The 44,298-nt window shown below is 44.3% G+C and carries 39 protein-coding genes and 1 riboswitch; of the genes, 14 read left to right on the plus strand and 25 right to left on the minus strand.

What is annotated here, in order from left to right; all coding sequences use genetic code 11:
* Window positions 1–7 precede the first annotated feature (7 nt).
* A riboswitch (cobalamin riboswitch) is annotated at window positions 8–178 on the minus strand.
* Window positions 179–347: 169 nt separating this feature from the next.
* Window positions 348–1,085, minus strand: coding sequence for a histidine phosphatase family protein (locus L2744_RS01855; RefSeq protein WP_248990448.1), 738 nt, complete (start codon window positions 1,083–1,085; stop codon window positions 348–350).
* 264 nt (window positions 1,086–1,349) lie between these two features.
* On the opposite strand from L2744_RS01855, the gene metH reads away from it, so the two are divergent.
* The 3 genes from metH (at window position 1,350) to L2744_RS01870 (ending at window position 7,847) form a co-directional block, all read left to right on the plus strand.
* Window positions 1,350–5,084, plus strand: coding sequence for a methionine synthase (gene metH / locus L2744_RS01860; protein WP_248990449.1), 3,735 nt, complete (start codon window positions 1,350–1,352; stop codon window positions 5,082–5,084).
* A gap of 818 nt (window positions 5,085–5,902) precedes the next feature.
* Window positions 5,903–6,181 carry a DNA polymerase III subunit epsilon gene (locus L2744_RS01865; protein ID WP_248990450.1) on the plus strand — a complete coding sequence of 93 codons (279 nt, stop codon included), beginning with the start codon at window positions 5,903–5,905 and terminating at the stop codon, window positions 6,179–6,181.
* A 1,024-nt stretch (window positions 6,182–7,205) separates the two neighbouring features.
* On the plus strand, window positions 7,206–7,847 hold the full coding sequence (locus L2744_RS01870) for a hypothetical protein (RefSeq protein WP_248990451.1): 642 nt from the start codon (window positions 7,206–7,208) through the stop codon (window positions 7,845–7,847).
* A gap of 369 nt (window positions 7,848–8,216) precedes the next feature.
* Here the strand turns inward: L2744_RS01870 and L2744_RS01875 are convergent, their stop codons facing one another.
* The 8 genes from L2744_RS01875 to dnaK form a co-directional block, all read right to left on the minus strand.
* Window positions 8,217–9,422, minus strand: a complete 1,206-nt coding sequence (locus L2744_RS01875; RefSeq protein WP_089066614.1) for an IS256-like element ISSod5 family transposase — start codon at window positions 9,420–9,422, stop codon at window positions 8,217–8,219.
* 153 nt (window positions 9,423–9,575) lie between these two features.
* Window positions 9,576–10,385, minus strand: coding sequence for a Kiwa anti-phage protein KwaB-like domain-containing protein (locus tag L2744_RS01880; RefSeq protein WP_248990452.1), 810 nt, complete (start codon window positions 10,383–10,385; stop codon window positions 9,576–9,578).
* Between the two features lie 46 nt (window positions 10,386–10,431).
* Window positions 10,432–10,587 (minus strand): hypothetical protein, encoded by a 156-nt coding sequence (locus tag L2744_RS01885; protein ID WP_248990453.1) that lies wholly within the window; start codon window positions 10,585–10,587, stop codon window positions 10,432–10,434.
* Window positions 10,574–11,086, minus strand: coding sequence for a KwaA family protein (locus L2744_RS01890; protein ID WP_248990454.1), 513 nt, complete (start codon window positions 11,084–11,086; stop codon window positions 10,574–10,576). The genes L2744_RS01885 and L2744_RS01890 overlap by 14 nt, the downstream gene beginning before the upstream one ends.
* A gap of 310 nt (window positions 11,087–11,396) precedes the next feature.
* Window positions 11,397–11,816 (minus strand): hypothetical protein, encoded by a 420-nt coding sequence (locus L2744_RS01895; protein WP_248990455.1) that lies wholly within the window; start codon window positions 11,814–11,816, stop codon window positions 11,397–11,399.
* Window positions 11,817–12,005: 189 nt separating this feature from the next.
* Window positions 12,006–14,861, minus strand: a complete 2,856-nt coding sequence (locus tag L2744_RS01900; RefSeq protein ID WP_248990456.1) for a thrombospondin type 3 repeat-containing protein — start codon at window positions 14,859–14,861, stop codon at window positions 12,006–12,008.
* Between the two features lie 681 nt (window positions 14,862–15,542).
* Window positions 15,543–16,676 carry a molecular chaperone DnaJ gene (gene dnaJ, locus L2744_RS01905; RefSeq protein ID WP_248990457.1) on the minus strand — a complete coding sequence of 378 codons (1,134 nt, stop codon included), beginning with the start codon at window positions 16,674–16,676 and terminating at the stop codon, window positions 15,543–15,545.
* Between the two features lie 131 nt (window positions 16,677–16,807).
* Window positions 16,808–18,727, minus strand: a complete 1,920-nt coding sequence (dnaK, locus tag L2744_RS01910) for a molecular chaperone DnaK (protein ID WP_248990458.1) — start codon at window positions 18,725–18,727, stop codon at window positions 16,808–16,810.
* A gap of 288 nt (window positions 18,728–19,015) precedes the next feature.
* Between dnaK and L2744_RS01915 the strand changes: the two genes are divergently transcribed.
* From L2744_RS01915 to L2744_RS01925, 3 genes are all read left to right on the plus strand, one after another.
* Entirely contained in the window at window positions 19,016–19,951 is a 936-nt protein-coding gene (locus L2744_RS01915; protein ID WP_248990459.1) for a DMT family transporter, read from the plus strand.
* 133 nt (window positions 19,952–20,084) lie between these two features.
* Window positions 20,085–20,561, plus strand: coding sequence for a Cys-tRNA(Pro) deacylase (ybaK, locus tag L2744_RS01920; protein WP_248990460.1), 477 nt, complete (start codon window positions 20,085–20,087; stop codon window positions 20,559–20,561).
* A gap of 127 nt (window positions 20,562–20,688) precedes the next feature.
* Complete coding sequence (locus L2744_RS01925; protein ID WP_248990461.1) at window positions 20,689–20,991, plus strand: hypothetical protein; 303 nt, start codon at window positions 20,689–20,691, stop codon at window positions 20,989–20,991.
* A gap of 83 nt (window positions 20,992–21,074) precedes the next feature.
* On the opposite strand, the gene L2744_RS01930 is transcribed toward L2744_RS01925, so the two are convergent.
* The 4 genes from L2744_RS01930 to L2744_RS01945 all read right to left on the minus strand — a co-directional run bounded on the left by L2744_RS01930 (window position 21,075) and on the right by L2744_RS01945 (window position 25,498).
* Window positions 21,075–22,352 (minus strand): glutamate-5-semialdehyde dehydrogenase, encoded by a 1,278-nt coding sequence (locus L2744_RS01930; protein ID WP_248990462.1) that lies wholly within the window; start codon window positions 22,350–22,352, stop codon window positions 21,075–21,077.
* A 12-nt stretch (window positions 22,353–22,364) separates the two neighbouring features.
* Entirely contained in the window at window positions 22,365–23,483 is a 1,119-nt protein-coding gene (proB, locus tag L2744_RS01935; RefSeq protein ID WP_248990463.1) for a glutamate 5-kinase, read from the minus strand.
* Window positions 23,484–23,684: 201 nt separating this feature from the next.
* Complete coding sequence (locus L2744_RS01940; protein ID WP_248990464.1) at window positions 23,685–24,974, minus strand: NCS2 family permease; 1,290 nt, start codon at window positions 24,972–24,974, stop codon at window positions 23,685–23,687.
* A 188-nt stretch (window positions 24,975–25,162) separates the two neighbouring features.
* Window positions 25,163–25,498, minus strand: coding sequence for a winged helix-turn-helix domain-containing protein (locus L2744_RS01945; protein ID WP_248990465.1), 336 nt, complete (start codon window positions 25,496–25,498; stop codon window positions 25,163–25,165).
* Between the two features lie 334 nt (window positions 25,499–25,832).
* On the opposite strand from L2744_RS01945, the gene L2744_RS01950 reads away from it, so the two are divergent.
* Window positions 25,833–26,690 (plus strand): substrate-binding periplasmic protein, encoded by an 858-nt coding sequence (locus tag L2744_RS01950; protein WP_248990466.1) that lies wholly within the window; start codon window positions 25,833–25,835, stop codon window positions 26,688–26,690.
* 47 nt (window positions 26,691–26,737) lie between these two features.
* Here the strand turns inward: L2744_RS01950 and L2744_RS01955 are convergent, their stop codons facing one another.
* Both L2744_RS01955 and L2744_RS01960 read right to left on the minus strand, forming a co-directional pair.
* Window positions 26,738–27,169, minus strand: a complete 432-nt coding sequence (locus L2744_RS01955) for a universal stress protein (RefSeq protein ID WP_248990467.1) — start codon at window positions 27,167–27,169, stop codon at window positions 26,738–26,740.
* A gap of 52 nt (window positions 27,170–27,221) precedes the next feature.
* Window positions 27,222–27,605, minus strand: coding sequence for a SpoIIAA family protein (locus tag L2744_RS01960; RefSeq protein ID WP_248990468.1), 384 nt, complete (start codon window positions 27,603–27,605; stop codon window positions 27,222–27,224).
* Window positions 27,606–27,823: 218 nt separating this feature from the next.
* Between L2744_RS01960 and L2744_RS01965 the strand changes: the two genes are divergently transcribed.
* The 5 genes from L2744_RS01965 to L2744_RS01985 all read left to right on the plus strand — a co-directional run bounded on the left by L2744_RS01965 (window position 27,824) and on the right by L2744_RS01985 (window position 31,710).
* A complete protein-coding gene (locus L2744_RS01965; RefSeq protein ID WP_248990469.1) occupies window positions 27,824–29,248 on the plus strand; it encodes a coniferyl aldehyde dehydrogenase in 1,425 nt (474 codons plus the stop codon).
* Between the two features lie 16 nt (window positions 29,249–29,264).
* Window positions 29,265–29,867 carry a TetR/AcrR family transcriptional regulator gene (locus tag L2744_RS01970; protein ID WP_248990470.1) on the plus strand — a complete coding sequence of 201 codons (603 nt, stop codon included), beginning with the start codon at window positions 29,265–29,267 and terminating at the stop codon, window positions 29,865–29,867.
* Window positions 29,868–30,029: 162 nt separating this feature from the next.
* On the plus strand, window positions 30,030–30,887 hold the full coding sequence (locus L2744_RS01975) for an alpha/beta hydrolase (protein ID WP_248990471.1): 858 nt from the start codon (window positions 30,030–30,032) through the stop codon (window positions 30,885–30,887).
* A 2-nt stretch (window positions 30,888–30,889) separates the two neighbouring features.
* Window positions 30,890–31,450: a DUF2975 domain-containing protein gene (locus L2744_RS01980; protein ID WP_248990472.1), complete on the plus strand. Its 561-nt coding sequence runs from the start codon at window positions 30,890–30,892 to the stop codon at window positions 31,448–31,450.
* Entirely contained in the window at window positions 31,450–31,710 is a 261-nt protein-coding gene (locus L2744_RS01985; protein ID WP_248990473.1) for a helix-turn-helix domain-containing protein, read from the plus strand. Before L2744_RS01980 ends, L2744_RS01985 begins: the two co-directional genes overlap by 1 nt.
* 108 nt (window positions 31,711–31,818) lie before the next feature.
* On the opposite strand, the gene L2744_RS01990 is transcribed toward L2744_RS01985, so the two are convergent.
* The 10 genes from L2744_RS01990 to L2744_RS02035 all read right to left on the minus strand — a co-directional run bounded on the left by L2744_RS01990 (window position 31,819) and on the right by L2744_RS02035 (window position 42,023).
* Window positions 31,819–32,625 (minus strand): CsgG/HfaB family protein, encoded by an 807-nt coding sequence (locus L2744_RS01990; protein WP_248990474.1) that lies wholly within the window; start codon window positions 32,623–32,625, stop codon window positions 31,819–31,821.
* Complete coding sequence (locus L2744_RS01995) at window positions 32,625–33,020, minus strand: curli assembly protein CsgF (protein WP_248990475.1); 396 nt, start codon at window positions 33,018–33,020, stop codon at window positions 32,625–32,627. The genes L2744_RS01990 and L2744_RS01995 overlap by 1 nt, the downstream gene beginning before the upstream one ends.
* 10 nt (window positions 33,021–33,030) lie before the next feature.
* On the minus strand, window positions 33,031–33,441 hold the full coding sequence (locus tag L2744_RS02000; protein WP_248990476.1) for a curli production assembly/transport protein CsgE: 411 nt from the start codon (window positions 33,439–33,441) through the stop codon (window positions 33,031–33,033).
* A 307-nt stretch (window positions 33,442–33,748) separates the two neighbouring features.
* Window positions 33,749–35,419 carry a sensor histidine kinase gene (locus tag L2744_RS02005; protein ID WP_248990489.1) on the minus strand — a complete coding sequence of 557 codons (1,671 nt, stop codon included), beginning with the start codon at window positions 35,417–35,419 and terminating at the stop codon, window positions 33,749–33,751.
* 17 nt (window positions 35,420–35,436) lie between these two features.
* Window positions 35,437–36,873 (minus strand): sigma-54-dependent transcriptional regulator, encoded by a 1,437-nt coding sequence (locus L2744_RS02010; protein ID WP_248990477.1) that lies wholly within the window; start codon window positions 36,871–36,873, stop codon window positions 35,437–35,439.
* A gap of 124 nt (window positions 36,874–36,997) precedes the next feature.
* Window positions 36,998–38,197 carry an FtsX-like permease family protein gene (locus L2744_RS02015; protein WP_248990478.1) on the minus strand — a complete coding sequence of 400 codons (1,200 nt, stop codon included), beginning with the start codon at window positions 38,195–38,197 and terminating at the stop codon, window positions 36,998–37,000.
* Window positions 38,198–38,207: 10 nt separating this feature from the next.
* Window positions 38,208–39,518, minus strand: a complete 1,311-nt coding sequence (locus L2744_RS02020) for an ABC transporter permease (RefSeq protein ID WP_248990479.1) — start codon at window positions 39,516–39,518, stop codon at window positions 38,208–38,210.
* Between the two features lie 11 nt (window positions 39,519–39,529).
* Window positions 39,530–40,279, minus strand: coding sequence for an ABC transporter ATP-binding protein (locus tag L2744_RS02025; protein ID WP_248990480.1), 750 nt, complete (start codon window positions 40,277–40,279; stop codon window positions 39,530–39,532).
* Between the two features lie 98 nt (window positions 40,280–40,377).
* On the minus strand, window positions 40,378–40,641 hold the full coding sequence (locus tag L2744_RS02030; protein WP_248990481.1) for a hypothetical protein: 264 nt from the start codon (window positions 40,639–40,641) through the stop codon (window positions 40,378–40,380).
* A 119-nt stretch (window positions 40,642–40,760) separates the two neighbouring features.
* A complete protein-coding gene (locus tag L2744_RS02035; protein ID WP_248990490.1) occupies window positions 40,761–42,023 on the minus strand; it encodes an efflux RND transporter periplasmic adaptor subunit in 1,263 nt (420 codons plus the stop codon).
* A 352-nt stretch (window positions 42,024–42,375) separates the two neighbouring features.
* Here L2744_RS02035 and pyrC point away from each other — a divergent pair, with 352 nt between their 5' ends.
* Both pyrC and L2744_RS02045 read left to right on the plus strand, forming a co-directional pair.
* The gene (pyrC, locus tag L2744_RS02040; protein ID WP_248990482.1) at window positions 42,376–43,407 is read left to right on the plus strand and encodes a dihydroorotase; all 1,032 of its coding nucleotides are present in this window, start codon (window positions 42,376–42,378) and stop codon (window positions 43,405–43,407) included.
* Between the two features lie 131 nt (window positions 43,408–43,538).
* The coding region (locus L2744_RS02045) for a hypothetical protein (protein WP_248990483.1) at window positions 43,539–44,298 on the plus strand (760 nt) is incomplete at its 3' end.

A 44,298-nucleotide genomic window follows, 5' to 3' on the forward strand; every position in this document is an offset into this window, starting at 1 on the left:
CTGCACGCAGCGATAACAGAAATAGGCAGGTCTCCTGACTTGTAGGGAGAAGGTTCTAGATCTTCTTTCACTACTCACAGTTGCGGGTACAGTTCGGGCCGACTGACAGGCAGCTCCCCGATTCCCTATTATGTATGGGTTGATATGTTCTTGATATACCTAAATCAATAACCGTGAAAAGCATCCAAGCACACATTCCCAACACCTATTTCTGCGACATTCTCAGCTAATTAGGCAGCTAATACGCTAGTTAGCAAGAACGTCAGAAAGAAGCATTATCCTATATATTGCTTTTTAGGCAATGGCAATTAACCCATAAAGCCGGCTGCTTTTAACAAAAGCCGAGATTATAATAAGTCACTATTAGCACTCGTAGTACTCGGCCAATCTAGCCGCCAGTAACGCTCACCCTGTTCATCCTCCAACACGTTAATACTGACCACTGCTGCCACAGGTAGTGTTAATTGACTATAAAAACCGACCATTTGCACAGCCCCAAGGGCACGGGCCATTAGATGACGGATCACCCCACCGTGGGTCACAATCCAAATATGAGTGGCAGATTTTGCGGTATTTACCTCACCATGGACAAGCTCAATATCCTGCGCCACCTTTGCAAACTCTTGATCTACAATCCCATCGATTGCGGTATTAATCCTCGTTTCAAAACTCGCCATCGATTCACCATTAGGCGGTGACATTTGCCATGGATTTTGCCAATAGGTCGCAAGCCGTTCGCCATCTTGATGATAAAGCTCGTCGAGTAGCCGACCATCCCAGTCACCAAAATCCACTTCCTGCAATTCAACGAGTAATTGTGCAGTTAACGGTGTAAAACTGGATGAGTCGAGCTGAATACCCACGGGTGAAGCCACATATTGCTCTGCGGCAAAAGTTTTTGCAAACTCGGCGCAGCGCCTTGATGTTGAGCTATAAATGCCATGGCATACAGCGGCTTGTGCTTTTACGGCTGCCGACATCTGCCGCCAACCTTTTTCGCTTAACGGTACATCGACCCGCCCACGTAGAATCGCCCCGCCGTCACATTCACCGTGGCGTAATAGCAATATTCGTACTTGCTTCATATCACTCTAATACCTATCAACCCACCAAAATCAATTCAAGCCAGTCACCCATCGACTGCGCTAATAAGAATCACCATAATGCCTCAGGGCCTAAGTCTCTACACGGCCAACTTTGACCTTGCCCTGACAAACCTATGTCGCGTATTATGGACGTCTATACGTTTAAATGTCTAAAACAAAATGTCAGCATCTAGAATAAAATGCGATCCACATAAAAGTTGACTACTTTTGGACTTAACTTAGCAGTTGTAAAGGTAACTATTTATGGCGATACCCTCGAAAAAAGCCGGCCAGATATTGGCAGACATACGCAAACAGCTTGCAGAGCGCATTCTGATCTTAGACGGTGCCATGGGCACTATGATCCAAGGCTACAAGCTGGAAGAAGAGGATTATCGCGGCGAACGCTTTAAAGATTGGCACACGGATGTTAAAGGCAACAACGACCTCTTGGTTTTGTCGCAGCCGCAGATCATCAAGCAAATTCACACCGACTACTTAAACGCCGGTGCCGACATCATTGAAACCAACACTTTTAACGCTACTACTATCGCCATGGCCGACTACGACATGCAGTCGCTGTCCGCCGAAATTAACTTAGTCGGCGCGCGCCTCGCCCGTGAAGCCTGTGATGAAGCCTTTGCTGCTACGGGCATTCCACGCTACGTCGCCGGTGTGTTAGGCCCCACTAACCGCACATGCTCGATTAGCCCAGATGTGAACGACCCAGGCTATCGCAACGTCAGCTTCGATGAGTTAGTGACTGCTTACAAAGAATCCACTAAGGCGCTGATTGAGGGCGGCGCGGATATCATTATGGTCGAGACCATATTCGATACCTTAAACGCCAAGGCCGCGCTGTTTGCGATTGAATCCGTATTCGATGACTTATTCGGTCAGCATTCTAAAGACAGATTGCCGATCATGATTTCGGGCACCATTACCGATGCCTCTGGTCGCACACTTACTGGCCAAACGACCGAAGCCTTTTACAATTCCCTTCGCCATATCAAGCCCTTATCTATCGGTCTTAACTGTGCACTTGGGCCAAAAGAATTGCGCACCTATGTGGAAGAATTATCCCGCATCAGTGAGTGTTATGTGTCGGCGCATCCGAATGCAGGCCTGCCGAACGAGTTTGGCGGTTACGATGAAACCCCAGAGGACATGGCGAACGTGATCGAAGATTGGGCGCGCGAAGGCATGCTCAATATTATCGGTGGTTGCTGTGGTAGTACGCCTGAACATATCCGCGTGATCCGCGAAGCGGTGAGCCGTCACGATCCGCGTATTTTGCCAGACATTCCGGTAGCTTGCCGCTTGGCAGGTTTGGAACCACTGACTATCGACGCCCAATCCCTGTTCGTTAACGTGGGTGAACGCACCAACGTCACAGGCTCGGCCAAATTTTTAAAGCTGATTAAAGAAGGCAAGTTTGAGCAGGCGCTCGATGTCGCCCGCGAGCAGGTCGAAAGCGGCGCACAGATCATCGATATCAACATGGACGAAGGCATGCTCGATGGCGTGGAAATCATGCACAAGTTTTTAAACTTGATTGCCTCTGAGCCCGACATCAGCCGCGTACCTATTATGATCGACTCCTCTAAATGGGAAGTGATCGAAGCTGGCCTCAAATGTATTCAAGGCAAGGGCATAGTTAACTCGATTTCCCTCAAAGAAGGCGAAGCCAAGTTTATCGAGCAAGCCACCTTAGTGAAACGCTACGGCGCGGCGGCCATTATCATGGCATTCGACGAGCAAGGTCAGGCCGATACTAAGGCGCGTAAAATCGAAATCTGTACCCGCGCCTATCGGGTGCTGGTCGATAAGGTCGGCTTTCCACCCGAAGACATCATCTTCGACCCGAACATTTTCGCTATCGCCACGGGGATTGATGAACACGACAATTATGCCGTCGATTTTATTGATGCCATTAAAGCGATTAAAGCCACCCTGCCCCACGCGATGATTTCGGGCGGCGTATCGAACGTGTCGTTCTCGTTCCGCGGTAACAACCCAGTGCGCGAGGCGATTCACGCGGTGTTCCTGTACCACGCCATCAAAGTCGGCATGGACATGGGCATTGTCAACGCGGGTCAGTTAGCCATTTACGACGATATCGATCCTGAACTTAAAGTGCGGGTCGAAAACGTGGTGCTTAACTTGCCCTGTCCAGTTGAAGGCTCAAGCAATACCGAGCAGTTACTTGAAATCGCAGAGAAATTCCGCGGTGATGGCGCGCAGGTGGGCAAGAAAGAAGATTTAGAATGGCGCAGCTGGCCGGTGAGCCAACGCTTATCCCATGCGCTCGTCAAAGGCATTACCGAATTTATCGATGAAGATACCGAAGCCGCTCGCCAAGAAGCGAAACGTCCGCTGGATGTGATTGAAGGCGCCTTGATGGACGGCATGAACGTGGTCGGCGACTTGTTCGGCTCGGGCAAGATGTTCCTGCCGCAGGTGGTAAAATCCGCGCGGGTAATGAAAAAAGCCGTGGCTTACTTAAACCCCTATATCGAGCTGGAAAAGGTCGAAGGCCAATCTAACGGCAAGATCTTGATGGTGACAGTAAAAGGTGACGTGCACGATATCGGCAAGAATATCGTCGGCGTGGTGCTCGCCTGTAACGGTTTTGAGGTATTCGATTTAGGTGTAATGGTGTCGGTGGAGCGAATTCTCGACGCGGTGAAAGAACACAATATCGATATCATCGGCATGTCGGGCCTCATCACGCCGAGTCTGGACGAGATGGTGCATAACGTGAAAACCTTCCACCGCGAAGGCTTAACCATTCCGGCGATTATCGGCGGTGCCACTTGCTCTAAAATCCACACAGCGGTGAAGATTGCGCCCCATTATCCCCATGGCGCCATTTATATCGCCGATGCGTCCCGCGCCGTGCCTATGGTAAGTAAACTCATCAACAACGAGACTCGCCAAGCGACAATCGACGAAACCTATGCCGAATACGACGATATGCGCACTAAGCGTCTATCCCAAGCCAAGCGCAAAGAGATAGTGTCACTCGAAGCGGCCCGTGATAACCGCTGCCAACACGATTGGGCCAACTATACCCCGTTTACGCCAAACGTGCTCGGTCGCCAAGTATTTGATAATTATCCATTAGAAGACTTAGTCGAGCGTATCGACTGGACACCGTTTTTCCGCTCGTGGGAATTACATGGCCATTACCCCGAAATCCTCACCGATAAAGTCGTCGGTGAAGAGGCGCAAAAGCTGTTCGCCGATGGTCAGGCCATGCTCAAGCAAATCATCGAAGAAAAATGGCTCACGGCGAAAGCGGTTATCGGCTTATTCCCTGCCAATACCGTCAATTGCGACGACATTGAGCTGTATACCGATGAGTCGCGCACCACAGTCGAAATGACCACACATCACCTGCGGATGCAGCTTGAGCGTGTTGGCAACGATAACTTCTGCCTATCCGACTTTGTTGCGCCAAAAGACTCAGGCGTCGCCGATTACATGGGCGGCTTTGCGGTGACCACAGGCCATGGCATAGACGAACATGTGGCACGTTTTGAAGCCAACCACGACGACTACAACGCCATCATGCTCAAATGCTTAGCCGACCGTTTAGCCGAAGCCTTTGCCGAGCGGATGCACGAACGGGTACGTAAAGAGTTTTGGGGTTATGCAGCCGACGAGCAGTTAAGTAACGAAGCCTTAATCCGCGAGAAATACAAAGGCATACGCCCCGCACCGGGCTACCCAGCTTGCCCAGACCACACAGAAAAAGGCTTGTTATGGGACTTGCTCAAGCCCGATGAAACCATCGACTTGAACATCACCGAAAGCTACGCCATGTTCCCCACAGCGGCCGTATCGGGCTGGTATTTCGCCCACCCGAAATCGCGCTACTTTGGCGTGAGTAACATAGGCCGCGATCAAGTGGAAGATTATGCCAAGCGTAAAGGGATGACTGTCGCAGAGACGGAGAAGTGGCTGGCGCCAGTGTTGGATTATGATCCTGAATAGAGAGTGACCCAGAGTAGTCATTTGTACTCGTTAATGCCCAAGTTTCACTTGGGGAATTAGGCAAAACGTGGAATTAAGGGGCTGAATCGAAGCCCCTTATTTTTGGTTTTAATGTCTAACTTTAAAATCAAAATAAAAATCAAAGTCGTGGAATTCCATTCCACACCAGGGCAAGAAGGGGATCAACAGCAATCCCCCTCTTGCATCTCCCCTTGCCGCCCCTAGCGAAGTTACATGCATTAGAGACTGGCCTTGGTCTTATGGATAAATTGCTATCGCTTCCGAAGGCAACGTCCCTGTACCTGCGAAAGCTAGCTCGGCATCCATGCCGAGACTCACGCAATTTATTCCAACACCCCGCGGCAACTTCGCAGGGGTTGGGTGAACTTCTGTGGCATTAAAGTGAACTTTTCGCATTGAAAGAGTTATGCGTTTCCTATCTTTTAGCCAATTTAATAATGGGTGTCTCATTAAATCCTCGCTCGTAACGCTGCTAGGCAGCATTCACCCTCGCGAAGTTACAGGCATTAGTGACTAGCTTCGCAGGGGATTGGTCTATTCCTGTAGCTTAGGCGTTGCCAGTTCATTTTAAAAAGAGTTTTTACCTGTCCCATCTTTTTTCTTAGCTTGACCATAGTTCAATATCCAAGCGTGCCAACTTAAAGCATGTTTTGGTTAGGTATACTTTACTGCGCTTGTTTCGGGCTAGCTTATGTTAGAATCCCGCCCAATCAGCTTTATGAATGTGCAATACAACTCATTTGTTTAACTGAGCGTAGTGGAACACTACCGTGATTAACTAAATGCAGAGAAAAGATATGAGCAAGTTAAATGCCGAAGAACGTAAAGCCCGCGATAACGCCCGTTTTTCACAACGCGTCGATGAACGCCGCACAAAAGGTGAAGACGTCGTCGCCTACGTACTGGGCAACAAGCTCGCGTTTAAGTTTCTGACTAAACCAGAAAGACACGAATTTAAACAAAGAGAAGCCGCACTTGAAGAAGAAGCCAAACTTAAAAAGCAGCAAGCGTTTCAGCTTAAAACCGAGCAAGAGTTAGATAAAGTCGAAGCCGCATTTACTGATACAGAAGAGTAACTTCTCAAAAGAGCCATTGATCATCATTGATGGCTCACGCATATCCCATTTCCAAACTTCGTTTGAATTTTTAAATCAAAATCCACATCAACGTCGTGGGGCTTCACCCCCTGATTTTTATTAGAGAATCGACCAAGGAGGACTGCTCGTCCTATCCTCCTTTGATGCTCCAAGACGAACAACCTCCATGTCTAAACACCAGTTCGCCATCCATGGCTCTCGTTCGAAACGCTGCTACGCAGCACTCACCCTAGCGAAGTTACATGCATTAGTTACCGCTCTCATACTCCAATAAAAATCGACTAACGGCTCAGATGGCACATCCATGTGCCCCCGAGCCTGCGCCATCATCCATGATGTCGCCACGGCATTTTTATCTCCGTATTTCGACAACTTCGCAGGGGAAGGTGAACTTCTGAATCTGCAGTGTTAGTAGTTAATCTCAACTGAATTCTGCCTGTCCTTTCTTTTGCTTGCCAAAGAGGGTAAGACGTCAATTTGGATCTAATTAGGGCGCAACAAACGCCGGCCCTTTACTTTTAACATAAGGTCGCAAGACCGCCAACCATTAACGACTGATACCCCGTTGTGAAAGGTGAATTATCGATTAACGTAAATGTAGCTTGAACAAAGTAGGACATTGACCTTGCTAAACCCGAGGTGACCATATATGTCCCCGCTTTCAATAAAGTAGGACATTGGTCTTGCTAACCCAGAGGTGACCATATATGTCCCCGATTTTTTTCGAGGCCTGCTTGAATGCAACAATTGTTGCAACAATGATTAATTTGTTATAAATTACCACTAAATAAATCAATAGGTGGTGCTTGTGTTTAAATTTTTTTTAAAGTTAGCTTTATGGGCTATTACGTTGACAAGTTTCAATTCTTACTCAGCAATAATTCAACAATGTGATTCATGCACATCTCAATCGGACTTCTATGCAGTGGCTAGATATACTGCAACGACAAATATGTCAGGTACATCTGATACACTCTACTTGTTCAATAGTGGAGATAATTTGATGAAGAAGTTTTCTCTCATATACATGCCTACTACTGAACCTGGAACGCCACCAGTGTTACGGGTTCAAGAAGTATCTTTGACGGTTTCAGATACAACAAAAACCAATCAATTGTTTATGTTGAAAAGTATAGTTGATGATTTTATTACAGGTGGAATTGATGTCCCTGAAGAAGTTATTGGTAGTGCATATGACATGATAGGTTCTAGTCAAAATTTAAAAAAAGTAAATGACTATTTCAATGACAACCTGACACTGATAAATGCGATAAATTCTTATTCTGGAGTAGCATTATCCATCGCTGGTAAAGTAATAGATGTTCATTTTAATGTAGTTATTAGGTTTGCAGATCAATCATCATCAACTATGACAATTAAAGGCCTAGGAGAGAACTTTGAAATAAAACTTTCCATTAGTGATATTACAGATTCTGATGGAAATAGTGCACCATTGGTTAATGGCAGTTCTAGTGTTGGTGAGTACAATTTTTCAGGAGACGATAATAATATAGAAAGCTTTGTTAATGCCTTATCTAGATTGGGAATATCAGTTGAATATTACAGCGCATCTAAAATTAGTAGCGGTAGAGTCCAGTGCTCATTAAACAAAAGTGGTGGATTAACTTGTATATTAAAAAATTAACAGAGAAGAATAATGGATATCAACATAACTAGTTACCTGTTCGTCGGATTAGTTTTGCTAATAATTACTACATCTTTTCTTATGTATTTAAGGGTTTACAAATATAGCAAAACTAGAGTTATAATTAATGCATTCCTATGTTACTTGGTTCCACCTTTAGGTTTAATTGTTTTTTTGCATATTGTTTGGAGTCACAATAAAATGAAGTTAAATAATATTTCCTGTATTTTAAGCGATAAATAATAGCAATGGACACCAATGCGATAGACAGGAGAATAGCCAGAGCGGGATTAAGCTTTGTTAGATCTCTTAACCAAAGAAAATCTCGAGTCTATTCGAGGCTGTTCATAATTCTGTGTCAGGTTAATTTCACAGATCGATATGGTTTTCTAAGCGCCCCTCAAAATGGATTGAGAGCTGTGATAGCGTCAAATTCCAATTTTGGATGGGGTGAGTCCAGCGCTCAGAGGCCTTCAATATACCCGCGTAAAGCAGCTTGAGTAAACTGTTCTCGTTAGCAAAACCACCTTTGGTTTTAGTTAACTTTCTGAATTGGCGATGCACGGCTTCAACGGCATTTGTGGTGTAAATGGCGGTCCGAACATAGTCAGGGTATTTGAAATAAACCGATAGCAGTGCCCACTTGTTGCGCCATGACTTAATCACTACAGGGTATTTATCACCCCATTTTGTCTCCAGTTCATCCAGTGCCATCTCGGCCGCATTCAAGGTGGCAGCCTTATAAACACACTTTAAATCGGCCATGAAGGCTTTTTGGTGCTTGGACGCGACATACTTCATTGAGTTGCGAATTTGATGGATGACGCACAGCTGTACTTCCGTCTGTGGATATATGGTTTCAATCGCTTCAGGAAAGCCTTTAAGGCCATCCACACAGGCGATGAGGATGTCTTTCACCCCACGGTTATACAGGTCGGTTAGTACGCTTAACCAATGGTGAGCCCCTTCATTATCAGACAGATATAAGCCTAATAGCTCTTTCTTGCCTTCGACGTTAAGGGCCAAAATGGTGTAAACCGCCTTGCTGATAAAGCGACCATTCTCTTTGATTTTATAGTGAATCGCATCGAGCCATATGACGGGGTAAAGCGGCTCTAGCTCGCGTTCCCGCCATGCCTGAAGCTCAGGTAGTAACTTGTCAGTAATGGCGTTCACCGTGCCGTTGGACACCGACATGCCGTACATGTCTTCGATATGTGCACGAATATCTTGATAGCTGGTGCCTAATGAAAATAAGCCAATGATTTTACGCTCCATTTCATCGGTAAGCTGGGTTTGGTGCTTTTTGACTAATTGAGGCTCGAAGGTGCCCGCTCTGTCTCTGGGCGTGTTCAACTCAAAGTTACCAATGGGGCTTTTAACTGTTTTAGTGGTTTTACCGTTTTTACGATTAGCGCCTTCAGTGCTCGCCAAATGGCCATCCAACTCTGCGGCTAAGGCCGCTTCAGTGAGTTGCTTAATCAAAGGGGTTAAGATGCCATCCTTGCCCGTAAGGTCTTTACCTTCACGTAGTGCTTGAATGGCAGCATTGATATCAAAAGTAGGTGTGGTCATAAATCATCTCTTTTTGGTATAGCTTAAAGAAATGACACAGAAATTTGAACACTACCAACTTTTCACATTTAAAGAGTTATGCATGTCCTATCTCTTAGCCAATTTAACAATGGGTGTCTCATTAAACCTTTCTGAAAAGTTTATAAAACTAGTTTATGCAGGCTCAATTATATTGCCGCTGTTAGTTCCATAAAACTTACCAGTAATGACACCAATTTTATAATAGTCATTCAGAAGTTTAACAAAATAGCCAACGTCGATACTATTTTCTAGTACAAGCTTTCCATCAGGCGAAAATTTAAGTTCTTTACCTTCAAACAACTTCAGGGCATTTTTCATTTTTTCGATTTCATCTTTATTGAAACCCGAGTGATTTCCCTTTTTCCCAATATTAGCTAAGGTTTTGAGCAATGCTCTACTTTTACTTAAGCTAGCTTTAATATGTTCAAGACCTTCGACTAGGTTTGTAGATTCAATAACTGAGATCACGTCATTAGCAACGTTTTGAAACTCTTCCTCTAAACCTACTATTTGCTCAAAACCCGACTTTCTTAAAACTAGAAATTCTGAATTAAAATATATGCAATCGATCTTATCATCAAAGCTGACAGTTTCGTTATTAACTATTTTTAGTTCAGAGTCTGTTGAATCAAACCAAGATGATAACTTCTCAATTTTAGTTTGAGGTTCGTCAGTTGTGACTTTACCTGAACTCATTTTTCTAAAAAAGTAGGCTGTATCCTTTGCAGTATTTATTTGCAAACAGTACGTCCAAAGGTCATTCTTCACCTCTTTTAATGAAGTAATCGTATCAACCTTATTTACTAAAAGTTGGTTAAATATAACATCAGAAAATGACAGAGCATTATTCAACACATAGGTGTAAAGCTTATCACCTAAGTCATCCGTTATTACATTGTAAGACTCAAGGTCATACCCTTCCTTAGAAATTAATTTTTCCAATTGAATTTTTGCATTTTTTGAGAAAAACAAACATCTGGAGACATATCTATGCCATTTGCTTTAAATTGAAATTTATCGATAACTTTTCTGTTTTTCTGACGCCTTCTTTAATATGTCTAGTAATAAAGAAAAGTTTAAAACTTACATCCTGCTCACCAATGATACCTAAAATATCATTTATTTTCTTTTTAGCTGGCATCATTGCCTCCCATATCAACTGCAAAAAATAATTTATGACCTATCTTTTTTATTTTCACTTGATCATCTTCTTCAAGAAACTTGTTCCTTGAAATTACCATACCCTTTTTTTTCTTCTCCGAATCAGAATCAGTGTACTCAATCATATACAGAGAATACCTCATGCTTATTGTAGGATTTATTAATAGCATGGATGAATTTGAATATATCAAGAAAGTAACAACCAACAAAACTGCCACTGAAAAAACATTAATCATGCTAGATAGGTCTTGAAAAACGAAAGGTATGATATATGTAAACAAATATGATATCGACTCACTATTTTTATTTTCGATATCCTCGATTCTTACTAAGTCACCATTAGTTTTAGCTCGACGTTCTATGTTTGTCAGGAGTATCTTCAAACCAACTGCACCGTATATAGATAACACAATCAACAAGGCTGCTGCACCGAAGTATTTTGTAAAAACAAATAAGGACTCCCAACTTAATCCCCCCCCCAATTGAGATAGTCGCTATATTTATAAAACTGACCAAATATCATAATTATAAACAAAGGCATATAGGAAACTAAAAATAGAGTTAACCTCGCCCCAATCTTTAGACCAGCTTTTCTTTTTTTCATTAAAGGCTACCTCCGTATGTATAACTAAAATCGCTTAACACTCCGTGCATGCGCACTAACTTATAAGCGTAGCCGGCCATAGGTCCAAAATGACACGGTTTGTTAAAACAAGAACAGAACTGCCATAACTTTTATGGTCAAAAAATTTAACCGCTCTTATTTTTTACGTAATAAATATCCACTACTTACTACGGCAGTACTAATTCCTCTGAATCGTACGCCCTATCAAATTCTGCTTTTGCATCGGCTTTGTGGTTGATGCAGTTAACCATGTATTCGTCGGACTTAAAGTTTTTACAGTCTTCGGGGACTAGATAATACTTGCGCCATGCTTCGGCTTTACGTAGTCGCGCGGCCTCGTTTTGCATGGCTAGTCTGGATTTTTCAGCCGCATTTTGCTGTAACTCTTGCTGAACCTGATACTCAGCAAGCTGGCGATCTTTCGCAGCCTGCTGGCGAGCAAGTTCCGTTTGCTTTTGTTGCATAGCAAACTCATTAAGCCCCTGTGTCAGGCGGTATTCGATATAGCTTAAATAGCCAATTCGCACTAACAAAGTGACCAAGCCCGCTAACAAGATCCCCAACGTAATTTGTAAAACTGATTTCATTCCTAACTTCCAAAGTCCATTTCTATGCTGAATTGCTCGTTTTTAATCAGAAAACATAAATGCTACGGGATACACCAGAACAGGCATTGTTGCACCAGTGACTTAGTGAAAATGGGAGGATCATAGAAAATTCTGACCTCCCAATCCTGTGCTATACATCCCTGCATAACGATTAAGAGTTATGCCTTATCAGTTAAACTTGAACTCTATTGCGCCAATATCAATGACTTTTGTCCCATTATTATCACCGTCAATTGGTCTTGTTACACCATATAGATCGACATTTACTTCTAACGGCATACCAGCATCAATTACTGGTGAGTTACTAAAAGGATATCCATTACTATCAAGCAAAGGATCGGCAAAAATAGTATTTAGTTCAACTTGCTGATCCTGCATATCTATGTACAAACTCTTAACTTCATTGACTAAATTGTTGTGTAAGCTAATACTAGATTCTGGAGCAAACTTATATAAAGTACTAGTATAAGAAGCATTATCAATTAACGTTCTAGATTTTGAAACAATATTATTATTGATTGATATTTTATAGTATGGCTCATCTACTCCATGATAAATAAGCCTAACTACAGATTCTAGCCCTAGAAAAGTATTATTATAAAATTCTAACTCCGAAGACATACTTGCACTAAAAAGCTGACATCCAAAATATAAATCAGGAATATCCAAAAGATTACCAAAATATATATTATTCACTAGTCTAGTCTTAGTGTTTTGTGCAACAGCGTAATTACCGCTTTCAATCCTAGGGCAATGGTAATCATCATCCAAATTACTAGATACGTAACCATTATCGAGAGCCTTACCTATCAATATATTTTGTTCAAAAAGCATCTCTCCGCTATTTAAAACGTATACTGAAATGAGGTTGCTTGGTGTACCATCAAATAAATTACGTGTAATAGCACCTCCACTACTCCCTACCTTTATATAGTGATTAGCTAAGGTAAAACCATTTACACTACTGTTTTTATCAATAATTAAACTGGGTTGCCAAAATGAAGTTTCGCTGCTATAAAGCTTAGCATCTTTAGATTCAGCCTCTAATAGAGCTTGCTTTTTAGATAAATCTAAATCACCAATATAAATTCCTGCCGGGACATTAACTTTTTCACCATCGGCCGCCATATCAATCTGTTTTTGTAATGCTTCTGTAGATTGACCAACCACTATTGGAAATGGTATTGAAGATAACACTTTATCACCAGTTATAGAACTGAGTGAATTGAATACTAACTTTCCTTCCCCTTGACTATCTCCCCTAATATCAAGTGTAAAACTATAAGCCTGTTGATAGTCTTTAAAAACAATTTCGTTTCCCACCAAACAATTATACTTTTCATGACTATTAACACATTCGGCACTTAACAATGTGATATGTTCAGGTATGTCCAGTCTAATTTTGTTACCAGTTACAGGATCAAAGCCACCAAATTTAGATTCTTGTTGATGAATTATAAACGCTAACTTTTGTGAAGTACCAACTAACTCCATCATGTACTCTTGACGGTTATCAATCCACAATCGATAAGATACATCAGCAGCATGTCTTGCAACATCAATCGTTGCTTGGTTATTCGACAAATCCTCATCATGTCCAAGATGCTGTATTTTTGCAGTGATAACACTCTTAATCTCTGATCCATTAGCTGAGTCAGCATTTAAATAGATCTCTTGAACAGCTTTATATCCTGGAGATATATTATCCCATTTACAGGTCAGTTCGAGTAGATTATCTGATAAAGTACAAAAATTAGAATCAGCATATCTATCTCTATCAAAATAAATCGGAAGAGATGTTGAATAGGTCGTCAACACTGTTCCGCTGTCAGTTGATTTTACATCACTTTCGACTTCAGCTTTTACGATAATCTTTTTAGAATAGCCTTGGGTTTCATGAGATAAAGTAACTCCGAGGTCAACAATTTTAGGAAGTATTTTTTTATCGCTAGGATGGCCAAAAGATAAGAACTCTTGCAAATTAGTAAAACCATCACCATCTAAATCTTGAGTTGCATCCAAAGCCGATGTTGGATTTAAACCAAAAGCCAACTCCCAACCATCAGTTATTCCATCGTTATCCGTATCCTCAAATGAGGTAAATATGGAGGGTTTATAGTATTCCTTTAAAAAAGCATACTCTTTATCTACCATGCCACTATGTAGCATAATTTTATAATAGGTATAGTTAGAGGTTACGTTTCCTCTCAACTCATTATAAAATTCAACTGAAAATGTAGCTTGACTATTGTTACTTCCCCTAACAACAAACTCACCACTTTCTTCATAGGCATGTACCATAGTGTTAAGTTTAAATAACTTATTAGTTTGGACATCCCAGAATCCCAAGGATGAATCGAATACGCGACCTTGTATCCTAAAGCCATCATTTCCACATAAAACCATCTCATTACCAGTTCTAATAAATTTAAAATTTGAAAATAAGATTTGTTTTTTATTATTTACATCTGAAAACATTAAATTATATGTTGCTTCAGTTTTTGCACAAGTTAAGTCCTGTTCTACATATTGTGCAGTACCAGCAAGTAAACTGTGACCTAAAGTACCTTTTACATCAACATCCTCAAAAATCACGGTACTATCAATAAGTATTCCATCGGTGGAAAATCGGTTTGCTCTAACAGTAGCTTTACCGTTAGTAGTCATGCCATCTTCAACGCAATTAGTGAAAGCAATATTTTTTTCTTTATCTGAGCTTCCATTCGAAATTTTAATCGTTCCACCACCAGAACAAGTCGAACCTAGTTCGCCACTTTGATCGTTATAGTCCGGTAATAATTCAGGGATGAGTGTAAAGATGTACTTGTACACCTGGCCTAATGTTTCTGTATTCAATGGAGCTGCAGACTCAATGCCTGCATATTGGTCTTTAATATTGATAAATTTAGACAATGGATCTTTGGTGACAGGAGGTGGTGTTGGCGTTTCTGCTGAAGAATCTCCACCACCACCACCGCATGCTGAAAGACATAAACATAAAAGGGGTACAAATGCATATTTCATATCATAACATCCATTTAATTGATTTTATTAAGTAATTTAAAATGTTCGGATAGGTATAACCTAAAGCGGATTTTTACAGGAGGATTTGGTATCTAAGAGAGAAAAGACACATCTTCCCGATGCAAGTGACTCGAATCGCCGATAGGCAACAAAAGCTCATCCTTGTTAAAAACCTAAGATAGCGACATAGCGTACACTTGTCTATAACTTTAGCATTACAAATCAACTAATTAAGCAATCACTGATTTATCGGACATAAAAAGATCGGACATAACTTTTATGCCTTAATGATTTACCAATTGCATCAGAGTCTAAGGAATACACCATCCCCCCGGAGTTGCCGCAGAAAAAATCGCACAGGTATATTTGTTAGATTTACTTCTTCAAGTTTGGATCTTGGATTCTACCGATTATCAGGTAAACGAAGGGCTAAACAGAATTAAGCGCTGTCATGTAAGTGACCGTCCGTGGCATGGATGCCACGTTCGAGCATACACGGACGTACTTGCTGCGTGTCACTGGAATGACAGTGCTTAATTTATTGCTGCACACACCTAAAAGTTTGAGTGTTGAATCAACCATAAAAAAGCCCCGCAGTGCTATACACTACGGGGCTTTATTCATCTAGTCACATTGCTCATTCTACAAAGACAGCAACACAACCTTATTCAACGAACTAGGTTAGCTATTTAGATCTTGGAAGAACTTTTTCACGCCATCGAAAAAGCCCTCAGCCTTTGGGCTGTGCTTCTTTGACTCACCGGTTAAGGTGGCTTCAAATTCGCGTAACAGTTCTTTTTGATGATCGTTTAAGTTTACTGGGGTTTCCATAACCACTTTGCAGAGCAAGTCGCCAACGGCATGGCTGCGAACCGATTTAACCCCTTTGCCACGTAGACGGAACATACGGCCCGTTTGCGTTTCGGCAGGGATCTTCAGGCTCACTTTACCGTCCAGTGTGGGGACTTCAATCTCGCCGCCTAGGGCTGCTTTACTGAAGGAAATCGGCACTTCGCAGTAAAGGTTGTTGCCATCACGGACGAAAATCGCATGTTCACGCACGCTGACCTGAACATATAAGTCCCCTGGAGGCGCGCCAAATTCACCTGCTTCGCCCTCACCCGCTAAACGAATACGGTCGCCCGTATCGACACCGGCAGGGATCTTAACCGATAAGGTTTTGCTCTTTTCAACACGGCCATCGCCATGGCACTTAGTGCAAGGATCTTTGATGATCTTGCCGCGGCCATGACAGGTTGGGCAAGGTTGCTGCACCGTAAAAAAGCCTTGGCGCATTTGTACTTGGCCTTGACCATGACAAGTTGTACAGGTACTTGCTGATGTGCCTTTTTTAGCGCCGCTGCCGTCACATAGATCACAGGTCGCCAGTGTTGGGATACGCAGTTCTTTGGTGAGGCCTTTAACAGCTTCTTCCAGTGATAACTCTAGGTTATAACGTAAATCTGAGCCGCGAGCCGCTTGGCGTTGACCGCCACCACGACGTCCACCACCGAAAATATCGCCAAAGACATCACCGAAAATATCGCCGAAATCGCCCTGCCCACCACCGTAACCGCCGCCGCGATTGGGGTCCACACCCGCATGACCAAATTGATCATATGCCGCTTTTTTGTCGGTATCGGTAAGGATTTCATAGGCTTCTTTCGCTTCTTTGAAGCTAGCCTCTGCGGCTTTGTCGCCTGGGTTACGATCGGGGTGAAATTTCATGGCCAGACGTTTATAGGCCTTTTTAATCTCACGTTCGCTGGCGTCACGACCGACGCCTAATACTTCGTAATAATCTCGCTTTGACATAATCTCATGCTTCTCAGCTGGAGTTGAACGAACGGGCGTTAGGGTTTCCCCGTAACGCCCGCCTAGAAATTAACTATTTAAAATCAACCAGTTGAAATCAGTTAGTTGAAACCAAAAGTTGATTCAAAAAATTATTTCTTGTCGTCTTTCACTTCTTCGAATTCAGCATCAACAACATCATCGGCAGTCGCGTTAGCCTGTTTGCCCGCGTCGGCATTGTCGCCGCCTTGAGCTTGAGACTTAGCTTGAGCGATTTCCATCAGCTTAGCAGATGCTTCGATTAAGTTTTCAGTTGCCTTTTCAATGGCTTCTTTGTCATTGCCTTTGATAGCAGTGTCAACAGCATCCATTGCAGCTTGGATTTTCTCTTTATCTTCGCTTGGCAGTGCATCGCCCGCTTCTTCTACTTGTTTCTTAGTTGCGTGAACTAAGCCGTCAGCTTGGTTGCGTGCTTGCACTAACTCTTCAAACTTCTTGTCTTCATCTGCGTGAGCTTCGGCATCGCGTACCATTTGTGCCACTTCTTCTTCGCTTAAGCCAGAAGAGGCTTTGATGGTGATGTTTTGTTTCTTGCCGGTTTTCTTGTCTGTCGCAGACACGTGCAGAATACCGTCGGCGTCGATGTCGAACATCACTTCAATTTGTGGTTGGCCACGTGGTGCTGGCTCAATACCGTCTAAGTTGAACTGACCTAATGACTTGTTCGCGCTCGCTTGCTTACGCTCACCTTGCAGTACGTGAATAGTCACTGCATTTTGGTTGTCATCGGCGGTTGAGAACACTTGCTGCGCCTTAGTAGGAATAGTGGTGTTCTTCTCAATCAACTTAGTCATCACGCTGCCCATGGTTTCGATACCCAGAGACAGTGGTGTTACGTCTAACAGTAATACGTCTTTCACGTCGCCTGACAATACACCCGCTTGAATTGCAGCACCTACGGCTACCGCTTCGTCTGGGTTGACGTCTTTACGAGGTTCTTTGCCGAAGAAGTTGGTTACTGCTTCTTGAACCTTAGGCATACGGGTTTGACCACCCACTAGAATCACTTCGTTGATGTCTGTTACAGATAAATCTGCATCAGCCAGGGCAACTTTTAGTGGCTCTAATGTACGGATAATCAAGTCTTCAACCAGTGATTCCAACTTAGCACGAGTGATTTTAATCACTAAATGCTTAGGACCTGTTGCGTCTGCCGTGATGTATGGCAGGTTCACTTCAGTGTGGTTGGTGCTTGAAAGTTCAATTTTTGCTTTTTCAGCAGCTTCTTTCAGACGTTGCATTGCTAATGGATCTTTACGCAGATCTAAGCCTTGCTCTTTCTTGAATTCGTCGGCTAAGTAGTTGATCAAACGGTTGTCAAAGTCTTCACCACCTAAGTGGGTATCACCGTTGGTTGCCAATACTTCAAATGTTTGGTCACCATCGTTACTGTCGATTTCGATGATAGAGATATCGAACGTACCACCGCCTAAATCGTATACCGCAACAATATTGTCGCCTTGTTTCTTATCGATACCGTAGGCTAATGCTGCCGCCGTTGGTTCGTTGATAATACGTTTAACATCAAGACCTGCGATACGGCCCGCATCTTTAGTCGCTTGACGTTGTGAATCGTTAAAGTATGCAGGAACGGTAATAACCGCTTCTGTCACTTCTTCACCTAAAAAGTCTTCTGCGGTTTTCTTCATCTTTTTCAAGATTTCAGCAGAAACTTGTGGTGGGGCCATCTTGTTGCCACGCGATTCAACCCAAGCATCACCGTTATCGGCTGCAATGATTTTGAATGGCATGATGTTCACGTCACGTTGAACTTCGTCATCTTTAAAGCGACGACCGATCAAACGCTTAATCGCGAAAAATGTGTTAGTCGGGTTAGTCACAGCTTGACGTTTTGCTGGCGAACCAACAATGATTTCATTGTCTGTATACGCGATGATTGACGGGGTGGTGCGATCGCCTTCAGCGTTTTCTAACACACGTGCTTTGCCACCATCGAGGACAGCTACACAAGAATTTGTTGTGCCTAAGTCGATACCAATAATTTTACCCATGAGGTCCTCCGAAAAATTTCATTCAATCTAAATTTGTTTAGTTGGTTTTGATATGGGGCCGAACAGATTGTTTATCAAGTCCACTGTGGGCCGCCTTCTCTGCCTTAACACCTATATTGGGACAGGGAATTTAATTACAAGGGCCGATAAAAAAATTTTCTTACTTTATCTTTCTGGATGTTCGGATGAATAAAATATTTCACCCGATAAAATACGCTTGCTTATCCACTACAGCTGTTATTCAATCTGCCCACATTTGGCGGATGTTTATCCATGTAAGGTAGCAGAGTGAAGTCTTCGAATTTAGCGTACGTGTATGGCATGGCGGCGGTCTTCCTCTGGTCTACGGTTGCCACCGCTTTTAAAATTGCCTTGAGCTATTACACCCCACTGCAACTGGTGTTTGTTGCTGTACTGACTTCTATCTTCGCCCTCGGTGGAATTCTCGCGTGGCAAAAGAAGCTCTCTTTAGTTAAGCAACAATTTTTGCGCAGGCCCCTGTTTTATCTGGTGACTGGGTTACTCAATCCCTTCCTCTACTATGTAGTGCTGTTTAAGGCTTACTCCTTACTGCCCGCGCAGCAAGCCTTGTCGCTTAACTACACCTGGGCGGTATTGCTCCCTTTACTCGCCGCGCCGTTGTTAAAACAGCATTTACGTAAGAGTGACATTGCGGCGGCGCTCATTGCCTACTCTGGCGTATTTATCATTGCCACTGGCGGCGATATCAGCGGATTTAGCTTTGACAGCCCACTCGGGATTGGCCTTGCACTCACCAGCACTTTACTCTGGTGCCTATATTGGATTGTGAACACTAAAGATCAAGGCGATCCCGTAGTCAGTTTATTATTGAGTTTTCTTATCGGCTTACCTTTTATCGCCGTCACCTTAGTGCTGACCGATGCTTTACCCAGTTTTAGTCTTAAGGCGATATTTGCTGGTATGTATGTCGGATTATTTGAGATGGGCATAACCTTTGTGCTCTGGTTAATGGCGCTTAAAACCGCTACTCGAACAGCCAATATCAGCACCCTAGTGTTTTTATCCCCCGTCATGTCAATTGGGTTTATCGCTTGGATTTTGCAAGAAACGATTGCAATGGCGACCTATCTTGGTCTGGCCTTTATTCTGTCAGGTATGATGTTGCAGCAACTCTTACCAAGATATACCGAGCGTAAACACAGGGGAAAATCTGAAGAAGTCACGCCAAAGATAATGGAGTAAACGCGCCATCATCTGAATAAATTATCGGCGCGTGATGACGCCACTTTTTATATCACTCCGATGTAAAAATGCGTTGGCTAACGTTTTTATCTTAAGTTAAAGGCTAATATCCCGTTTTGTGAAGGAGTATAGAATGACACCTGCCGTTCGACTGGCAAAAAAAGCCAAAATTCCATTTGATATCCTTGAATATAGTCACGATCCACATTGCGCTGCCTATGGTGAAGAAGCCGCCAACACACTCGGGCTCAATCCTGCACAGGTATTTAAAACCCTGTTGGTCGCAATCGATAAAGCCCATGCGCCAATTGCAGTAGCCTTGGTGCCAGTCGATCATCAACTGAATCTTAAGGCCGTCGCTAAATGCTTAGGGCAGAAGAAATTGCAAATGGCCGATGCTGAACTCGCGCAAAAATCCTCGGGTTATCTTGTGGGCGGTATTAGCCCCTTAGCACAAAAAAAACTCTTGCCGACCTTAATTGACCAAAGCGCACAGTCCTTTGATCACATTTATGTCAGCGCGGGGCGCAGAGGTCTTGAAATTAGCTTATCGGCCAATGATTTAGCTCAGCTATGTAAAGGTTCATTTGCCGATATAAAGACGATTTAATTTATGCCTAATAGATTAAATGTCACATAAATAACAACTATTTGACCTGAATCAATAAAGTGTTTGAAAAAGCCTTGATATCCGTCTATAAATTGTACTGAAGTACAATTCGGCTAAGGATAGTCAAATGGAAAAATCAACACAATGGAATCAAGAGACGAGTATCGGCCCCATAAGTTGGGTTGCCATGCTGCTGTGTATCGCCCTTTTTATCTATGAGCATTTTTGGGGAAATGGTTTTACAACTATGGTAGTCATGCTCTATAGCAGCTTTTTGCTTCCCTCGGTATTGCTTACCCGCAGAGTGCAGGAAAAATATTTTATTTATACCTTAGAATATATCAGCGCCTTTCGTAAGTTCACAATTGTGATGACGGTAATATTCCTCTGTGTTTGGCTAGTTGCCACCTATACGCCACTCATCCATTGATCACTAATCTAAACATTAGTTACCGCAAACAAAAAAGCCGTCGATTTTATCCATCAACGGCTTTTTGTTTGCCATTGTAGCCCCTAAACACGGCTAGTGTAATCACCCCATGCTAACCACTTATAGGTGGTTAATGCCTCAAGCCCCATTGGACCGCGGGCATGGAGCTTTTGCGTGCTCACAGCGACCTCAGCGCCTAAACCAAACTGGCCGCCATCGGTAAAACGAGTGCTGGCATTGACATACACAGCGGCAGAATTCACTTCGTTCATAAAGTGCGCCGCAGCGTGAATATCATCGGTCAAAATCGCTTCCGAATGACCACTAGAATAAGTGCGAATATGGTCAACGGCGGCATCGATATCAGCCACCACTTTGATGCCTAAGGTGAGTGACAACCATTCGATGCCAAAATCCTCAGCCTTTGCGAAGGTGATATCGAACCCTAAACCATCGAGCAGCGTAAAACTTTGCTCGCAGACTGAAAAACGCACGCCTAAACGATGCAGATATTCGGCAATTTGTGGCACAAAAGTGCTCGCCACACGCTCATCCACCAGCAAGGTATCGAGCGCATTACACACGGTCGGACGCTGCACCTTCGCATTAGCTATCACGGCGAGGGCGCGTTGTAAGTCAGCATTTTTATCGACATACAAATGACAAATGCCAATACCACCTAGGATTACCGGAATCGTCGCCTGCTCGGCACATAGACGCTGCAATGCTTGACCGCCGCGAGGCACTATCATATCGACATATTGATCGAGCTTTAGCAGTCCTGTCACTAAGGCTCTGTCTGAAGAATCAATAAATTGCACCGCATCGACGGGTAACCCTTGGGCGACAATCGCGCCGCGGATCACCTCACTGATAAGTTTATTTGATTCAAGGGTTTCTTTACCGCCACGGAGGATCACCGCATTGCCCGTCTTTAAGGCGAGCACCGCGATATCGACGGTCACATTGGGCCGTGCTTCATAAATCACCCCGATAACGCCAAGCGGCACACGGCGACGAGTTAGCCTTAAACCGTTATCTAATAACTTACTGCCAAATTCTTCACCCACGGGATCGGCGAGGCGGATCACATCGCTGATGTCACCGATAATACCCGCTAAACGCGCATCATCGAGCAACAATCTATCGATCATTGCATCGGTTAATCCATCGGCCTTAGCAGCGGCAACATCCTTAGCATTGGCGGCTAAAATGGCCGGAGAGTTTTCCGTTAGCGCATCGGCAATAGCCTCGAGCAAATCGGCTTTTTGACTCGCCGTTAAGTTGGCTAAGGCATAACTGGCCTGTTTGGCATTAGCGCCAAGTTGCTGTAAATACTGTTCTTGATTAATTTGACTCAAAACAGACCTCGCTTATAGGACAACCATGTCGTTGCGGTGCACTATTGCATCACCATAATCGTAACCGAGTATGGACTCGATCTCGTCGGAATGTTTACCTGCGATCAAACCTAGGGCTTGGCCGCAATATCGAGTTATCCCCTTAGCAATCACTTTACCTTTTTGATCAACTAATTGCAGCGTTGCACCACGTTCAAACTGACCTCTAACGCCGATAATACCTTTAGACAACAAGCTGCGGCCCTTGTCTGTCACGGCTTTTACCGCGCCAGCATCGAGCACTAAAGAGCCTTGAGTTGCAGGTCCCGCTAAAATCCACTGTTTACGGCTTTCGAGCGGGTTTTCAATGGCACTAAAGTGAGTGCCAACGGATTCTTTACCGACCACTTTTTTAATCACATCGGGGTGATGACCTGAGGCTATAACCACCTCAATCCCGGCACGGCGAGCAATATCAGCGGCTTCCAATTTAGTCGACATCCCGCCCGTGCCCAAACCCGATACAGAACCGCCAGCTAACATGCGCAGGCTGTCGTCGATCTTCACCACCTGCGAAATCAATTTAGCATTCGGGTTAGTGCGCGGATCGGCATCGAATAAACCCTTTTGATCCGTCAATAAAATCAATAAATCGGCATCGCATAGGAGTGCTGCACGTGCCGATAGATTATCGTTATCACCCACTTTAATTTCATTGGTGGCAACGGCATCGTTTTCGTTGATGATCGGGATAATATTATTCGCTAGCAATGCATTGAGTGTGTCGCGGGCATTGAGGTAGCGTTCTCTATCCTGCAAGTCGGCACGGGTCAGCAGCAATTGACCGACATGCAGCCCATAAATACTAAAGAGTTGTGACCAAGCGAGGATCAACTGGCTTTGCCCGACAGCGGCTAACAATTGCTTATTGGCCATAGTGTCGGGCAGTGTCGGGTATTGGAGATGTTCACGCCCAGCGGCAATGGCCCCTGAGGTACATAAAACAACTTCGACCCCTGACTTCATCAGTACGGCCATTTGACGAGCAAGCTCAACCATATGGGCTTTATCCAGCTGTTTACTGCCAGAAGTCAGCACACTCGTCCCCAATTTCACTACCACGCGGCGATACGCAATCTCACTTAAGTTCATTATTCATTTGTAAAAAATAACCGAACAATCCTTATACCTAATCCGTTGGATAATTGGTAGCAAGGAGTTATTAACTCGAGATAAATTTTCGATTTTGCTTGGAATAGTGCATTAAAAAGGGCCATCGATTAAATGACCCTCAAAAAATATTGTCTATTGTAGACAATCTATCACACTAGGTGAGCCCACGAATTGACAGCATCAGCCATAGATAAACTTAGCCACAAACAATGCCGCTAACACAAGGATACCAATGTTTAAATCACTAAAACGGCCAGTGAGCAATTTGATAGCAGCATAGGAGATAATCCCCAGTGCAATACCCGATGCAATAGAGAAGGTCAGCGGCATTAAGATACACACAACCACCACAGGCGCTGCTTCGGTTAAATCTTCCCACTCTACATGCACAAGACCTGACATCATCAAAATTGCCACATAAAACAGTGTGCCCGCAGTCGCATAAGCAGGGATCATTCCCGCCAATGGCGACAGGAATAACGCAGCAATAAACAGTAATCCCACCACCACGGCGGTTAATCCTGTACGGCCACCCGCACTCACACCCGCAGTACTTTCGATATAGCTTGTCGTGGTGGAAGTACCACAAGCAGCCCCCGCAATGGTTGCTATACTGTCAGCGGTCAAGGCACGATTCAAACGTGGTAAACGACCTTTATCATCGAGAAAACCACCTCGCTGGGCAACCGCCACTAAGGTGCCTGAGGTATCAAATAAATCCACAAACAAGAAGGCAAACACTACTGATAGCATAGTTACTTCAAAGACTTGGGATAAATCCATCTTCATAAATGTGGGTGCAATTGAAGGTGGCATTGACACTATGCCGTTATAGCTCACATCACCAAATATCAATCCTAGGCCTGTGATAATTAAGATACTTAAAATCACCGCCGACTTCATTCCCCTTTGGACCATGGCAATAATCAGGAAAAAGCCCAACACCGCCATCACAGCTGGAAATGCCGTAATATCACCCATAGTGACCAAGGTCGCCGGATTAGCAACGACAATGCCGGCACTTTTAAGACCTATAAGCGCGAGGAATAAACCGATACCGGCGGCAATGCCTAAACGTAACGACACAGGAATACTGTTGACAATCCATTCGCGAATACGCACTAAGGATAAGATTAAAAAGCAAATTCCCGACAGGAATACCGCACCTAACGCAGTCTCCCAGCTATAACCCATTTCCCCTACAACCGTGTAAGTAAAAAAGGCGTTAAGCCCCATTCCCGGAGCTAATGCTATGGGATAGTTAGCCATTAATCCCATGACTAAACAACCGATTGCAGCAGCAAGGCAAGTCGCAACAAATACTGCACCGTGGTCCATGCCCGCATCGGCTAACATCATGGGATTCACAAAAATGATGTAGGCCATTGTCATAAATGTGGTCAAACCTGCGATCGCTTCCTGCTTGAGGCTCGTTTGATTTTGTTTTAGTTTGAACAGCTTTTCTAACATGGAACTGGGTTCCTTTTATTTTAAGTAGGTAGGGTATTTAAATGTAAGGAGTATGTAGCGCGATTACATTTGCAGCAGATTATAGGGAGTTTAAGTTGGTCAGGCCACACAATTGGCAAGGAATAGTTAACTCCGTCAATAGTAGTGCCATGCACAAGATAGGCAAATTTAAACGAATTCTAACTCACTCACAAAGCCACGTTATCGATATCAGTAACGCCAATCAACTCGGCTATTTCGGTTACATGGGTATCGACCCAAGCGCTGCTGATCGGTCCCCAGGTCACAACGCGGTAATAACCTGCATTATTTCGGCTGCCTTCCTGTACAAATTCGACTCGAATACCTATATCTTCAAAAGCCGCTATCGCATCCTGTAAGGTGCGGCGAGGCATTCCAGTTAACTTATTGAGTGATAATAAGTTATGGCGTTCATCATCCATCAAATGCGCCAAATAAAGCTTACGCAAAAACGCCTTATGCTGTTTTGAAATCGGTTGTGATACGGGTATAGAAAGTGACATCGGATAACCTGTATGATGATAAAAATAATTACCATCAAAACTACTTTATATTCAGTTAATAAGGCAATAGCTAACCCTAAATAGTTGACGTTAAATATACACAGATCACGGCATCACAATGGGGCTGATTGACTTGAATAAAACAACTTGTATTCTCCCCTAGAATACTGCTATTTCTCACCTCAGTTATTTATAGGTAAATAGCTGAAATATGTTTTTATAAATTAAGTCGTGCCATGCATATAGACAAACTACACTTACTGATGTGAGTCATGGAGTGGCTTAGCGAGCCTCGCCCCTGCAACTAAAGAGTCCCGTGGAGGTATTGGTGATAATGAACCTTGATAAAGATAAACCCGATAACTCTGGTATTCGATATAACCACTACAAATTAATGGGATTAATGGCACTCTGCAGCTATCAGATTAGCCACGCAGCCGAGCTTAACATTGGCGTTAGCCTCTCTATTCCCCCCTATGTTATTCAAGAAACTAACAGTGGACTCGAACTCGAATTACTCTACAAAGCTCTCGCGGTTAAAGGGCATCAAGCCACCATTCACTACCTTCCATTCGCACGTACATTCCATGAGCTAAAAGAAGGCAAACTCGACGGCATCATCAATATTAAAGAAGGAATGTTAAAAAACGTCTTTTATTCCGATGTGGCAATTAGCTATCAAAACTGTGCCATCAGCCTCGAATCTAATCGTTTCAATATCAATAGTATAAAGGATTTAAGCAACAAACAAATTGTCGCTTTCCAGCGTGCATCGACCATGTTAGGGGAAGAGTTTACCCAAATGGCTAAAGCCAATACTGGCTATAAAGAACAAGCACGGCAGATACAACAGGTTTATATGCTTATGAAACATAGAGCCGATGTGGTTGTGATGGATAAAAATATTTTCAAATACTATTTAAAGCAGGCTTATCTCGACGGGCGACTGAACAGCAAAGAATTACAACAGCAAGCGGTTTGCCACAAAATATTCCCACCATCGGAATATCGTTTCGCATTTCTCAATGCGCAAATTCGTGATGATTTTAATGCGGGTCTAGAACAGATTACCCAAGATGGTACCCTGCTAGCACTACAGGAAAAATACAGCCGCCTCATGTCCATAGAGACTGAAGCGGAGGCATCAGCCAATATCATAGAACGCAGCACTATCGGAAACGATGCGCTCTAACTTACAATTAAAAAGGACGCTTATGCGTCCTTTCATTAATAAAACCCTTACTTAACAACAAGCACAGGGCAAGCCGCTCCATTAGCCACAGCTTCGGCGACATTAGTATGTAAAAAGTGTGATAATCCACTTCGGCCATGGCTGGCAATGACCACCATGCCAATATCCTTGCTATTGGCCTCCTCTAAAATTTGATCTACAGGATCACCACGGCGGATCAATGTGGTTATAGGGAGATCCGTTTTAAGCCTCTCTAGTAGCGCCTGCATTTTATTGGCCGCCGCATCCTCCATGCTTTTCGCCAGTTCCTCAGGTGTGATAGATAAAATCAAAAAGTTTTCATCACCAACAGGCTGCTCAACAACATGTAAAATCTTTAGACCAACATTATATAAATTAGCCATTTCAATGGCGTAACTCAGTGCATGGGCCGCAGTTTCAGAAAAATCTGTGGGCCAGAGTATTTGACCTTTACGCATAATCTGTACTCCTTATATGGCGCGTATGGATTATCTTGTTGGTTTTAACTGCTTAGTCTTTAAGCCAAGCAACGGCATCGTCTTTATCGACAAAAAACTTCACCTGTGCAGGTGTAAACCAATTTGCTAATTTCGCCATAACCTCCTGAAGGGTTGTCTTACCTACTATGGCTATTTTTTCAAAGTGGCGAACGTGCTTCACTCCTAGTTTTAGATCATCCCACGCGGCCTGTAGTTCCAAGCCTTCCAATTCAGTGACATCCACTAAGGCATAAATATCGGGATCTTTTACCCCCTCTAAAGCTGACTCCAGCACAGGTACCATCATTTCGTAGTCTTGATGGGTTAATGTGCCGATGGCTTTAAAGGCAACAAAAAAATCATCATCACCATAGCGCTCAATACCAATAGAAATTCCGTGTTTTAACAAAGCCATACATCCTCCCTGTATAAAAACCACCCATATTAGTGTAGAAGCTAAGTCCACAATAAGCCGTGATCTTGCTCATAAATACACCAGATAACTTGCACTGACTCACTAAGCCAACTAGGATAAACCGACTAATCAGTCGGTTTATCTATAACTGCGTGGTAAATTAAAAATCAACCATGCATTTTGCCGCTAATACACACTTTACACTTGGAGCAACAATAATGAATATGGCCACAGGTACCACGAATATCTCGCCACTGACCCAGTTGCTCCAATGTCAACGCAGCTGTTACTTAACAAACCCCAATTCCGATTACAGTGTACGAGTTGAGCAACTAACGCGGCTTAAAGCGGCTATATTACAGTTCCAAACCCCTTTGGTTGAGGCATTAAGCCAAGATTATGGTCATAGATCCAAGGATGACAGCCTAATATCAGACATTATGCCCGTCATCAATAACATCAATTACACCCTAAAGAACCTCAAAAAGTGGCTTAAACCCAGCCATCGCCATGCGGGAATTTTACTCGCGCCCGCCAAGGTCACAGTCCATTATCAACCTTTGGGGGTTATCGGCATTATCGTGCCGTGGAATTTCCCCGTCATGCTGTCAATTGGCCCGCTAGTCACCGCCATTGCCGCAGGTAATCATGCCATGCTCAAAATGTCTGAATTTACCCCAGCAACAAATAGAGTGATAAAACAACTCTTAGCCCAAGTGTTTGATGAATCCCATGTCGCCGTTGTTGAAGGTGAAGCCGATATTGCTGCCGAATTTTCTGCCCTGCCCTTCGATCATTTACTCTTTACAGGCTCGACCACAGTTGGCCGCCATGTGATGCGGGCCGCCGCGAATAACCTCACACCCGTGACACTCGAACTGGGCGGTAAATCACCCGTAATTATCGCCCCCGATATGCCGCTTGAGATAGCAGTAGAACGAATGATTTACGGTAAGTGCCTAAATGCAGGGCAAATCTGTGTCGCCCCTGATTATGTGCTTTGTCCTAAAGCCAAGGTGGATGATTTTATCGCGGCCTACCAAGCTAAGTTTAAATCCATGTACGGCGCGATTAACCACAATCAGGACTATGGCTGCATCATTAATACACGTCAGTTTGACCGCCTTATGACAGTACTTGACGATGCCAAAGCTAAGGGTGCCCGTGTCATTTCGGCAACTAACGAAGCCATAGATAGCCAAAACCGCAAAATTGCGACTCAGTTGATAACGAACACCAGTGAAGACATGCTATTGATGCAGGAGGAAATATTTGGCCCATTACTGCCGATTATTGGCTACAACTCCTTAGAGGAAGCGATTCAATATATCAACCACAGGGCAAGACCTTTAGCCCTTTATGTGATGAGTTTCGATGAGCCAACTCAGCAAAAAATCCTCCAGCAGACCCATTCTGGCGGCGTTTGTATCAATGAAACCGTGTTCCATGTCGCGGCCGACGATGCGCCCTTTGGAGGTATAGGGTCATCGGGTATGGGGCATTACCATGGCAAAGAAGGCTTTTTGACCTTCAGCCACGCTAAAACCGTACTCAGCCGTGGCCGATTCAACACAGGTAAGTTTGTGCACCCACCCTACGGCACGTTTATCCAACGTATGTTGATGAAACTATTCTTGCGCTAGTCATTGGGGATAAATCTTGAATAAGCCAGTAACAACCCAGCCTATAGAAATAATAAAGGATAAACGCCAAGCCATTCTCGATACTGCCTTGACGCTCTTTGTTAGCCAAGGATTTCATGGTACTTCGACCGCATCTATCGCTAAGCAAGCCGGCGTAGCAACGGGCACTTTATTCCATCACTTCCCCTCCAAGGAAGCCTTGATGGAATGTTTATTCCTGACAATAAAACAAGAGTTTGCCGATGCTTTACTGTTAAACATCCATAAGGGCAACGATCTTAAACACAATGCCATGCAGCTATGGCAAAGTGCGATAGATTGGTCACTGGCTAACCCCGTCAAACAGCTGTTTTTTCAGCAATATTCAATGTCACCCATGATTACCCCCAAGGTGCGCGATCAAGCGATGAACAGCATCTTAGGCTTTATTAGCGAACTCATTAAACAGGGACAAATGATGGGATTAATCGCCCATTATCCAGTGGAATTGATGCTAGAAAACTGTCATGGTCAATACCTAGCAGCAACACGATTCTTTATCGACAATCCACAATTGGGCACCAATAAAGACTACCGAAATGCCAGTTTTGAGCTGTTTTGGAAGGCTATGCAAAGCTAACCGTGCTGCACTTTACCTACCGAAAGCAATTAGCATGTGTCGTAACTCGGTTTAAGTTTCATTAAAAATCATCGATAAACGATAACTTATGATTGACTATCACTAAGTTACTTCCTATATTAATTCCCATATTCATATCAACATTTGTGAAAGGGAACATCAATGCAATATATCATTCAGCTTATATGCGGTTTCATCTTGGTTGCGAGCATCACTGCTTGCCAGAGTATAAATGTCACTGAAAGTCACTTTTTAAACCCAGATAAAGCAATCACCCAAAGCTTACTGGACAAAAGTGGTCGGCAACTACAACTCTCCCAAATCCACATTAAGGCAAGTGATGGTATCCAATTAGGTGGCGTATTAATCACACAGAAAAATGCTAAATTCACCCTTATTTATTTTGGTGGCAATGAATTTAGAATCAATACGAACGGAGCAGATGTAGCAACAACCCTAAGCCAATTTGATAATAATTTGTTGATAGTCGACCACAGAGGTTACGGCATGAGTCAGGGCTCCCCCAATATAGAAACACTCAAGCAGGATGCTGAAAGCGTGTATGACTTTGTCAAGTCACAACCTGAACTCTCGCAACTACCTATCATTGTCCATGGTCTATCCCTTGGCAGTATGATAGCGGGAAATTTATCAAACCAGAGACCCCTCGATGGTTTGGTACTCGAAGGTTCTCTTACAACAGTTAAGGATATGATTGACAAACAAATACCTTGGTATGCAACCCCTTTTATTGATTTTCAACTGAACGATAAACTAGCTAACATCAATAACCTTGTATGTGTCGCTAATTATACAGAGCCATTATTAGTTATAGTGGGAGAAAATGACAATACGACACCCAAAGCACTTTCAGAAGCCTTATTTGCCCAGTCGAAATCCACTAATAAGCAGCTATACATAGTGCCTAATAAAGGTCACGGCAACGCTATGTTGAGTCCCGACTTCTCTAAACATTACCAAGCATTTATTCACAGCATTCTCTATAAGCAGGCAAAATAACTATGAATAAAATTAAACGTTTAAGCCGTTTTATCACTGTAGTTCTGTATTTTAGCTTAGGCTCCATATTATTGAGTTTAGCGATAGCGATATTTAATACGAATGGCCAATTACACTTCGGTGAGCCCAAGCAAATGAATGTCTGGCTCGGGCTCAGTATTGAAGGAAGCTGGCAAACATTAGCCGAACAACTAACCCAAGCGGGATTCAACGCTGTGCTACTACTTGGTGTATGGCAAATCATTCCCTTAATCATAATTAACTGCATGTTAATTAAGCTTTTTAAACTATACCAACGAGGATTAATTTTTGCCGAGGCCAATATTCGCTGCTTTCAATACATAGGCTGGGCCTTAATTGGTCAATTTATTATGGTACTCTTTTACCCTCCGATATTGACTACGATAATTAACACTCTCCATACAGATGCGGGACTCCCTCGTAGTATTGGCATCAATGATAGCGATATTACTATGTTGCTCACTGGTTTTATTATTAGTGTTATCGCCGAAGTGATGCGTCAGGGAGCCGAGATACAGTCAGAGCAAGAGCTAACTATCTAATGGCAATTATTATTGAACTCGATGTGCAACTCGCAAAACGTAAGATGAAATCGACTGAGTTAGCGGCTGCAATTGGCATTACCCCACAAAATTTATCTATTTTAAGGGCCGGTAGAGCCCGAGCGATTCGCTTCTCCACCCTTGAAGCCATCTGCCGACACCTACAATGCCAGCCTGGTGATATATTGATCTACAACGATGATCCCACATTCGAAGATGAGCAAGACGAGATTGCCTTAAAACAAAACCGAGCCACTTAGCTCGGTTATTTAGTCAAAAGGAATAGCTGTATTGACGAGTTAAATTTTACGTCATTAAAGCTAAAGTTTCTTTGGCAAAACACTACCAAAAGAAACTTGACATAAACATTAATTTTGACTCAGTTCTTGGGCTTTTTCGGCTGGCTGGGCGACTTGAGTTGGGCTCCAGTAGCCTTGTTTGATTCCTTTATCAATCAGCTCAGCAACGGCAAGTTCGATGGCCTGCAACACACAAAATTGCACTGGCTCGTTGGTGGTAAAACCGACTTCGGCCTCGGCGAGTCGATTTAAACTCGTGTAACGGAACAAGCCCGCACGCATTTCTTGGGACAAGACCCGTTTGCTGGTCGAGACCGACATCATCACTTTACCTGTGTGCACATCCACGGCACGCAGATAAATGGTCACCAGATCTTCACGGTACATTTCCGATGCGCCAATGCCATAGTATTCGACACCGCTACCGCCTGTACTAGTGTTGGTCTCATAACTAATGACGCCACCTTCGAGTAGCAATCTGGCCGTGGATAATACGGGCACTTCATCGCCCTTAGTACCGCTCTGCTTGTTGCTGATCTTGCGCTCGGTGAGCAGGTTTTGCAGCCCTTCACGCTCCACTGGCGTAAACCATTTAGAGTCGAGCAAGGTCTGCATCAACATCGATGTCGCGCCCTGAGTCACTGCGGTCGAAAACGAACTCACGTTAACCTGTGGCTTATATTGCCCCGTTTGATCGCGAAAGGAATACACGGCTACAGGAATAGGAAACTTAGGTCCAGGTTGAGTTTGCAGCCCACGCATCACTTCACTTAGGGAATTAACCTCAGCAGCCGTGATATTTAAATCGGGTTTGGAGATCAAGCTACAGGCCGACACACTTAACAATAATAAACTCACTAACACTAGACGGGCCATTAGTTGACTCCTCCGAATGTCGGCATTTCAATCACAGTGATTTCACCGGTTTCAGTATTAGTAATCGTCAGCATCACGCCATTTCCCGTAGAAGCCACTTCAATGCGAAAATCACCGGTATCGTAAACACCATCGGTGATTTCACCATCGGCAACGCCACGCGTGATCGAGTTGATGATGTTACGCTCTAGGGATTCTTTAAAACGGGTGACAAAATCCTTCTCGGTCGAGCTGGATTTATTGTCGTTCTGCGCTTGAGCCTTATTTAATAAAAAAGCCCCATTTTGCGGATTGCCGCCAAAACTGGGATTAATTGGCGTGTAAATCAATTCAGTGGCTAGACCACTGCTTGCCACACATAAAGTGACAAGGGCAAGTAACGTCCTGTATATCATTATTATTATCCTAAAAGTCGTCCGATGTTCCTGAAAAATCACCTGTTATTGCATTGGCTCTGACTTGCGCTAAATAATCAATCGTGAGCAAAATCGCCTGCTCTGCACTCTCTTTAATCGGGTTTGCACGACGACCAAAATGAGTGGTGTAAATCCGAGTCCCGTTTACCTCTAGAGTTAAAACGGTTCCTGCCTGTGGAAACACTGTCTCATACAGAGTGACGTTAAAGCCTTGGGTAAAGGGCAGCTCGCGCCAATAGCTTGAGTAGTAAAAGCCAAAGTCCTTACCAAACCGAGTCAAGGTTCTATCTATCACTAAGCCACTAATTTCAATGTCGTTATCGGCAATAGTGATAGGGGAAGCCAGTAGCAGGAATGGGCATAAAACGCAGGTCAGCAGACACTGTTTTAACTGTTTCACTTATCCCTCCTTAACCTTTTAATCGAACCTTAAAAACCGCGCTAACCTCTGTTAGAACAAGGTGAGTTTTAGTGCAAATTTTCGATAAAGCAGGTTAACAGGGTTAAAGATCTCCCGTCATTACGCTGGGGGGCAAATTAGCCCGAAGAGCTAAGGTAAAAATACAAAAATAGCCCATTTGGCTAATATGCTAAGAGGCCGGTGGGGATAGGAATTACGCGACAAACGAGCGAGTGAGATAGACAATAAAAATGCGACCCGAGCGTCGCATTTTTATGTTTAGAGTCAATAACACAGGGAGCTTGAATTATTGTGGCAGCCATAATCGTACCAATAGGCCACCGTCGCTACGATTATGCATGCTGATACTGCCATCGTGGGCTTCGATAATTTCACGGCACAGAGGTAAACCTAAGCCAGTACCCGATTGTTTTGTGGAGTAAAATGGCAGCAGCGCCTGCTCTAATACTTCGCCAGACATACCTGTACCGCGATCCTCAATCGCAATACTGAAACCTGCACCATCCACTAAGGTTTGATATCGAATCGACAGCGTTACATCCTCAGGTTTTGAGCCAGATTCATGGGCATTTTTAAGTAAATTGAGTAGCACTTGCTCCATCTGTCCTTGATCGAAATAACCATCGACTTCAGGTAAATCATCCTTAAGTTTAAAGGGATAATGCTGGGTTAACTGGGTGGTAAATTGCGCCCAATTCACCTGACGGCGCTGTGGGAGTGGTAACTTAGCGAAGCGTGCATAGTTGAAAATAAATTGACTTAAATGGTTAGTGCGACTCTCTATAGTATCGAAAATCAACTTCAACCTAGGATTATCCATATCTTTGGTGAGCAGACGGCCCGAATTAACCATTGAAGCAATGGGCGCCACAGAATTATTAAGCTCGTGGCTAATAATGCGGATCACTTTCTTCCACACTGCCACCTCTTGGCGATTTAACTCGCGGGTCATCTGCTTGAGTAAAATCAAGTTATGCTGCTGGTTATTCAATAAAAATTGACCACGACTCAAATACCAAGTTTCTACATCATCTTCGCCCATGGCAAAGAGTCCGTTCTTTTCATGTTTAAGCGCTAAAGCTAATACCTCAGGCAAGTCCACCAGCAATTCGTCAAGGCTCAAGCCTTCCATTCTGCCCTTTTTATGAAATAGATGACGCGCCGCATCGTTGGCGTAAATGAGCCGTTGATGATCGTCCAGTAGTAACATCACATTGGGAGAACTTTGAATGACCTTATCCAGCAATAACTCACGCTGGTAAATATATTGCCTTTCTTGGCGCAATTTAGCGGCGCTATGGTTAAATAACTGCGCTAACGCTTTGAGTTGCCCTTCGCCATGTTCGGGAATACTTACGCTAAAGTCGTTATCACTAAAATTTAGCAAGCCAACTTCGAGGGAATCTAAACTACGGCCGAGATGCCGAGTTAACCAAGCAATGCCTAAACCACAGGCACCGCAGGCGAGTAATATTCCAATTAACCAACTATCAATAGACAAGAACGCGGTATTTTCATCCACAGCCATTGCAGCGGGAATTTTTGGGGGAAGAATAGAAAGTGACTCAATACGGGGGATGACAATATGTGGTGCAGGATTAAACTGCCCTTCTTTAAGTTGTTCTAATGCGTAAAGTTTTAGATGTAGCTGCTCTTGCTTAAGTTGTTCAAGCTTTTTTAATTCATTTTTAATCTGCTCGGTTGTAACGCGTTGCTGAGTTGATAATGCCTGTTGAAATTGCTCAGTATTTTTAAGCGCTAGCTCTATTGAAGATACGGTTTTTTCAAGCTGAGAAAGATCAATCGGTGGCACATCGACCGCAGGAATATCAATGTGGATTGAGTCTTCTACTTCCTTTGGCGTAGGGGACAGATATTTCGCTACGCCAAAGCTCAGCAAAACACCAAAAGCGCAGCAAGCCATTGAATAAATGATTAGTTTAGTTCGGAGTAACAGCTTCATTTTTGCCTACCTTACTCGCGCGCTAAACCAAATTTATCCATACGACGGTATAGTGCCTGACGGCTAAGTCCAAGGGATTTTGCCACTCTCGCAATCACGCCCTTATGCAGACTCAGTGCCGCTTCGATTTCCTCTCGGCTCACCTCTACCGGCTCATTGGAAAATGTGGCATTAACGGGGGTGGGAGTGGAAGCATAAACTGGCTTAGAGTACTGCAATCCCATTTCCGACTGAGTTTGTATACTGTGGGATGATGAAGTACTAATCGCACACGTAATGGGCGCTAAACCAAAGTCGGTTTCGGTCAGCACGCGACTTTGCGCCAATAACACGGCTCGCTTGCAGGCGTTTTCAAGCTCGCGCACATTCCCCGGCCAGCGGTGGTGCAATAACGCCTGCAATGCGGGTTTACTCAGGCTAAACTCGGAGCCGATAAAGTGTTGTACTAAAGGTAAAATATCATCGGTTCGTTGATTCAGTGGCGGTAATGCCAGCTCAATGACATTTAAACGGTAGAATAAATCTTCACGAAAACGCCCTTCGGCAATATCTTGAGCCAGATCCGCATTGGTCGCACTGATCACTCGCACCTTAACTTTCAAGGTTTTATGACTACCTAAGCGCTCAAACTCGCCAGTCTGTAGCACTCGCAATAACTTTACTTGTCCCGAGAGCGGTAAATTACCGATTTCATCTAAAAACAATGTGCCACCATCAGCCGCCTCGAAGCGGCCAATACGTACTTTGGTCGCGCCAGTAAAGGCGCCCGCCTCGGCGCCAAACAGCTCGGCCTCTAACAAGTCCATAGGCAAGGCACCGACATTGACCTTGATAAAGGGTTTGTTTTTGAGCGGCGAATTGGCGTGGAGAATATCGGCGAGTTTGTCTTTTCCCGCACCATTGGGACCCGTGATCAACACTGATACATCGGAGCGCGCCAGTTGCAAGGCTAAATCAATACAACGTTGCATCGCCCCACTGCCAAATACGATACCGCAGAGATCCGCATCGGCTATCGCCACTTGGCGTTGATGATTAACCCGCTCGAGGCGATGATTGGCACGGGAGAGTTTATAGAGCGCAATCAGGTTTGTGATGCTATTGAGTAACTTAGCGTCGTCCCAGGGTTTACCCATATAATCGGCCGCGCCCGCTTTAACCAGTTCGACCGCCGTTTCGAGCTGAGTCCATGCCGTCATCAGAATGATAGGCAGATCCGCTTGGCGTTCGCGAAGAGCATAAAAAAGCTGCCGACCTTCCTCGCCCGAAGTGGTATCTCGGGTAAAGTTCATATCTTGAATGACGAGATCGACTTCCTGAGTCGTCAGTAACCCAAGGGCTTCTTCAGGGTTATGGCAAGTCAGCACCCGATAATCATTGAGTTCTAGCATCAAACCTAGCGCTTGGCAGATAGCATGATTGTCATCGACGATAAGGATGGTATCCATAAGTGTGAGTTCTGTCCTAAGTAAAACCCGTTAACGGTAAAGTAACAAAAAGTGCAATAACATCCTATTGTTATCGCACTTTTGTCGAGCTTTTATCGTACCTTGAGTGACATCAAATATTCCGCTATACGCTGCGAGTGGCGGTTGCTGGCGAAATATTTGCCGCCTTACGCGCCGGCAAGTAAACCGCTAGCGTGGTGACAATGAATAAGCCTGCCACAGTGAATAATGGATAACTTAACTCCAACATAGGCAAGCTATAAATTTTCATTAACTGTTGCCCCAACTGTATCGCTAACAAACCACCCAGCACGCCTCCCGCTAAGCAAATCAAATAGTTCTCCACGAGGAAGTAACTGATAATATTGCGCTTTTTAGCACCCAATGCGCGGCGGGTACCTATCTGCTTAGTGCGGCGCTGAATATTAAACATCACCATGCCCGTTAAACCGAGCGAGGTGATCAGCAGCAGCAACACCACCATCATAGTTAACACAGTAATCATCAATTTATGATCGCGATATGAGCTATCTTTTAAGGCCTCGATTGACTTAAATCCATCGAGCACTCGGTTTGGATTCTCGGCCAGCAGCGCTTTTTTTATCGCGTCTTTAAGCTCGGCGTGAAACTCAGATTTGGCCCGTACCATGTAAGAACTGCTGCCATAATCCACATTTTGAATCACACTATTTTCAAGGCTAGAACTGTCAATCCACGCGCCTTGCAGTTTTTCGACTACGCCAATCACAGTGATCTGCGCATCCTTACCTTCGTACAATACTTTGCCAAGTGCGGATTCATCTGGCCAGATGGCTTTCGCTAACACGCTGGAGATGATCGCTAATCGGCTAGGGCTATCGAGGCTATCCTTAAGTTCATGGGGGTAAAAGTTACGTCCCTCAATCAGCTTAAGGCCTAAGGTCTCAATGGTGTGATCTGTCCCTAAATACATGGCAAATTGCGGTGTCGATTTAGTGCTATCAGGATCTGGCCCCAGCTTTAACGTGCTCGACCAGCCGCCACCGCTTAACGGCAACATATTGGTTGAGGTCGCATCAATCACATTGGGTAGCCCCCGCAAAATTTGCTGATCAATTTTGTTTTGCGCGGTTTTATCAATCAATGGATCGAAGTTGAACAAGCTAAAGGTCAAGACTTCTGACTCTTTAATCCCCGAATCACGCTGCATCAGGGCTAAACGCTCTTGAATAATAAAGCTCGCATTCGCCACAATCGCCACAGACAAGATAATCTGAATAAGCAGTAAGATTGGGCCGCTTTTACTACGCAATAAACTGCTGAGAATAGGTTTAATATGCAACATAATGAGTCCCTTACTGGCTTTTCAGATAAACGCTAGGTTTAGTGCGACACACAACCCATGCTGGATACAAGCCAGCCAACAAGGCTGTGCCTACCGCAATACTTGGGGTGATAATCCACATACTCGCCGATAAATGGGTTAAACCCTTAGAGACCTCAAACTGTGCCGATAAGCCATAAAGCGAAGCGTAGGCCCAAGCCAGTCCCAGCAAACCACCGAATAAGCCAATCATGCCCACTTCAACCATATATTGAGCGAAGATTTGACCACGGCTAGCACCAATAGCGCGGCGTACACCCACTTCGGGCGCTCGCTTGAGGAACTTAGTCAGCATCAAACCTAGTATGTTGACTAAACAAACACTTAAAAACAGCACGCTCAAACCAACTAAGATTTTATTGTCTTCGGGCACCACATGATTGTATTCAAGCCAAGTCGCCACATCGGAGACTTTGACTGAGTCAGCGGCAGATTTAGTATCCGTAAAACGGCCCAGGGCTTTTTGCTCCGCCACATAATTGCTGAGCCAAGAACGGTAACTGGCTACTGCGTCTTTATTTGGCAACTCAACCCAATACAGCAACCACACTTTTTCAGAGTTAAGGCGATCGCTGTAACTATTCATCGTCTCAAACTTCCAACCCGAAGTGTTACCCCATATATCAAACTCTTCGATAGGCGTCAGCGAAAACGGCACAAAAATTTGGTCCGTGTCGTTAAAGGCACCGTTAGTGGGATCATAATATTTAGGCTTAGGATCCCAGGCTTCAATCACCCCAACCACTTGATAAGGTTTACGATTAAGATAGATAACTTTGCCAACACTGTTTTGACCCGCAAACAACTTTTGATTGAGTTTATCGTTAATCACCACTTGATAAGCAGGTTCAGTGTCGACGGATTTATCCCACACGCTACCGTACAAAAATGGTACGTCAAACAGCTTAAAAAAGTCACTGTCCGTCACCCGAATGCTTTCTAAAATAGGTGCAAAATTGGCATCCTCCGTTTGCACTGCCATCCCAGTGCGAAACATCGCAGCTTGGCGTTTAGGTAAGGTATTGTTGCGCAGATTCATCACGTCTTGGTAAGTCACTAACGAGTTAAACTCATCCCAAGAATCAGGACCTTGGCTCCAAAGCTGTACCGCATTTAACTCATCAGAGCGTTCACCCGCAGGATTAAATGACATCATCTTGTACACGTTTAACGTGGTGATAGTGATACCGATACCAATGGAAATCGCCAACACCATCAACAGCGACAACACTGGCGTTTTCTTAATGCTGCGCCAAGCTAAATCAACATAATAAAAGAACATAATGCATATCCTTAACGGTCGGCGTTGGCGACAAGTTTGTCGATATCAGTCGCAGCATTGATGTCACTGACATGTCGATAACCTTGATGATACATAGTAAAGTCACACACTTGGCCATCGACAATTTGAATGTTGCGTTGGGCGCGGCGAGCAAGTTCAGGATCGTGCGTCACCATAATAATGGTCGTGCCCGCTTGATTGATATTCTCAAGTAACTCCATCACTTGACGCGCCATTAGGCTATCGAGGTTCCCCGTAGGTTCGTCGGCGAGTAGGAAACGAGGCTCACCAGCCAAAGCGCGGGCAATTGCCACCCTTTGTTGTTGTCCACCCGATAACTGAGTGGGTAAATGTTTAAGGCGAGATGCGAGACCAACTTGCTCTAATGCCTCTTGTACACGACGTTGACGCTCCTTGGCATTAAAACCACGGTAGCGCAGCGGCACTTCGATATTTTCTGCCAAGTTAAGATCAGGAATTAAGTTAAAGCCTTGGAAAATAAAGCCAATTTTCTCATTACGGATAGTGGCGCTCTTGTTATCGCTCAAGTTAGACACGTTAATCCCATCGAGAAAATAGTCACCGTGGGTAAAACCTTCGAGTAAACCCGCGATATTTAGGAAAGTCGTTTTACCCGAGCCAGAAGGCCCGGTGACGGCCACAAACTCACCTTCGTTTACCTCGAGATTAAAATCGCGCAGGGCGTGGGTTTCCACTAAATCCGTTTTAAAAACCTTGCTCACGTTCTTCATTGATAACATGCTAATTTCCTTTAAATAATCAAATCTATTTTGCGCCCAGACTCTGCGTCTACACCTTAGGCATCGACTCATGCACTACCATGAGCAGCGAGCCTTCATCAGCCAAAGAATGGCTCGACAACACACTCTAAAAGCCACACGAGGGCACGCTGCATAACATTGGCGGTTTCGATAGAAACCTCACCCACTTGGTGAACCTCACCCAAAGGATTGGTCCATTCCAGCAAATTCAGTCCGAGGAAGAACCAGCTATTGGGCTCACCGATACTCAATTCCACCGCAACTACCAGTAACAATAAGGCCAGTACTCCAAACATTTTGGATGACATCAATACACTGATATCAAATTGTTTATCACGCATATCCGGCTCCTTTTCTTGTCTATGCCGCCGTGTTTCTTGTTACTACTGCGAGTCACTACAAATAGTCACTAGGCGGTTAAATTCATCACATCGTTTTTAGTCATTTACGAATATCGGTATCAATGAATTCTGACCTGCTCTGCACTATTAAAGGGCTCGAGGCTCGAAATCACCCACTCATCTCCTGCTTTGCCGCCATCGAGCACTTCCACTTGGCTCAGGCTGGTACTGCCGAGTTTAATCTGACGGCGACTGGCTAAATCACCCTCGACTTGGTAAGTCTCATCGCCACCGCCGCTAGTCATAAAGGCGCCACGTTTTACCATAAGAACATTGGGTCTGTGCTCTAACAAGACTCGGGCCGAGATGCGTTGATTCTGGCGCAGTGTTAGGCTGTCGCTTTGGTCAAATTGCACCCTAGCGGTCACTTCACGGTTACGCACTTCAGGGGAGATGGACGATAACTTGCCCATTAACTTAATACTGCCAAAACTCAACTCGACTTCCATGCCTAAACCCAGATCATCCGCATAGGACTCAGGCACGGCTAACTCGGCCTCATAGGCACTTAAATCAACGACGGTTAAAATCGGTTGATTGGCGCTAAGACGGGTTTTCTGCTCAGTGATCCAGTTACCGATAATGCCGTTAACGGGTGCGACAATATTCAAGGCATCGACTTGGCGTTCTAGCTCGCGTACCGCAAGGGCCTGACGCTCAACTTCTAACGCTTTGTTTTTAATTTCAAAGGTTAACGTATCTTTCGTTAACGCCACTTCCTGCTGTGCATGCTTAAACTTCAGCTTGGCTTTGTGTAAATCATCTTTGCCCTTTTCATAATCAATCTGACCAATAAGTTGACTTTGAATAAGCAGCTCTCCGCGTCGGCTTTCCCTATCGGCCGCTTCAAGATCGACCGTTGCCATATCTAAGGTTTGATAAGCTTGTAATTGATCGCGTCTCGCATCCAACTTAGCGCGCTCTAATGCACTCTCCATTCCTGCTAGTACGGACTTGGCTTGCTCTAACTGGTTAGTGAGTCTTGGACTATCGAGTTTGGCGACCACATCGCCTTTTTTGACGGTATCGCCAGGATTACTGAGCAGAGTGACGGTTCCTTCCTCTGTGCTATACAAAATCGGCGCATTGGCCGCCACGATTTTACCTGTGGTCGCCACATCGCGGGTTAATGTCCCCATATAGAGTGTTGCCGTAGTGATATCGCTGCGGCTAAGGGATTTGCTTACATTATCAGAGCCTAAACTCGCCCACACTAAGGCGCTGACTAATAAGGCGCAACCGCCAATCAACAGAGGTAACTTAAGACGTTTAATGGTCGATGGCACAAGTACAGTATCTTGGCCGCTAGTATCTTTAATCATCGCTTGGCTCGCTTCTCTGTTGGGATCATCAGTGCCGGAACGCATCAACGGACACTATTGGAAATCTCTACCATAGAGATAGCAAAGCCTATGCCAAACAAGTAAAAACATTTATTTTCAAACTGTTAAGCAAAACTCACCGCTGAAAGTGTCCGCGGACACTGGAGCTTTATTTAAAAGTGTCCGCAGCAGTGAAATGAAAAGTGTCCGATTGAGAAAAGCGGTTCCTAGAAGCTAAAACCTAGGACCTCGATTTATTAGTCGAAAAAGCCGAGTTTCCCTTTACAGTAAAATCCTTGCCACATAAGATCCTGCCACCCTCGCAGCAAAAACGATCAAAAGACCAAACCCTATGACCACAATAACAATCACTCGCCCAGACGACTGGCATATTCATTTAAGAGACGGCGCCCAGCTTAAAGATACTGCGCGCGACATCAGCCGCTATATGGGCCGCGCCATCATCATGCCAAACTTAGTGCCACCCGCTATCGATACCGAAACCGCACTGGCCTATTACGATCGCATTAAAGCGCAGGTGCCCGCGAGCTCACAGTTCGAACCTTTGATGGTGTTGTATTTAACCGACAAAACCAGCCCAGATGAAATCCGCAAGGCCAAAGCTTCGGGTAAAATTGTCGCAGCTAAACTCTACCCTGCGGGCGCGACGACTAACTCAGATTCCGGCGTGACCGATGTTAAAAACATCTATCCCGTACTCCAAGCCATGCAAGAAGTCGGCATGCTGTTTTTAGTCCACGGTGAAGTCACAGATTCAGCGATTGATATTTTCGACCGTGAGCGTGTCTTCATTGAAAATATCTTAAGTAAAATTGTCGCCGATTTCCCCGCGCTTAAAATCGTGCTTGAACATATCACCACTAAAGATGCGGTCGATTTTGTCACCCAAGCCTCTGATAATGTGGCCGCGACCATCACAGCGCATCACTTACTGTATAACCGCAACCACATGCTAGCTGGCGGTATTCGCCCACATTTTTACTGCCTGCCGATTTTAAAACGCAACAGCCACCAGCAGGCGTTATTAGCGGCTGCGGCAAGCGGCAGCAAGAAGTTTTTCCTCGGTACAGATTCGGCGCCCCACGCTAAAGATAAGAAAGAAGCCGCCTGTGGCTGCGCGGGCTCCTACACGGCCCACGCCGCCATTGAGCTGTATACCGAAGTGTTTGAGTCGGTCAATGCGCTGGATAAACTCGAAGCCTTCGCCAGCTTTAATGGCCCAGATTTTTACCATCTGCCACGCAATGCCGATACCATCACGCTGGTCAAAAAGTCATGGGATATCCCCGCAACTTACCCGTTGGGCGATACTAACGTAGTGCCTATTCGTGCTGGAGAAGCCATTGATTGGCAAGTTAAATAAGCCTTAAGTCTTTAACATCAAGTCGCCTACGGGCGACTTTTTTATCAGATTTTGATTTTTAATCCACAATCGGTCAGTATCCAGCGTTTAGAATACGGCCCTTACTTATCACCTTTTAAGAGAAAATCAGTATGCCCACAAGGATGTTATTCTCCGTTTTATCTTCAAGCCTGTTGCTGAGCGCCACGATCTCTTTGCCGACCTTTGCGGCCAATGAACTCACAGGGATCTGGCAGGGACAGTTAGGTAAAAGCAAGGTCAGAGTTTGTTTTAATCAATATGGAACAGGCAGTTATTACTATCAGCGCTACTTAACGCCGATAAGACTCGAGCAGCAAGATGAATTGTGGAAAGAAGAAGGCAATACCGGAAATTGGCAGTTTGATAGTGTCACACCACAAAAACTGAGCGGCCATTGGTTTAAAGATAGCGCGAGTAAATCGTTACCTGTGCAACTTGAGCGAGAAATCAGCCCAGATAAGGTCGAGGATTGTGGTGCCGATGCTTACAATCTACCGCTAGAAACCACGCCAAAACTCAGCCGAGGTAAATGGCAAAGCTACGAAAATATTGAGTATCGCCCGCTGACGTTTGGCACAGATGTAGGTATCGAATTTAAAGGCCCACAAACGGGTATATTGGCAATTAATCAATGGCTTGAACATAAGCTCACCGATGAAGCACAACTAGCACAAACCTTTGACACTCGCCGCAGAATGCTGGCACAAATGGGCAGTTTTGTAACTGACGAAACCTTTGCCGAACCGATTTTTATTAATCAACCTGAACTCGGGATAAGAAAATTTGAACTAATAGCCCTCCAAGTGATCGGATCTTTCGACCAAGAGAAACCCCATCACACCGGAGGGCCTATGCATAAATTAGTGGAAG

Source organism: Shewanella profunda, from assembly GCF_023283765.1.
GTDB classification, from domain to species: Bacteria; Pseudomonadota; Gammaproteobacteria; order Enterobacterales; family Shewanellaceae; genus Shewanella; species Shewanella profunda.

Bases quoted from the DNA above. Each gene is read 5' to 3' on its own strand.
- L2744_RS01855 (WP_248990448.1), bottom strand. From the start codon at position 1,085: ATGAAGCAAGTACGAATATTGCTATTACGCCACGGTGAATGTGACGGC.
- metH (WP_248990449.1), top strand. From the start codon at position 1,350: ATGGCGATACCCTCGAAAAAAGCCGGCCAGATATTGGCAGACATACGC.
- L2744_RS01865 (WP_248990450.1), top strand. From the start codon at position 5,903: ATGAGCAAGTTAAATGCCGAAGAACGTAAAGCCCGCGATAACGCCCGT.
- L2744_RS01870 (WP_248990451.1), top strand. From the start codon at position 7,206: ATGAAGAAGTTTTCTCTCATATACATGCCTACTACTGAACCTGGAACG.
- L2744_RS01875 (WP_089066614.1), bottom strand. From the start codon at position 9,422: ATGACCACACCTACTTTTGATATCAATGCTGCCATTCAAGCACTACGT.
- L2744_RS01885 (WP_248990453.1), bottom strand. From the start codon at position 10,587: ATGATGCCAGCTAAAAAGAAAATAAATGATATTTTAGGTATCATTGGT.
- L2744_RS01895 (WP_248990455.1), bottom strand. From the start codon at position 11,816: ATGAAATCAGTTTTACAAATTACGTTGGGGATCTTGTTAGCGGGCTTG.
- L2744_RS01900 (WP_248990456.1), bottom strand. From the start codon at position 14,861: ATGAAATATGCATTTGTACCCCTTTTATGTTTATGTCTTTCAGCATGC.
- dnaJ (WP_248990457.1), bottom strand. From the start codon at position 16,676: ATGTCAAAGCGAGATTATTACGAAGTATTAGGCGTCGGTCGTGACGCC.
- dnaK (WP_248990458.1), bottom strand. From the start codon at position 18,727: ATGGGTAAAATTATTGGTATCGACTTAGGCACAACAAATTCTTGTGTA.
- ybaK (WP_248990460.1), top strand. From the start codon at position 20,085: ATGACACCTGCCGTTCGACTGGCAAAAAAAGCCAAAATTCCATTTGAT.
- L2744_RS01925 (WP_248990461.1), top strand. From the start codon at position 20,689: ATGGAAAAATCAACACAATGGAATCAAGAGACGAGTATCGGCCCCATA.
- proB (WP_248990463.1), bottom strand. From the start codon at position 23,483: ATGAACTTAAGTGAGATTGCGTATCGCCGCGTGGTAGTGAAATTGGGG.
- L2744_RS01940 (WP_248990464.1), bottom strand. From the start codon at position 24,974: ATGTTAGAAAAGCTGTTCAAACTAAAACAAAATCAAACGAGCCTCAAG.
- L2744_RS01945 (WP_248990465.1), bottom strand. From the start codon at position 25,498: ATGTCACTTTCTATACCCGTATCACAACCGATTTCAAAACAGCATAAG.
- L2744_RS01950 (WP_248990466.1), top strand. From the start codon at position 25,833: ATGAACCTTGATAAAGATAAACCCGATAACTCTGGTATTCGATATAAC.
- L2744_RS01955 (WP_248990467.1), bottom strand. From the start codon at position 27,169: ATGCGTAAAGGTCAAATACTCTGGCCCACAGATTTTTCTGAAACTGCG.
- L2744_RS01960 (WP_248990468.1), bottom strand. From the start codon at position 27,605: ATGGCTTTGTTAAAACACGGAATTTCTATTGGTATTGAGCGCTATGGT.
- L2744_RS01965 (WP_248990469.1), top strand. From the start codon at position 27,824: ATGAATATGGCCACAGGTACCACGAATATCTCGCCACTGACCCAGTTG.
- L2744_RS01975 (WP_248990471.1), top strand. From the start codon at position 30,030: ATGCAATATATCATTCAGCTTATATGCGGTTTCATCTTGGTTGCGAGC.
- L2744_RS01980 (WP_248990472.1), top strand. From the start codon at position 30,890: ATGAATAAAATTAAACGTTTAAGCCGTTTTATCACTGTAGTTCTGTAT.
- L2744_RS01985 (WP_248990473.1), top strand. From the start codon at position 31,450: ATGGCAATTATTATTGAACTCGATGTGCAACTCGCAAAACGTAAGATG.
- L2744_RS01990 (WP_248990474.1), bottom strand. From the start codon at position 32,625: ATGGCCCGTCTAGTGTTAGTGAGTTTATTATTGTTAAGTGTGTCGGCC.
- L2744_RS01995 (WP_248990475.1), bottom strand. From the start codon at position 33,020: ATGATATACAGGACGTTACTTGCCCTTGTCACTTTATGTGTGGCAAGC.
- L2744_RS02010 (WP_248990477.1), bottom strand. From the start codon at position 36,873: ATGGATACCATCCTTATCGTCGATGACAATCATGCTATCTGCCAAGCG.
- L2744_RS02015 (WP_248990478.1), bottom strand. From the start codon at position 38,197: ATGTTGCATATTAAACCTATTCTCAGCAGTTTATTGCGTAGTAAAAGC.
- L2744_RS02020 (WP_248990479.1), bottom strand. From the start codon at position 39,518: ATGTTCTTTTATTATGTTGATTTAGCTTGGCGCAGCATTAAGAAAACG.
- L2744_RS02025 (WP_248990480.1), bottom strand. From the start codon at position 40,279: ATGTTATCAATGAAGAACGTGAGCAAGGTTTTTAAAACGGATTTAGTG.
- L2744_RS02030 (WP_248990481.1), bottom strand. From the start codon at position 40,641: ATGCGTGATAAACAATTTGATATCAGTGTATTGATGTCATCCAAAATG.
- L2744_RS02035 (WP_248990490.1), bottom strand. From the start codon at position 42,023: ATGATTAAAGATACTAGCGGCCAAGATACTGTACTTGTGCCATCGACC.
- pyrC (WP_248990482.1), top strand. From the start codon at position 42,376: ATGACCACAATAACAATCACTCGCCCAGACGACTGGCATATTCATTTA.